Consider the following 57,415-nt stretch of genomic DNA (forward strand, 5'->3'; position numbering starts at 1 on the left):
GCAATAATTTCAGACGCGTCATTTTCAATAGGATTACGTTCTAAATCTTTCGCTGTTACCACAGAAACACCCAGTGATTGTTTCACTTGTTCTTCTGCCGTCACTTGAATTTCGTCTAGTTTTTGCGTGCTTTCCGCTTGTGCAAAAGTTGAAATCACAGCCAAACTAATAATGCTGAGTCGAGGGAATTTTTTCATTGATAAATCCTTAGTTTGATAAAAAATCGCGCAATAATACGATCGCTATATAAATCAATAAATAACCATAAATAAGTAAAAAAAGATTACACCTTCGTTCTTAGCTGTTGTGTCTTCTGTCAAGAATAGGCTAAAAACGCAAATGTTGCTGTAGCTGTGTGGTTGAGGTGCGGTAGATTTTGGCTAAGTTTTCTAAGGTCAAAAGGGATTCTCGAGCGCCTTGTTGGCACCCGTATTGCTGATCGAGTAGCAAAATATTTTCGGCTAAATACATCGCTTGTTGCGGATTATGGGTCGTGATCAGCAAGGCGATATTTTGTGCTTGGAGCTGTTTAATTTTTTCTAACACGCGAATTTGATTGCCAAAATCCAAACTCGCTGTCGGTTCGTCCATCACCAACAATTTAGCTTGTTGCGCAATGGCTCGAGCAATGAGTACAAGTTGTTTCTCTCCCCCGCTCAATTCCGGATAGTAACGTTTGGCAAGATGTTCAATTTGCAGACCGGCAAGGGCGGACAGCGTCAATTCTTTATCTTCCGCTTTTGGCGTTTGATACCACTTTAAAAAGGCAGAACGTCCCATCAACACCATGTCTTGCACCAAAAACGGAAACAAATGTTGGTGCGCCTGTGGCACATAAGCGATATTGCGTGCCAATTCCGCCTGTGTATAAACAGAAAGCGGCTGTTGTTGCCAGCAGACTTCGCCTTGCAATGCGGGTTGTAAACCGAGCAAGGTTTTCAAGAAGGTACTCTTTCCTGCCCCATTAGCCCCCAATAAACAACAAATTTGTTTTTCCTTTAAACAGAAATTGATGTTGTTTATTAAAACGTTGTTGCCATAACCAATGGCTAAATCATGGGTTTCGATCAAATTCATCGTCTGCCCCGTAATAATAAATAAAGGAAGAACGGCGCGCCGCACGCAGAAGTGAGAATCCCCAACGGTAATTCAATGCCGGCGATGGTGCGAGCTAAAGTGTCTGTTAATAACAGAAAACTGGCGCCAAGCAACAAAGAAGTTGGCAACAACAGAATAAAATTCGCCCCCACCAACAAGCGTGCAATGTGTGGCACGAGCAATCCGACCCAACCGATAATGCCTGTAATCGACACCGCACTTGCGGTGCAAATGGTGGTGAAAATAATCAAAATATAACGGGTCGCTTTAATCGGCACACCTAAACTGCGCGCCTCTTCCTCTTCCAAGGAAAGCAAATTCAAACGCCAACGCAATAAAAATAACGGTGCCATACTGATCATTAAAATCGGTGCCAGTTGCAGTACATCTTTCGGCGTGATGGCAGTTAAACTACCGAGCAGCCAAAACGTGATGGAAGGCAGTTGAGTAAAGGGATCGGCAAGAATTTTCAACAAAGAAATACCCGCACCAAGCAAAGATCCGATGGCGATGCCGGCAAGGACTAAAACCAAAATCGGGTCTTGCTCCTTGCTACGAGAAGCAATGAGCGAGACACAAAACACCGCAGAAATACCGCCAAGAAAGGCAAACAGCTGAATGTAAAACATCGGCAAACTATAAAAAATCGCCAAAGACGCGCCCAATCCTGCCCCTGCGGAAACACCTAAAATATCCGGTGAAACTAACGGATTTTTAAACATACCTTGGTAGGTTGCCCCCGCACAAGCCAACGCCGCCCCCACTAAACACGCCACCACAATACGCGGAGAACGAATTTGCCATAACACAGTGTGAATGGGCGAATCTATCTTACATTGAGGCTCCCATGAACAGATGAGGGTTTGCCATAATTGGCTTGGTGAAATGGGAAATTTACCCACATTCAAGGCAAGCAAAATACTGCTGATTAACAACGCAATCAGCAGCAAAAAGAATAGACGTGGGGAACGTTGAATAAACTGTTGCATTATTGTCCTTGTTTCAGCAGTTGCTCCGCCTGTGCAGTTGACAAATCAATGTGGTAGAACAATTTATAAAAACGCTGCACTTCCGGCGCGAAGTCTGCCATCGGCTTGTTGCTTAGCAAATGTTGTAACCAACGCACGCCAAGCAAGCGATTCAAACTTGGCGGTGAATCGAGCCAACCGAACGGCTGGTTAGGAATGAAAAAAACGCGCTGATTTTTCACCGCTCTTAATTGGCTCCATTGCGGATTATTTTTGATGGTTTGAAAAAATTCGGCGTATTGCGTCAGAATGATGTCGGGATTCCAAAGCAATAACTGTTCCATGGAAACTTGCGTTAGGCCTTTGTGTTCCCCTTCCACCACATTGCGCAAGCCTACCAACTCCATTGCTTCAGTGTGAATAGACCCTTTTTGCCCGGTTTGCAAGCCGTCGGCACTGCGCGCCAAGTAAGCAGTTTGTTGTAAAACAGCAGAAAAATCGACCGCACTTTTTAAGGTTTCTTCCGCATATTGTGCTTGCTGTTCCGTTAATTGTTCCACGCCCAACCATTTTCCCAATTCACGCAAGGTGTTTGGCGTGGCAGCAAGTCTGCCGTCTAATAATAGATAAGGTACACCGGTCTGCGCAAAAGTACGCTTAGCTTGGTCAATATAATTCGGCGTGACATTCCCCACATCAATAATCAAATTTGGCTGCAACGCCACAATTTTTTCCGCAGAAAGTGTGCTGCCCTTGCCGGCAATTTTGCCGATCGTCGGCAATGCTTGTTGTTCCGCAGGAAATAATTTACCGCCCTGAGATGCCATATTAAAGCCTGCCAATCCCACCATTTTTTGTGGTGCGACCGACAGCAATAGCACATCACTCGGGTTGCCGGCACTTAGCACTTTCTCAATGGGTTGAGATGCTGGAACTTCCCCCGCCAGAAAAGCCGAAGGCGTATTCTCTGCCCATAGGTTTGTCGCGAAAATCAGCGAAAATAACAAGATGAAGTATTTTTTCATGTGAATATCCTTAAAAGAGCGGTCATTAAATCCAATAAATTCAAATTCTACCGAAACACTATATATTTTTGAATATATAACGAAAAATTGCTAGAATAATCTCGCTATATGTTTATATACATATCGTTGTTTTTCCTAAACCAAGTTGGGTAGAAAAGATGAAATTTGAGGTGATCTATAAATTCTTGCTGTTTTGCGTATCGCTCATCAGTTTGTTTTGCGTGGTGGTAAGTGGTGCCGGATTATTTTTCGGTTGGCAAATGGGCACGTTGTTTTATGTGCATATCACTTTTGCCGTGTTACTGGTTGTGGCGTTGTTACTGCATATGCTTAACCGGAAAAATAAACTGGTGAAAATCAATACGCAATTTGCCGATCTCGTTTTACACAACAAATACCCAAGTTATTGCAGTCTAGATCGTCTCATCATGACTTTTGAGCATTTTTCGATTGCGCAAATTGCCGAACAGTTGAACCTCGATTTAGCGGTTCTACTGAATGAATTGGCAGAAGGAAAAATAAACGTAAAAAATTCTCACCGCACTTTACGGGAGAATTTCCCCCATAACGACGAAAAGATTTTTGCTGCCGTTACCCTCGCGCTGCAACTTCGTTTCACTTCTCACTTACCTGTTAATTTAAAGGGACATTAAAATGAAAAAAACACTTCTTTGCACTGCCATTGCCATGGCTTGTGCTGCGGCCTATGCCGAAGACGTTTTTACGCTTGGACAAATTGAGGTGATTGCCGATAAATCAACTGATTTGAGTACCGCCCGAACCAATCAAGCCGATTTACAAAAAAACAACCAAATTCGCGTTTCTGATGTAGCAAAAACCACACCGGGCGTCTTTTTAGAACGTAGCGGTGCGCGCAATGAGCATAATTTATTAGTACGCGGTTTTGATGCACGCCGTGTGCCAATTTTTATTGACGGGATTCCGGTATATGTGCCTTATCAAAGATGCCATTGAACCGGTAAAACAACCTAATGGCATGGAAAAGAATGTCAACTATGGCAAAGAAGTCTTTAAAGGCGTAGAACTTGCGGCAACTATTTTTGCGACAGATAACTTAACGTTCGGTGCGAATTACACCTACACTCGTGCGAAAAACAAAATGAACACAAGCTACATCATTCGGAATATTCCAAAACATAAATTCTTTGCATATGTAGATTGGAAAGTTGTGCCAAATCTATCGTTCTATATCAGCCAAGAAGCGGAACAAGGTCGTTATAGCACTGATGGCATTGGCAAAAAAGCAGAATTAGTCAAACTTTCCGGCTTTGGTGTTACCAATGCAAAAGTGATCTATGATGTAACAAAACACTTCAGCGTAGAAGCCGGTGTCTCCAACTTGTTTGATAAAAACTACTACTATCATGCAGGTTATCCGGAAGAAGGACGCGTTTATTTCTCGAATTTGAAATACAGCTTCTAACCCCCTTCTTAACAATTTTATTAATAACAAGGCCCTGTTTAACAGGGCTTTATTTTTGACTTAGATTGGCAAAAATACCATGAGAAAGCACAGCACTTTGTATTTTCTGAGCCTAAAGTGCGGTGTATTTTTTCCGTGTTTTTCAATTCATTTATGCAAAAATTGAGGCTTCGTATATAATGAGCCGCTTTCCAAATAACCGAATAGAAACAATGAATACAGCAAGCCAAACAGAAAAGAAACAAAGTTACAATTTCAATAAGTTACAAAAACGCCTACGCCGTAATGTGGGCAACGCCATTGCCGATTTCAATATGATTGAAGAAGGCGATAAAGTGATGGTATGCCTTTCCGGTGGGAAAGACAGCTATACCTTATTGGATATTTTGCTCAACCTACAACAAAATGCGCCGGTCAATTTCGATATTGTGGCGGTGAATTTAGACCAGAAACAACCGGGCTTTCCGGAGCATATTTTGCCTGAATATTTACAATCTATTGGTGTGAATTACAAAATTGTAGAAGAAAACACGTATGGTATTGTGAAAGAGAAAATCCCGGAAGGAAAAACCACTTGTTCTCTTTGTTCCCGTTTACGTCGCGGGATTTTATACCGTACAGCGACCGAACTTGGTGCCACAAAAATCGCATTAGGGCATCATCGCGATGATATGTTGGCGACGCTGTTTCTAAACATGTTCTACGGCGGAAAATTAAAATCCATGCCGCCAAAATTGATTTCTGACGATGGCAAACAAATTGTGATTCGTCCGCTTGCCTATTGCAAAGAAAAAGACATTGAGAAATACGCCGTTGCGAAACAATTCCCAATCATTCCTTGTAACCTGTGCGGTTCACAGCCGAATTTGCAACGACAAGTGGTGAAAGACATGTTGAACACTTGGGATCGCCAATATCCGGGGCGTTTGGAAACCATGTTTAGCGCCATGCAAAACATTACCCTTTCTCATTTATGTGATCCGAAACTTTTCGACTTTAAAGGCATTAAACACGGTCAAGCGCTTGAAGGTATCGAGGGCGATACTGCATTTGATGAGCAAAATATCACACCAATGCAATTTGATGATGAAGATCAGACTGATTTCAGTGAACAAGAGATGATTGCATTTAAGGAAGTGAAGTAAAAAACGTGGCTAAAAACCACCGCACTTTTAGTGCGAGGTACCTAATAAAAGGCTATTGAAGACAAATAAAAAGGTGCATTTATACGCACCTTTTTATTTTATTTTTTTCTTCTACATCACTTAAATACGTCTCGCCTGCCAATAGGCTTTGCGCCAATAATCACTATTCATGGAAGAATAAACGACACCACCTTTGGTTGAGGCATGGAGAAATTTATCCTCTTTCACATAAATTCCCACATGGTAGCCATTTGGTCCTAAGCCTGTTTTAAAGAAGACTAAATCCCCGGTTTGAATATCTGATTTTTCGATATATTGTCCGTATTTAGCTTGATCTTTGGTTTGACGCGGTAATTTTATGCCAAAGCGATCAAAAAACGTGGTTTGCACAAAACCGGAACAATCCACCCCATTACGACCAAGCCCACCAAGCACATAAGGCGTTCCCGCCCATTCATGTTGTTGTTCGCTTAATAAAGCAATCGCCATAATGGGATCGTTAATTTGACCTTTGTAATTAATGCGCGAGGATTTGTATCCGCCGGAACAGGCAGCTAACGCCAACACACAACCACAAAGCAATAAAGATTTTAAAACACGCATTGATAGAACATCTCAAACTAAAAAGCTATCAACAAGGACATTATTGATAGCTTATTTTTATACTTATTAGGCTTTCGGTTTGACTTTTTCCACCCGATTACGCAATTTTTGTCCCGGTTTAAACACCACTACGCGGCGAGCAGAAACCGGCACGCTTTCACCGGTTTTCGGATTACGCCCCGGACGAGAGGATTTATCGCGTAACTCAAAATTACCAAACCCGGATAATTTCACGTCATTCCCAGTTTCTAACGCAATTCGGATTTCCTCAAAAAAACTTTCGACTAAATCCTTGGCTTCACGTTTACTGAGATGGAATTTCTCAATAAGATTCTCGGCGAGTTCTACTTTAGTTAATGTCATAGTTTAATCTCTCAAGTAAGCATTAAAACGTTGTTTTAACTCAGATAATACCGCTGAAATTACTGCGTTAATTTCATCTTCTTCAAGGGTTTTTTCATTGTCTTGAATCACGAGGCTTATCGCTAAGCTCTTATGACCTTCTGCGACGCCACTACCTTGGTAAACGTCAAATAAATTCACTTGCGTTAATTTATCACCGCCTGCAACACGACAAGCGTCTAATACATCGTCTGCTGCAACACTATCCGCAACCACAAGAGCTAAGTCACGGCGATTCGCCGGGAAACGGGAAATTTCTTTTGCTTTCGCAATATCACGACGAGAAATATGCGCAATGGAAATTTCACACACAAATGCCTTGCCGTTGATACCAATTTTTTGAGCAATCGTCGGATGAAGTTGACCAATAAAACCAATTTCTTCACCGTCTAACATAATTGCAGCAGATTGCCCCGGATGTAACGCTGTGTATGATTTTGCTACAAATTTTGCGCGATTTCCAGCAGAACTTAATGAAAGTAAATTTTCAATATAACCTTTTAAATCATAGAAATCGGCAGGCGCAGCTTTTTCGCTCCATTGTTCATTTGCTTTCGAACCGGTCATCACTGCCGCAAAAACTTGTTCTTGACGTACGCCAAATTCGGCTTTTTCATCCGGTACAAAACGTAAACCAAATTCAAACAAACGCACACGATTTTGTTGACGATTTTGGTTATAACTTACCGCCCCTAGCAATCCGGTTAATAGTGAAACGCGCATCGCGGACATTTCAACAGAAATTGGGTTAGGTAGAATAAACGGTTTAATTTCCGGGTGGAGTAAACTTTGAATTTTCGGATCAACAAAGCTATAAGTAATGGCTTCATAAAAATCGCAACTCACTAATGCCGCTTTAATTCGCGATAATTCAATGTCTGCTTCGCTATGTTCACGCATACGCAAATGCGCTAACGGTGCATTATTTGGAATACTGTTATAGCCATAAATACGCGCGACTTCTTCAATTAAATCTTCTTCGATTTCAATGTCAAAACGCCAAGATGGCGCAACAGCCGTCCAACTGTTGTTAGCGTAAGAAACCTGTAAACCAAGGCGTTGTAAAATATCGGTTACCGTTTCTGTTTCAATATGATGGCCAAGTAACGCATCTAATTTGTGACGTTGTAATGTGACTTGTTGACGTTTTGGTAAATGGGCTTCATGAGTCACTTCACAAATTTCACCGGCTTCCCCACCACAAATCTCTAATAAAAGTGCGGTCGCTCTTTCCATTGCTTTACGTGGCAATTCAAAATCCACACCACGCTCAAAGCGATGAGAAGAATCTGTATGCAAACCATATTGACGAGCACGACCGGTAATCGCCAATGGCGCAAAAAATGCTGCTTCTAAAATCACATCTTTTGTGTTTTCTACATTCACACCACTGGCTTCACCACCGAAGATCCCCGCCATTGCCAATGCACCATTTTGGTCGGCAATCACTAAAGTGTTCGGTTGAAGTTTCGCTGTCGTACCATCTAACAAGACAAGCTCTTCATTTTCTTTCGCCATGCGAACTTGTACCGGTTGTGCCACTTTTGCCATATCAAAAGCGTGCATCGGTTGGCCCAATTCAAGCAAAATATAGTTCGTGACATCCACAATTGGATCGATAGAACGAATATCGCAACGGCGCAATTTTTCTTGTAACCACATTGGTGACTGCGCTTTAACATTGACATTCTTAATCACACGTAATAAATAACGCGGACAGGCTTCGGCAGCTTGAACATCAATTTGTACTTTATCGCTAATGGTCGGTTTAACCACCTCAAAGTGCGGTGGATTTTCGTGAAGTTTATTCACCACAGCTAATTCACGCGCCACACCGGCAATGCTTAAACAGTCTGCACGGTTTGGCGTTAAGCTGATTTCAATAGCGCTGTCGTCTAATGTTAAATAATCGCGTAAATTGGTACCGATAGGCGCATCTTGTGGCAATTCGATAATGCCATTGGCATCAGATTCAATGCCGAGTTCGCTGAATGAGCAAAGCATGCCTTCGGAAGGTTGTCCGCGTAATTTGGTTTTCTTGATTTTGAAATCACCCGGTAATTCAGCGCCTTCTACCGCACAAGCCACTTTCAAGCCTTGACGACAATTCGGTGCACCACACACGATATCTAACAAACGCTCGCCGCCCACATTCACTTTGGTTACGCGTAATTTATCGGCATCAGGATGTTGTGCGCATTCCACCACTTCGCCTACAACCACACCGGTGAAATCGCCGGCCACTTTTTCTACTCCGTCAACTTCCAAGCCTAACATGGTAATTTGTTCGCAAAGTTGTTCCGTAGAAATCGCTGGATTAACCCATTCGCGTACCCATTGTTCACTAAATTTCATACTTATCTCTCACTCAAAATTATTTAAACTGTTTCAAAAAGCGTAAATCATTCTCGAAGAATGAACGTAAATCTGTGACGTTGTAGCGTAACATGGTTAAACGCTCTACCCCCATGCCCACTGCAAAGCCAGAGTATTCATTTGGGTCAATACCAACATTGCGTAAAACATTTGGGTGTACCATACCGCAACCCAACACTTCTAGCCATTTTCCGTTTTTACCCATTACATCCACTTCGGCAGAAGGCTCTGTGAATGGGAAGTAAGACGGACGGAAACGCACTTGCAAATCTTCTTCGAAGAAGGCACGTAAGAAATCGTGCAACAGGCCTTTTAATTCGGTGAAATTCGCATGTTTATCCACATACAACAATTCGATTTGATGGAACATCGGTGTGTGGGTTTGGTCGTAATCGTTACGATACACGCGCCCCGGCGCCATAATGCGAATTGGCGGTTGCTGTTTTTGCATGGTACGAATTTGTACCCCGGAAGTTTGCGTTCTTAACAATAATTCAGGATTAAACCAGAATGTGTCGTGATCGGCACGCGCAGGATGATGTTTAGGAATATTTAAGGCATCAAAATTGTAATAATCGCTTTCGATTTCAGGACCGGATTCCACAGAAAAACCCAGTTCAGAGAAAAATTTGGTCACGCGTTCAATGGTAATAGAAACCGGATGTAAACAGCCCATTTCCACTTTGCGCCCCGGTAAACTCACATCAATGCGTTCGTTTTCCAATTGTGCATTTAATAGGGCTTGTTCCCATTCCGCTTTTTTTGCATTTAAAAAATCTAATGCCGCTTGTTTAGCTTCGTTAATTTTCGCGCCCATTGCCGGACGTTCTTCCGCCGCCACATTGCGCAATTCTTGCATTAATTGGGTAAAATGACCTTTCTTACCAAAATATTCCACGCGAATTTCATCAAGCGCGGCAAGGCTTTTATCTTCAATGTTGTCTATAGCATTTCTTGCTTTATCCACAAGCTCTTTAAGATGCTGCATAAATATCCTCTGTGATGATTAATCTATCTAAAAAATGCTGTCAATAATAATACTAACTGCTTAGAAAATCACGCGATTTATCTATGACCGCGGAAATTATTCCGTAATAAAACGAAGATTTATAGGGAAAAATGACCGCACTTTATTCTTCCGTTTACATTTCAACTGAAACTTTTCAGCCATTTTCTTTGGATAAAAAAATAGAGGCTTAAAAAAGCCTCTATTTATTAAAATTTTACTATTAAGGTAATTGTTGCAATGCTTCAATACGTTTTTCCAACGGCGGGTGGCTTAAGAACAATTCTGTTAAGCCGCCACCACGTTTACCGTTAATGGCAAATGCCGCCAAGGTGGAGCCTTCCAGCTCTTCCGGTTCATGCAAGTTTTGTAAGCGTTTTAGCGCATCAATCATTTTTTGCTTACCCACTAAATTCGCTGAACCTGCATCGGCTCTGAATTCACGTTGGCGGGAGAACCACATAGCAATCATGCTTGCCAAGAAACCAAATACGACTTCAAGCACCATCGAAACTAAGAAATAGCTCCCGGAATTGCTTGAGCTTTCACTGCCCTGATTGCGGGAATTCGCCACCACGTTTGCAATGATACGTGATAAGAAAATCACGAAAGTATTCAACACACCTTGCAATAACGCCATGGTCACCATATCGCCGTTTTTAATATGACTAACTTCGTGCGCCAAAACAGCTTCAGCTTCGCCACGAGTCATTTTATTTAACAAACCGGTACTCACCGCCACTAACGAATTGTTTTTGCTTGCGCCGGTGGCAAAAGCATTTACATCAGCAGAATGGTAAATAGCGACTTCAGGGCGTGGTAAACCGGCACGATCTGCTTGTGAATATACGGTATCCAATAACCAACGCTCTGTTTCGTTGCGTGGTTGTTGAATCACTTCAGCACCCACAGAACGAATTGCCATGGTTTTGGACATAAATAACGAAATAATAGAACCTGCAAAACCAAATAATGCGGCAAACAGCATTAAACCGCTCGCATCACGAGATTGAATGCCGGTTAACGATAAAATGATGTTAAAAACCAACAATACTGCCATATTGGTCGCAAGGAAAAGTAAAATGCGCATCATCGATGAAAAACTCCTAAATAAAACAGTAATAAAAACACGCTTGGCTATAATGGCGACAAAAAAAGGAAAATCAAGTATGCCAATGAATTCAATGAGAAAAAATGTTGTTTTATTGGAAAAAGAGAAAAGTGCGGTGGATTTTGACGATGTTTTTTGAAAAGAAAAAGGGAGTTGGTCGATAAGCCGGGTTCTGTCATGGACAATCATTCATCTAGGCGCATATTTACACATGCGCTCAAGCAACCTACCCGAATCCTGAACGGGCCATTCATTGGATTCCTATTTGGTCTTGCTACGAGTGGAGTTTACCCTGCTACCAACCGTTACCGGCGGCACGGTGCGCTCTTACCGCACCCTTTCACCCTTACCTGATCCCTTGCGGGCCATCGGCGGTTTGCTCTCTGCTGCACTTGTCGTAGGCTCTCGCCTCCCGGACGTTATCCGGCACTCTGCCCTGTGTAGCCCGGACTTTCCTCCCGCCTACTTGTCCCCCAGTTTACGCTTTCGCGATGTTAGAGGCTTCAATAGACCGGCGATTGCCTGACCAACTCTGGCGCGCAGTATAGCTTAAATTCAAGGTGAAATATAGTGTTAAGTAAAAAGTTGGGCTAGAATGAACGCCACAAAAACAGGCCTAAAATACACCGCACTTTTGTGCCACATAAGGAAACTTCAATGAATTATTTACAAATTGCCCGAGAAACCCTGGGCGTTGAAGAAAAAGCCCTCGGACAACTCAGCGAAAAATTAGACTGCACCTTCACTGAGGTTGTTGATTTAATTTTAAATTGCAAAGGCCGTTTGGTGATCGGCGGTATCGGCAAATCCGGTTTAGTGGGCAAAAAAATGGTCGCCACCTTTGCTTCCACCGGCACACCGAGTTTTTTCCTGCATCCTACGGAAGCCTTTCACGGTGATTTAGGCATGTTGAAACCCATTGATGTGGTGATGCTCATTTCTTACAGCGGCGAAACCGACGATGTAAACAAACTCATTCCAAGCCTGAAAAACTTCGGCAACAAAATCATTGCGCTCACGTCCAATAAAAATTCCACTTTAGCGCGTCATGCGGATTATGTGTTGGACATTAGCGTAGAACGGGAAGTCTGCCCGAATAACCTTGCACCGACCACTTCCGTGGTTGTGACCATGGCGTTGGGCGATGCGTTGGCAGTTTGTTTAATGCGCGCGCGCGATTTCCAACCGGAAGATTTTGCGAAATTCCATCCGGGCGGCAGCTTAGGTCGCCGTTTGTTATGCCGCGTGAAAGATCAAATGCAAACTCGCTTACCGATCGCCGCCTTAACGACCTCCTTCACCGATTGCTTAACCATTATGAATGAAGGTCGTATGGGCGTAGCGTTGGTCATGGAGCAACAGCAATTACGCGGTATTATCACCGATGGTGACATTCGCCGTGCATTAACGGCCAACGGTGCCAATACGCTTAGCAAAACCGCACAGGAATTGATGACCTCTCATCCAAAAACTATTCATCAAGATACCTATTTATCTGAAGCGGAAAATTATATGAAAGCGCACAAAATTCACTCTTTGGTTGTGGTGGATGATGCGCAAAATGTGGTCGGTTTAGTGGAGTTCTCAAGCTGATGACAACAGAGTTACAAGAAAAATTAAAACAGGTGAAATTCGTTATCACCGATGTGGACGGCGTATTAACGGACGGTTTACTGCACTACGATGCTAACGGCGAAGCGCTCAAAAGTTTTCATGTGCGCGATGGTTTAGGCATTCGGATGTTGATGGAAGCCGGCATTCAGGTTGCTGTGTTATCCGGACGTGATTCGGCAATTTTGCGCAAACGCATTGCCGATTTAGGCATTAAACTCGCCTTTTTAGGCAAGCTGGAAAAAGAAAGTGCCTGTTTTGAATTATGTCGCCAAGCCGGTGTTGAGCTGGAGCAAACAGCTTACATTGGCGATGACAGCGTTGATCTCCCGGCTTTCGCTGTTTGTGGACTTTCCTTCGCGGTTGCCGATGCACCGGAATATGTCAAAAACTGTGCCGATTACACCTTAGGCTTAGGCGGCGGAAAAGGCGCCTTCCGTGAAATGTCCGATATGATTCTCAACGCCCAAGGCAAAGCCGAAATTTACAATTCAGCTCAAGGATTTTTGAAGACGGCAAAAAAGATGGCGCAGTAAAAACGCCGTAAAAAACGACCGCACTTTTTGACTCATATCGTGGGCGGATATTAAATTCGCCCTACTTCGCTATTCATCCATTCCCACCATTCTTAAACAAAATTTTAATTTTTCTTGACTTTAAATACCTGCACTAGTTTAATAGTGCAACTTTATTTTATGTTTTAAGGAAATGAGAATGTCTTCCGCTTTTATTCAAACTTTTACGCAAAACGTAGCTTATCACAGCGACCCTACCGCTATTTTCGCCACCTTATGTGAAAACAAACCGAATACGCTACTTTTAGAATCTGCTGAGATCTCCAGCAAAAACAGTCTGAAAAGTTTATTACTCGTTAACGCAGCCATGAAAATTTCTTGTTTGGGACAAACCGTCACTTTTCATGCGTTAACCGACAACGGTGCCGCAGTGTTACCGTTAATTGCGCAAAAGCTCTCGGCACAGGTAAACGTAACATCCCAAACAAGCACCGAACTGCAAGTGGAATTCAAACCTGTCGACAATAATACAGACGAAGACAGCAAATTATTGGCGCACAGCATTTTCGACGGGTTGCGTTGTTTCACCGAACTTTATCAGGCAAGCTCGTTGCCGGTTTTTTTAGGCGGGTTATTCGCCTATGACTTGGTGGCAAATTTTATTCCGATGGAAAACATCACTTTGCAAGATGATGGCATTACCTGTCCTGATTATTGCTTTTATTTAGCGGAACAATTACTGGTGATTGACCATCAATTGCAACAAGCGAAATTACAAACCTTTTGTTTTGCACAAAATGCGTTGGCTACGTTGCAGCAGAACGCCCAAGAGATTGCCAAAAAACTCTTGGAAATTCGACCGCACTTGAGCCTCAAATCGGCTTCTACCGAGGTTGCCATTAATTTAGATGATGATAAATTCAAGAAAATTATTGAGCGCCTGAAGCAACATATTTATTGTGGCGACGTGTTCCAAATCGTGCCGTCCCGTCGTTTCTCCCTTGAATGCCCGAATACGTTGGCGACTTATCGTCAGTTAAAACAAAACAACCCAAGCCCGTATATGTTCTTTATTCAAGACGAGGATTTCACTTTGTTCGGTGCTTCACCGGAAAGTGCCTTGAAATATTCGCAAACTACCCGTCAGTTGGAGATCTATCCGATTGCCGGCTCCCGTCCGCGCGGCTTTGATGCTGACGGCAATATCGATCCCGAATTGGATTCCCGTTTGGAACTGGAATTGCGTTTGGATCATAAAGAACAAGCGGAACATTTGATGTTGGTGGATTTAGCCCGTAACGACATCGCCCGTGTGTGCGAAAGTAAAACCCGTCATGTGAAAGATTTAATGCAGGTGGATCGTTATTCGCACATTATGCACCTTGTTTCTCGCGTTGTAGGTAAACTTCGCCCTGAACTGGATGCGTTACACGCTTATCAAGCCTGTATGAACATGGGCACGCTAACCGGTGCACCGAAAATTAAAGCTATGCAGCTAATTTATCAATTTGAACAACAAAAACGCCACAGTTACGGCGGTGCCGTAGGCTATTTACAATCTGATGGCAATTTTGACACCTGTATTGTGATTCGCTCCGCCTTCGTGCAAAACGGTATTGCCCATGTGCAAGCCGGTTGCGGTACGGTGTTGGATTCCGACCTGCAAATGGAAGCCGACGAAACCCGTCACAAAGCCCGTGCGGTCATCAACGCCATCGTACAAACCAATAAGAAAGCGAATCAATAGGAGTGACATCATGGCAACTATTTTATTTTTAGATAACTTTGATTCCTTTACTTACAATTTGGTGGATCAATTTCGCGGACTGGGACATCAGGTTCACATTTACCGCAATGATTGTGATTTAGCGATTTTAGAAAAAAACGCCTTGGCACAACCGGATACGATTCTTGCGCTCTCTCCCGGGCCGGGCACCCCGGATGAAGCGGGGAATATGATTCCGTTGATTAAGCGATTAATCGGCAAAGTACCGATGTTGGGCATTTGTTTGGGGCATCAAGCGTTAATCGAAGCCTTCGGTGGTAAAGTCGTTCATGCGGGTGAAATTTTGCACGGCAAAGTGTCCAGAATTGAACACGACAATGAAGCCATGTTCAAAGGTTTGACCAACCCGATGCCGGTAGCGCGCTATCATTCCCTCATGGGAATTAATTTGCCCGATGAATTGATTCCGAATGCTTCTTATCATGGCATTAATATGGCAATTCGCCACCGCACTTTGCCCATTTGTAGCTTCCAATTCCATCCTGAATCTATTTTAACAGTGCAAGGGGCAAAGTTATTGGCGCAATCGGTGGAATGGTTGTTGAAACGGAATTAATATACCACTTCCCCTCTTTAGCAAAGAGGGGTTAAGGGAGATTTGGCAGTCGTCATAAAACTGAGTAAGTTAATAATCAAAATATGGTTAATTTCATTTGATTTTTATTCAATAACAATATTTTTCCAATCTCCCTGGTTCCTCTTTTCTAAAGAGGGAGATTTTAAATAAAAAAGGACAAAACATGATCACAGTATATGGCTTAAAACGTACCCTCTCCCCTCGCAAATCTGCTGTAGCAGAGGTGATTTATAACTGTCTTGAACTCGGTTTAGATGTTGCCAAAGGCAAGCACGCGCTTCGTTTTATTTGTTTGGAAGACGACGATTTTTACTACCCACATACCACAAACCGTACCGACAATTACATGGTAATTGAAATCAATTTAATGCAAGGTCGTTTAGAGCAAACCAAAAAACGTTTAATCAAAATGTTGTTCAGTGAATTTGAATACAAATTAGGCATTAGCCCGTTTGACGTGGAAATCACCATCAAAGAGCAACCGGCGCATTGTTGGGGCTTCCGTGGCATGACCGGCGATGAAGCGCGCGATTTGGATTACGATATTCATAAATAAGGACAAGGATGATGGAAAACCAAGCTCTATTAGAAAAACTTTATGGCGCACAAACCTTAACCGCCGCGGAAAGCGAAGCCTTATTTAACGCCATCATGTTGGGGAAATTAAGCAACGAACAAATCTCCGCCATGTTAGTGGCTCTCAAAGTGCGTGGTGAAACCATCGATGAAGTCAACGGTGCCGTATTAGCCGCCGTTAAAAATGCCAAACCGTTTCCAACACCCGACTACCCCTTTACCGACATCGTAGGCACAGGCGGTGACGGCGCCAATACTATCAATATTTCTACGGCATCCGCTATTGTCGCAGCGGCTTGTGGTGCCAAAGTGGCTAAACATGGCAACCGTAGCGTTTCCAGTAAAACCGGTTCAAGCGATTTATTAACTGCCTTGGGTGTCAATATCGCGATGTCGCCAGAGCAAGCCCGCCAAGCATTGGATGACATTGGCATCTGCTTCTTGTTTGCACAGCAATATTATCCGGGCTTCAAATATGTGGTGCCGGTACGCCAAGCCTTAAAAACCCGTACGCTCTTTAATATTCTTGGTCCACTTATTAATCCGGCACGTCCGAAACATCAATTGCTCGGCGTTTATTCTCCCGAACTGATTGATATTTATGCTAAAACTGTTGCCAAATTAGGTCACGAACACACGATTATCGTGCACGGCAGTGGCTTAGACGAAGTGGCCATTCATGGCGCTACAGACGTAGCGGAAGTACGTAACGGCGAGATTGAACGTTATACCCTAACGCCACAGGATTTTGGCTTACAAGTCAAACCGTTGGAAAGTTTGCGCGGTGGCGAACCGACAGAAAATGCGCAAATGATTACCGCACTTTTACAAGGCAAAGGCAAAACGGAACACAACCAAGCCGTTGCCATGAACACCGCACTATTATTAAAACTGTTCGGACAAGAAGACATTAAACAAAATGCACAACGGGTATTGGATGCGATTGCACAAGGCAAACCGTTTGAAACCTTACAAAAATTAACGGCCTATTAATTTAAAGACCCGTTTTCAAAAAATAAGACATAAACATGATCACACAAGACTTTTCCAAACCACTTGAAGCCGCAACGGTGTTACAAAAAATCGTGCTTGATAAAGCCGAATGGGTAAAAAACAAAGAAGCGGAATTTCCGTTAAGTGAATTTGAAAAAAACATTCAAAAATCCGACCGCGCTTTTTATGATGCGTTGGCAAAAGGCACCCACCAAAAACCGGCGTACATTTTAGAATGTAAAAAAGCCTCGCCGTCCAAAGGATTGATTCGCAGTGAATTTAAGCCGACAGAAATTGCGCAGATCTATAAAAACTATGCCAATGCGATTTCTGTGCTGACGGATGAAAAATACTTCCTGGGCAATTTTACCTACATCAAACAAGTTCGCGACGTTGTCACACAACCGGTGTTGTGCAAAGACTTTATGATCAGCGAATATCAGGTGTATTTAGCGCGTTTTTACCAAGCCGACGCGATTTTACTCATGCTTTCAGTAGTGAGCGACGAAACTTATCGCATCTTAGCCGATTTGGCACATTCTCTCGGCATGGGCGTGTTGACCGAAACCAGTAACGAAGAAGAATTTGAACGCGCCTTGGCGTTAGAGGCGAAAATTATCGGCGTAAATAATCGTAATTTGCACGATTTAAGCGTAGATTTAAACCGCGTAGTGGCACTAACCAACCGATATGCCGACCGCATTCCTGCCGATGTACGAATCATCAGCGAATCAGGCATTTACAATCATCAACAAGTGCGAGAATTACAACAAGTTGCCCACGGCTTTTTAATTGGCAGCAGTTTGATGGGCAAACCTGATTTGAACAACGCCGTACGTGAAGTCATTTTCGGCGAAAACAAAGTGTGCGGTTTAACCCGTGCGCAAGACGTAAAAACCGTTTACGAAAGCGGTGCATTGTACGGCGGACTGATTTTTGTCGAAAACTCCAAACGTTGTGTCAGTTTACGCCAAGCCCAAGAATTGGTGACGGCCGCACCACTTCGTTTTGTGGGCGTGTTTCAAAATCAAGGCATTGATTTTATCGTGAAAATCGCGCAGCAGTTACAGCTCTATGCCGTTCAGTTGCACGGCGATGAAACAGCGGAATTTATCACCGCACTTCGCGCCGAATTGCCTGAAAGCATTCGTATTTGGAAAGCCATTTCCGTGGAGGTAACCCATAAAAGTGCGGTGGTTTTTGACGACGTTTCTGCGATTGATCGTTTTGTTTTCGATAGCAAGTCAGGCGCGCAACAAGGTGGTACCGGTGAGACTTTCGATTGGTCATTGATTCCTGCCCATCTGAAACATAAAATTATTCTGGCGGGTGGCATTAACCCTGATAACATTGAAGATACATTGGCACAACATTGTGTCGGGGTTGATTTAAATTCCGGTGTGGAACGTGCGCCCGGCGTGAAAGATGCCGAAAAAGTGCGGTCGGTTTTTGCAAAGATTTTATAGCGTCACAAAACCACACAATAAATAATGGCACACAATGTCCAATGTGCGCCTTTTTCTTTTCTTAATTCAGCCTTTTCTGCGATCAAATCCTTTTTTCTCTAACTCCAAATAAAATTTCATACCTAGTTATGGTTACAATAATTTAATAAATGAGAATTAATCGCAATTAATCTATAAAAACAAAAGGTTACATCCTATATTCGGATAAAAAATAGGGATATTCTTGATGACGATCAAATAATGTTCCACCTTATGAGCATATCATAGCGCCGATAACCATATATAAAATGTGTGAATTGGAGTGAATATATGCAACGAAGCGATGGATTATTTTCTGCCTTAGCTGATGTTTCCCGCCGGGATTTCATGAAATTATGTACCGCACTTGCAGCAACAATGGGGCTAAGTAGTAAAGCCAGTGCGCAAATGACAGAAGCCTTGACGGCGCCTGCTCGTCCGCCGGTGTTATGGATTGGTGCACAAGAGTGTACAGGATGTACAGAATCTCTGCTACGTGCCACTCACCCGACGGTGGAAAATTTAGTATTGGAAATGATTTCCTTAGAATACCACGAAGTCCTTTCTGCCGCGTTTGGAGAACAAGCTGAAGATAATAAACACAACGCCATGCATAAATATTATGGCAAATATGTTTTAGTCGTTGATGGTTCCATTCCGGTGAAAGACGGTGGTGTTTATTGTATGGTCGCTGGAAAACCGATTGTAGAACACATTCAAGAGGCGGCAAAAGGTGCTGCAGCCATTATTGCGATTGGTTCTTGTGCTGCCTGGGGTGGTGTGCCATCCAGCGGTGGTAACCCAACCGGCGCCAGCAGTTTAACTGATGTGTTACCAAAAGGTACGCCGATCATTAACATTCCGGGCTGCCCGCCGAATCCACATAACTTCCTTGCAACAGTCGCTTACATTCTTACTTATAAGAAATTACCGGCAATGGACAAACTCAATCGTCCGCTATTCGCTTACGATCGCTTAATTCACGAAAACTGCTATCGCAGACCGCACTTTGATGCAGGTCGCTTCGCCAAAGAATACGGCGATTATGGTCATCGCAATGGTTGGTGTTTATACCATCTCGGTTGTAAAGGACCGGAAACTTACGGCAACTGCTCTACTTTAGAATTCTGTGATGTCGGTGGTAATAACTGGCCGGTAGGTATTGGTCATCCTTGTTATGGTTGTAACGAAAAAGGCGTGGGCTTTACCAAAGGCATTTTCCAATTAGCCGGTGTAGAAAACCCAACACCGCGCGCTGAAAAACCCGATGTAAACAATAATGAAGGCTCAGGTGCAACGATGACAGCCATCGGTTTATTGGGCGGTGCTGCTGCCATCCTTGCCGGTGTGAGTGTTGTCACCTTACGCGAATTAAGTGTTCAACATAAAGCCCGTTCCGAAGCCAAAGCGGCAGAGAAAGAACAGCATACAGGTAAATAACATGGATAGACGAAAATTTCTAAAAGCCGGTGTGCTTGGCGGAATTGCTTCCACCTTGCCTGTGTCGAGTGCACAGGCATCGGAAGTGGTTGAGCCTATTCCAGGTGCGCTTGGAATGCTTTACGACTCTACCCTTTGTGTAGGTTGTCAGGCATGCGTGGCTGAATGTCAAAACGTGAACCACACACCAGTAAATCCAAAAGGTGATCAAACCTGGTCAAATAACGACAAGCTCACGCCGTTTACGCGTAATATTATTCAAGTTTGGACCGATGGTGACGGTAAAAATAAAGACCAATCGGAAAATGGCTATGCTTACGTGAAAAAACAATGTATGCATTGCGTTGACCCAAACTGTGTTGCGGTTTGCCCGGTTCAAGCCCTTACCAAAGATCCAAAAACCGGTATCGTAAAATACGATCCCGATATTTGTACCGGTTGCCGTTATTGCATGGTGGGTTGCCCTTTTGATGTACCAAAATACGACTATGACAATCCATTCGGTGAAATCAGCAAATGTGAACTCTGTAACCAAAAAGGTGTTGAACGCCTAGATAAAGGCGAATTGCCGGGTTGTTGCCATGTTTGCCCAACGGGTGCCATTATTTTCGGTACAAGAGAAGAATTATTGGCGGAGGCCAAACGCCGTTTAAGTTTATTACGCGGTACTGAATACGATTACCCGCGTCAACACGTCAATAGTACGGATAAATACCGCGCTACCGTGCCGGCATATCAATACCATATTTACGGTGAAAAAGAAGGCGGCGGAACACAAGTCCTAGCCTTAAGTGGAGTACCATTTGAAAATCTTGGCCTACCACCTTTAGATGAAGTGGCAACGGGAAGTCGTGCAGCGCATTTACAACATTTCTTGTATCGTGGTTTAGCGTTGCCGTTAGTGGCACTTGCCGGTCTTACCTTTATGACTTACAAAAATATGCATGGCGATAAAATTGCCGAGCGTATTGCAGCACAAAAAGAAGCCATGCGTCAGGCACGCAAGGAAATTGAAGAAGCGGAGGATGAGCATCATGAGTAATCCACGTCCGGTGGGCGGTCGCCTTGTTTCTGCCGCAATTCTCTTTTTTGCACCACTTGCCGTGCTTTGCGTTTTATTAATTTTAAAACGTCTAGTTTTTGGTATTGGTTCCGTGACCGCACTTAATGGCGGTTATCCTTGGGGTTTATGGATTGCCTTTGACTTGCTTGTCGGTACAGGTTTTGCCTGTGGCGGTTGGGCATTAGCTTGGACAGTGTATATTTTCAATAAAGGGAAATATCACGCTCTTGTGCGCCCAGCATTGCTCGCCAGTCTCTTTGGCTATTCCCTTGGCGGTTTATCTATCACCATTGATATGGGACGTTATTGGCACTTGCCGTATTTCTACGTTCCAGGGCAGTTCAATACCAATTCCGTGCTGTTTGAAACGGCATTTTGTATGACGGTGTATATCATTGTTGTCACCTTAGAATTTGCGCCGGTATGGCTTGGTTTCCTTGGTTTGAAGAAATGGTTTAATAAACTCAATAAAATCATGTTCTTCATTATTGCATTGGGTGCCTTATTGCCAATGATGCACCAATCTTCAATGGGTTCCTTGATGATTGTAGCAGGCCACAAAGTACATCCTGTATGGCAAAGTTATGAAGTGTTACCGATTCTCTCCCTGCTTACCGCTTTCATTATGGGGTTCTCTATCGTGATATTTGAAGGTTCCTTAGTGAAAGCCGGTCTTGCAGGAAAAACACCGGATGAGCGTCATTTATTCACTCAATTAGCGCGTGTCACTGCAGGTTTGATCTTCTGTTTCCTAGCGGTGCGTTTTGGTGAGTTGATTTATCACGACAAACTGCAAATGGTTGTGGGTTTCGATAAATTAACTAAATTTGAAGCATGGATGTTCTGGATGGAAGTCTGGTTGATGGTATTACCGTTACTTACCCTCTTCCTCGGGGAGAAAAAATCAGATTCCCGTTGGTTATTTATTTCGGCATTAAGCATGTTACTCGGTGCAGCATTATGGCGGATGAACTACTCTCTCATCATGTATAATCCGGGCAATGGCTATCGATATTTCCCATCTGCGGAAGAATTGCTTATTTCAATTGGCTTCGTTTCAATTGAAGTATGTGCCTATATTTTAATCATTCGTTTATTCCCTGTATTACCGGTATTTAAAGAAAAACATACCGAAGACTCAGAAAAAATTATTGCCGAAAAAGCGGCATTCAGCAAAAAAGTTAGCGGAGCAGAATAATGTCAGAAAAAAAACGTATCTCAATTGACCCAATTACCCGTATTGAGGGGCATTTACGTATTGATTGCGAAATTGAAAACGGCGTCGTCACCAATGCTTGGTCATCCGGTACCATGTGGCGCGGTATGGAAAATATCGTAAAAGGTGCCGACCCACGTGACGCATGGATGATTATGCAACGTATCTGTGGCGTATGTACCACAGTACACGCGATTATCAGCGTACGTGCCGTAGAAGATGCTATCGGTGCTAAAGTACCAGTCAATGCGCAGTACATTCGCAACATGATTCTTGCTGCACACAGCATTCACGACCATATTGTCCATTTCTATCAACTCTCCGCCATGGACTGGGTGGATATCACCGCTGCGCTAAAAGCTGATCCTGAAAAAGCAGCAGACATGCTAAAAGGTGTCTCTACATGGTCATTAAACAGTGCTAATGAATTCCGCAACGTACAGAAAAAAATTCAAGCATTAGTGGACAGCGGACAACTTGGCATTTTCGCTAACGGTTATTTCGGTCATGCTGCAATGAAACTTCCACCAGAAGTCAACCTCATTGCCGTCGCGCACTATTTGCAAGCGCTTGAATGTCAACGTGATGCTAACCGTGTAGTCGCATTACTGGGTAGTAAAACACCACACATTCAAAACTTGGCGATTGGTGGTGTAGCAAACCCAATTAACTTAGATTCCCAAGCGGTACTAAACCAAGAACGTCTCATGTTCGTGAAAGCGTGTATCGACCGCTTAACTGACTTCATTAACCAAGTGTATAAAGTAGATGCAGCAGTATTTGCGGCTTACTATCCTGAATGGTTAAACTTAGGTAAAACATCCGGCAACTACTTATCTGTACCAGAATACCCAATTGATGCAGATAACTCTAAATTCATGTTAAAAGGTGGTTATATCGAAAACGGCGATTTATCGACTTTCCGCCCAATTGATCAACAAAAAGATGAGTTCGTTGTAAAAGGCATTAAAGAAAGCGGTAAACACGCTTGGTACGAAGACGATGAGCCATTAGAACCTTGGGCGGGTTTAACTCGTCCGAAATACACAGGCTGGCAAGATGACGGTAAATATTCTTGGGTAAAAGCCCCAACCTTCTACGGAAAAGTCGTTGAGGTAGGTCCTCTCGCCTATTTAATTTGCGGCTTGGCAGCGAATGACAAACCAACCGTTACCCATTTCAACGAATTAAAAGGCATTTATGAAAAATTGACTGGTAATACGTTAACTACCGATCAATTACATTCTACCCTTGGACGTATTATCGGCCGTACCGTGCATTGCTGTGCAATCAACGATATTTTAAGTGCTCAATGGCAAATGCTCATTGATAACATCGCGAAAGGTGATATGACGGCTTATATTAAAACAGATATCCCTGCAAGCGGCGAATTCCGTGGTGTTGGTTTCGGTGAGGTACCACGCGGCATGCTTTCTCACTGGGTTGTCATCAAAGATGGCCGCATTGAAAACTATCAAGCAGTTGTACCATCTACATGGAATGCAGGCCCACGAAACGAACAAGACCAAATGGGCCCTTATGAGCTTTCCATTATTGGTACACCGGTGGCAGATCCAACTAAACCATTGGAGGTGGTGAGAACCATTCACTCTTTCGACCCTTGTATGTCCTGTGCCGTACACGTTGTTAATACAGAGAATGGCGAAGTGACTGAAGTGAAGGTGTTGTAATGAAGCCGTTAATTCTTGGTGTCGGCAATATTTTGTTAAGCGATGAAGGTGTCGGTGTGCGTGTGGTGCAGGAGCTTGAAAAACGCCCTGAAATTCAACCGCACTTTGACATCATCGATGGTGGCACTTGTGGCATGGAATTACTGGATGCGATGGCAAACCGTGAGCATTTGATTATTGTCGATGCCGTGCTTGCTAACAAACAGCCAGGTGAGATTGTCGTGTTACATGACGAGCAAGTGCCTACCTTTTTCTCTCGCAAAATTTCGCCACACCAACTGGGTATATGTGATGTACTTTCTGCAATGAAATTGACGGACGAATTCCCAAAACACCTTTGTCTTATCGGTATCCAGCCAGAATCGCTAGAATCCGGAATTGGCTTGACGGAAACGATACAAAAAACATTACCGAATGTTTTTGTAGCCTTGAATCAAGTGATTACTGAATATGGTTTGAATCTAGACTCTCCTCTTTAGAAAAGAGGGACGGGGGGAGATTTGACCTAATTAATAGAGGCAAGAGTTAAATCTCCCCTACCCCCTCTTTACGAAAGAGGGGAACTTTCTTTAAGATTTCACCTGCTATGCTTTAATCTTATTGATATTGACAAACACCCACTGATAGCGCGCGTCTCTGACGCGTGCTTATTTTATTAATACTTCTGGCACACGTTATAGAACGCACGCCACTATTTTGTGAAAAGTTAACCATGTACCGACACGAAAAAACACCTCAAAATGCCACCGCACTTTTAAACTCTGTTTCTGGCTTTGAAGAAAATCCAACGGAGACTTTCCTTGCTGAAATGCAAAAAATTGTTCCTGAAATGCAAGATCTCCCCTTCTTTCATCACAATATTGAATGTTTCTGCCCAAAATTCGTTTTATTTGAAGGACAATGGGTCGGCTCGGTGTTAACCCCATGGATGATTAGCGTCGTTATTTTGCCGGGCCCGCAACAAACGTGGGAACCGCGAGAGTTAGGGGATAAAATCACTGTTCAACTGCCTTACAAAGCTCTTACCTTCACGGTCAGTGGCATTGAAACTGTACCGCAATATTTAAGTTGCTCCTTGCATTCCCCGCTTGATCCGAATCTTACCCACGAACAAGCCATCCAACTGACACAGGATTGTCAACGCATGATTTTATCCATGCCGATCAAACAAGCGACGTTTGATCCAGATCGCCGCAATTTATTTAAAGCAATGGTAAAATAAGCGAAATTTTTAATCGGAGTAAATGAATTATGTGTTTAGGTGTGCCCGGTCAAATTGTAAAAATCGGCGACAGCGCATTACAACTTGCCACCGTGGATGTTTGCGGCGTGCAACGTGATGTGAATATTTCCCTTATCTGTAGCGATGACCCCAAACCTCTGCTTGGCAAATGGGTTCTCGTCCACGTTGGTTTCGCGATGAGCATCATTGATGAAGAAGAAGCCAAACAAACCCAAGAAGCCCTACTTGCCATGAGCCAGTTGGAACATGAAGTAGGCGATTTTTTAGGGTTGAATCAGCAGTAACGCGAGATATTGAATGGCAATAATTTGAATAAAAGCAGGCTTTTAGCTTGCTTTTTGTTTTCATCTTTCTGTGTTTTGTTTGTAAGGTACGCTTATTTACAATATTATTCCCTTCATTTTATATCTAACTCCCTGGAGGCATTCATGTTCGAAATCGATTCTATTGAGCTTTTAGGCTATGTCGCAACATTCTTTGTGGCAGCATCATTTTTATTTAAATCCATCGTTTCTTTGAGAACCGTTAACTGCATCGGGGCAATTTTGTTTGTGATCTATGGTCTTCTTAAAGGTTCCTATCCCGTAGCGTTATTGAATATATTCTTGGTTTTAGTAAACGTTTATCAATTGTGGCGCTTAAGAAATAAAAGCACAGTAGTGAGTGTGAAATAGTCACAATAGAATTTCTCTTCAAATGCGTGCAGATGGCTTATTTAATTCGTCAGACAGCACGCAACATCATTTTAAAATAACGCTCAAATCCCCTTCAGAAAACACCGCACTTTTCCCTTTTCTTCTCTCCTATTTCACTCAATTTATGATCTCAATCACGGTTTTGTGAAAATGACTTGGGTAGAATAAAAATCCCATATTAAATATAAGGATACGACTAATGACTTCGGCAGAACTTTTCGGTGAAGGAATTAATCTGATGTTTTCAGGGATGGGTTTTGTATTGGTCTTTTTGCTCATTTTAATCTGGGCAATCGGACTCATGTCAAAGCTGATAAACAAATATTTTCCTGAGCCTCACCCCTCACCAAAAACGCCTTCAAATGCCACCGCACTTTCTGCGGCACCTACTGACGATTTTGAGCGTTTGCGCCCTGTAATTGCAGCGGCTATCGCGCACCATCGCCGTACCCAACAGTTCAAATAAAAATAAGGATTTTACTATGACTAAAAAAATTAAAATGACCGAACTGGTACTTCGTGATGCTCACCAATCGCTTTTCGCGACCCGTTTACGTCTCGATGACATGTTGCCGATCGCTCAAGAATTAGACAATATCGGCTATTGGTCGTTAGAAGCTTGGGGTGGTGCAACCTTTGACAGTTGTATTCGTTTTTTGGGTGAAGATCCGTGGGTGCGTTTGCGTGAATTGAAAAAAGCCTGTCCGAAAACCCCGTTACAAATGCTGTTGCGCGGTCAAAATCTGCTCGGTTATCGCCACTACGCCGACGACGTAGTAGAACGTTTTGTCGAACGTTGTGTAGCAAACGGTATGGACGTGTTCCGCGTATTTGATGCGCTCAACGATCCACGTAACATGAAAGCGGCGTTGCAAGCCGTGCGTAAATTCGGCGCTCATGCACAAGGGACATTAAGTTATACCACCAGCCCGGTACATACCATGCAAACTTGGCTTGATACCACCGAACAATTATTGGAAATCGGTATCGACAGCTTGGTGATTAAAGATATGTCAGGTATTTTGAATCCGATGGCGGCGGCAGACCTAGTGCGCGAAATCAAAAAACGTTTCGATGTCGAATTGCATTTACATTGCCACTCCACTACCGGCATGGCAGAAATGGCACTGTTAAAAGCCATTGAAGCAGGCGTAGATGGGATTGATACTGCAATTTCCTCTATGTCCGGCACCTACGGCCACCCGGCAACAGAATCCATGGTGGCAACCTTACAAGGCACCGAATATGACACCGGCTTGGATATTCCGCGCTTGGAAAAAATCGCTGCCTATTTCCGTAATGTGCGTAAAAAATATGCCAAATTTGAGGGGCAGCTACGTGGCGTAGATAGCCGTATTTTAGTGGCACAAGTGCCGGGCGGCATGCTTACCAATTTGGAAAATCAATTAAAACAACAAAATGCTTCCGATAAATTGGATTTGGTTTTAGAAGAAATTCCACGCGTACGTAAAGACTTGGGTTACATTCCGCTTGTTACCCCAACCTCTCAAATTGTAGGGACACAATCGGTCATTAACGTGTTGACAGGCGAACGCTACAAAACCATCGCGAAAGAGACTGCCGGTATTTTAAAAGGTGAATATGGTAAAACGCCTGCACCGGTAGATAGCGCATTACAAGCTCGCGTATTAGAGGGTGCAGCTCCGGTGACTGACCGTCCGGCCGATCACATTGCGCCTGAAATCGCGAAAATTGAAGCTGAAGTTGCCGAACAAGCCAAAGTGAAAGGGGTTAAATTAGCAGACAACGCTGTAGACGATGCTTTAATTGTGGCGCTGTTCCCACAAATCGCATGGAAATTCTTAGAAAACCGCAACAACCCGGCAGCCTTTGAACCAGCGCCAACAGGTAATGAAAGTGCGGTGGAAAATAAACCTGTTTCTAAAGCAGCACCTGCAGCATCCGGCTCCGCCGTTTATACTGTGGAATTGGAAGGCAAAGCCTTTGTGGTGAAAGTCAGTGAAGGCGGCGACATTTCACACGTAGCCACAACCACACCACAAGCGGCGCCACAAGCCACACCGGCACCAGCGCCAACCAGTGGTGGCACACCGGTAACGGCGCCAATGGCGGGTAACATTTGGAAAGTGGTGGCAACAGAAGGTCAAACTGTCGCGGCAGGTGATGTGTTATTCATTCTTGAAGCCATGAAAATGGAAACCGAAGTCAAAGCGGCACAAGCCGGTACCGTGCGTGGTATTTGTGTCAAAACCGGCGATGCCGTCGCGGTGGGTGATACCGTTATGAACCTCGTCTAAGGAGTTACCTATGGATAGCATTATTGCATTAATTCAGGGTATGGGGCTTTTCCATTTGCAATGGGGGCAAGCGGTGATGATCGCTATCAGCCTGCTCCTGTTGTGGCTTGCCATCGCACGCAAGTTTGAGCCATTGCTATTATTGCCTATCGGCTTTGGTGGATTGTTATCAAACATTCCCGAAGCCGGGCTTGCCATGACGGCATTAGAGAATTTGCTTCATCTTGGCTCACCGGAGCAAATTGCCGTCATTGCCGCGAAATTAGGCGTCGCCGCTGATCCGGCACTCATTAAAACTGCACTTGCGACAGCGTCCGGCTCTACCGTAAATCAACTGGAAGCCTTGTCAATGGACATGGGATACAGCGCCGGGATCTTGGCGTTGTTCTATAAAGTGGCTATCGGTTATGGCATTGCGCCGTTAGTGATTTTCATGGGCGTAGGCGCGATGACAGACTTCGGCCCGTTATTGGCAAATCCGAAAACGTTGCTGCTTGGTGCTGCGGCACAGTTCGGTATTTTCGCCACCGTACTCGGTGCTTTGGCATTGAACTATTTCGGTATTATTGAATTCACGCTCCCACAAGCCGCGTCCATCGGTATTATCGGTGGTGCGGATGGCCCGACTGCGATTTACCTCACCAGCAAACTCGCACCGGAATTGCTCGGTGCCATTGCTGTAGCGGCGTATTCCTACATGGCGTTAGTGCCATTGATTCAGCCACCGATCATGAAAGCCTTAACCACGGAAGAAGAACGCAAGATCCGTATGACACAAATGCGCCATGTGAGCAATCGTGAAAAAGTCTTGTTCCCGGTGATTTTGCTGTTGCTCGTGGGTTTACTTTTACCGGATGCCGCCCCATTGCTCGGGATGTTCTGCTTCGGTAACCTCATGCGCGTCAGCGGTGTGGTAGAACGGTTAAGCGATACCACGCAAAATGCTTTGATTAACATCGTCACCATCGTGCTTGGCTTATCAGTGGGATCTAAACTCATCGCCGACAAATTCCTACAACCGCAAACCTTGGGCATTTTAATTCTTGGCGTGATTGCTTTCGGGATCGGTACCGGCAGCGGTGTATTAATGGCGAAATTGATGAACAAATTCAGCAAAAACAAAATTAACCCTCTCATCGGCTCTGCCGGTGTGTCTGCCGTACCAATGGCTGCACGGGTTTCTAACAAAATCGGTCTGGAAGCAGACAACCAAAACTTCCTACTCATGCATGCCATGGGGCCGAACGTTGCCGGTGTGATTGGTTCCGCCATCGCCGCCGGGGTGATGCTGAAATATGTGGGTGCCATGATGTAGCTTAAAAAACACGGTGAAAAAGCACCGCACTTTTATTCATTTCAAATAAAAAAGCACGCGATTCCGAAACGTGCTTTTTTCTTTCTCTTCAATTCATTGCAAAAAACAACCGCACTTTTGCACACTCTCTTGTAAATTTCTTTATTAACGCGCTATATTTTTACATACTAGTGTAGTAGTATATTGTTCATCATAAAAAGTGCGGTCATTTTTCTAAATGAATTTTTCCGTACTCCAATTCCACAACAAGGAGAAATAAACATGACAAAAATTGCATTAGTGACAGGCGCCACCGCCGGTTTTGGAAACGCCATTTGTCGCACATTATTGAATTCGGGCTATTTAGTGATTGGTACAGGAAGAAGACAAGAACGTTTAGCGCAATTAGAACAAGAATACGGCAGCCAATTCTTTCCTCTTGCATTCGATATTTCGGATCGTCAAGCGACTGAAAATGCATTCAAAACGCTGCCGACAGAATTACAAGCCATCGATTTATTAGTGAATAACGCAGGCCTTGCCCTTGGCTTAGAAAGCGCAGATAAAGCCGATTTAGATGACTGGGAAAAAATGATCGATACCAATGTGAAAGGTTTGGTCACCGTAACCCGCTTAGTTTTGCCGCAAATGGTGGCGCGTAATCAAGGGTATATCATTAATTTAGGCTCAATTGCCGGCAATTATGCCTATCCGGGTGGCAACGTTTACGGCGGCACAAAAGCCTTCGTGAAACAATTCAGTTTAAACCTCCGCGCAGATTTGGCCGGCACCAATGTGCGTGTTTCCAATGTAGAACCGGGATTATGTGGCGGTACGGAATTTTCTAACGTACGTTTTAAAGGCGATGACGCCCGCGCAGATAAAGTATATGAAAACGTGCAATATGTCACTGCACAGGATATCGCCAATATCGTTTTATGGCTCAATCAACAACCGGAACACGTGAATATTAATCGAATTGAAGTGATGCCGACGGCGCAAACTTTCGCGCCATTAAATGTGGCAAGAAATGGCTAACAAAAAAGGAAACTACATGTCAGACACGATTTTAAACCCTTATTTTGGGCAGTTTGGCGGAATGTATATGCCGGAAATTTTAGTGCCTGTGCTTCAACAATTAGAAAAAGCATTTGTTGAAGCGCAACATGACCCAGAATTTCAACGTGAATTTCAGGATCTCCTGAAAAATTATGCCGGCAGACCGACCGCACTTACACTTTGCCGTAACTTAACCAAAGGCACGAAAGCCAAAATTTATTTAAAACGAGAAGATTTGCTCCACGGCGGTGCCCACAAAACCAACCAAGTTTTAGGTCAGATTTTATTAGCAAAACGCATGGGGAAAACCCGCATTATCGCGGAAACCGGCGCAGGTCAACACGGTGTCGCGACAGCCCTTGCTTGTGCCATGTTGGATATGCCTTGCCGCATTTACATGGGTGCCAAAGACGTAGAACGCCAATCACCGAATGTATTCCGTATGCGCTTAATGGGGGCTGAAGTGGTGCCGGTGCAAAAAGGCTCTTGCTCCTTAAAAGATGCATGCTGTGAAGCCATGCGTGATTGGTCGGCAAACTATGAAACAACCCATTATTTATTGGGTACAGCAGCAGGCCCTCACCCTTTCCCAACCATTGTACGCGAATTCCAAAAAATGATTGGCGAAGAAACCAAACGTCAAATCTTAGAAAAAGAAGGCCGTTTACCGGATGCGGTGATTGCAGCGGTAGGTGGCGGTTCAAATGCAATCGGTATGTTTACGGATTTCATTGATGAACCGAATGTGCGTTTAATTGGCGTAGAACCTGCCGGCCATGGCATTGAAACAGGTGAACATGGGGCTCCATTAGGCCATGCAAAAGTGGGTATTTATTTCGGGATGAAATCACCGCTCATGCAAACAGAAGACGGCCAAGTGGAAGAATCCTACTCCATTTCTGCCGGGTTGGACTTCCCTTCTGTCGGCCCGCAACACGCCTATTTGCAAAGCATTGGTCGCGCGGAATACCCGAGCATTACCGATGATGAAGCCTTAAATGCGTTCCAAGCATTGGCAAAACATGAAGGCATTATTCCTGCATTAGAAAGTTCTCATGCACTGGCGCAGGCATTAAAAATGATTCATCAGGAACCGAATAAAGCACAAATTTTGGTAGTGAATTTATCCGGTCGTGGCGATAAAGACATTTTTACCGTAGATAAAATTTTAAATGAAAAAGGAATGCAATTATGAGCCGTTTTGAAACCACATTTGCCCAATTAAGCGCGAAAAATGAAGGCGCATTCGTTCCTTTCGTTACCTTATGCGATCCGACATTTGACCGCTCTTTTGAAATTATTTGTACCCTCGTCGATAACGGCGCAGACGCATTGGAATTGGGTTTTCCCTTTTCTGATCCGTTATTGGACGGTCCTGTTATTCAAGCCGCCAATAATCGCGCCCTCAACGCTGGTCACAGTACAGAAGATAGTTTTAAATTGCTTGCCAAAGTGCGGTCAAAATACCCTGAGATTCCCATCAGCCTATTACTTTGCGCGAATTTAATTTTTGCCAAAGGCTTGGATAATTTTTATCAACGTTGTGCGGAAGTCAGTGTGGATGCCGTTTTAGTGGCGGATATTCCATTATTGGCAAAAGAAGACTATGTAAAAACAGCCAAAAAACACGGTGTTCAGCCAGTCTTTATTTGTCCGCCGAATGCGGATCAAAAAACGATTCAAGGTGTGGCTGAAAGCAGTGAAGGTTATACGTATTTGGTCTCGCGTGCTGGCGTGACCAGCGCAGAAAACCAAGTTCATGCGGCTAACTTAGACACCCTTGTAGAGCAACTTAAGGCTCGCCATGCTCCGCCTATTCTACAAGGTTTCGGCATTGCTCAACCGGCGCAAGTAAAAGAAGCACTTCAACTTGGCGCAGCCGGCGCGATTTCCGGTTCGGCAACCGTAAAAATCATTGAGCGAAATTTAGAAAATCACGCCCAATGTTTAACGGAACTCGCTGAGTTTGTTCGCAACATGAAAGCCGCTACGAAATAACGGAAAAAATGACCGCACTTTTAATGTATAAATCGTAACCAATTATGTATAAAGGCTTTTCTTAGAATCCCACAAATAGCAAGGACTTTTTCCTAAAATGTGATCTCGATCTAATTTTATTTTAAGCGTATAATGCCGACCAGTTTTTTTGTGATTAAGAAATAATCATTCACATAAAGAAAATTTTATAAGATAAACATAGATGGAGAATGTTAATGTCCAGAAAATTAAGAAGAACAAAAATTGTATGTACCATGGGTCCAACCACTGACCGCGGTAACAATTTAGAAAAAATTATTGCCGCCGGTGCAAACGTAGTACGTATGAATTTTTCTCACGGTACACCGGAAGATCATATTGGTCGTGCAGAACGTGTTCGTGAAATCGCAAAAAGACTAGGCAAAACTGTTGCGATTTTAGGTGACTTGCAAGGTCCTAAAATTCGTGTATCTACATTCAAAGATGGCAAAATTTTCTTAAATGTCGGTGATAAATTTATCTTAGATGCAGAATTACCGAAAGGTGAAGGTACACAAGAAGCTGTTGGATTAGATTACAAAACTTTACCGCAAGATGTGGTTCCAGGCGATATCCTCTTATTGGATGACGGTCGCGTTCAATTAAAAGTGTTATCTACCGAAAACGCAAAAGTCTTCACGGAAGTTACCGTTGGTGGCCCATTATCAAATAACAAAGGGATCAACAAATTGGGCGGTGGCTTGTCTGCTGATGCATTAACTGAGAAAGATAAAGCTGACATCATTACCGCTGCACGTATCGGTGTAGATTACCTTGCAGTATCTTTCCCACGCTCCAGTGCAGATTTGAACTATGCTCGTCAATTAGCGAAAGATGCCGGTTTAGATGCCAAAATCGTTGCTAAAGTCGAACGTGCTGAAACCGTAGAATCTAACGAAGCGATGGACGATATCATTTTAGCTGCTGATGTCATCATGGTTGCCCGTGGTGACCTCGGTGTTGAAATCGGTGATCCGGAATTAGTCGCAGTGCAAAAGAAATTAATTCGTCGTTCCCGTCAATTAAACCGTGTGGTAATTACTGCAACACAAATGATGGAATCCATGATCAGCAACCCTATGCCAACCCGTGCGGAAGTCATGGACGTGGCGAATGCGGTATTGGATGGTACTGATGCGGTCATGCTGTCTGCAGAAACTGCTGCAGGTCAATACCCGGCTGAAACGGTTGCGACAATGGCAAAAGTTTGTTTAGGCGCAGAAAAAATGCCAGGTGCAAGCGTTTCTCATCACCGTATGAATGTTGAATTTGACGACATCGAAGAAACTATTGCTATGTCAACCATGTTTGCAGCTAACCATATGAAAGGCGTAAGCGCCATTATTGCGATGAGTAGCAGTGGCCGTACACCGCTATTAATGTCCCGTATTAGTTCCGGTTTACCGATTTTTGCCTTATCCCGTAACCAAAAAACATTAAACTTGTGCGCATTATATCGCGGTGTAACACCGGTCTTTTACAATGATGTTAGCCGTACCATGGAAGGTGCTCAAAAAGCAATTAGCGTGCTAAAAGACAAAGGTTTCTTAATGGCCGGTGATATCGTGTTATTAACTCAAGGGGCTGAATTTAGCGAAAGTGGTACAAACACTTGCCGTATTCTGACCGTTGAATAATTGATTGTATAAAACAAAAGGCTTAGAAACATTTCTAAGCCTTTTTTATATCAATTATATTGTCTTTATCGTGAAGAAAATATTAACTCACTAAAAATATCTTATTTCCTGACCGCACTTTATTCTACGGCATTAAGCAACCAACTCGGTTTTCATATAAGTTAAACGATCTACGTTAGTAATAAAACGACTTAAGTCTTGCTCTTCCGGTTTGTGAACATAAGAAACCTCGCCCAATAACGGGGCATCAATTTTTTGTTTCAAGGTTTCGATCACTTCTGCGTAGTGCCCTAATCCAGGGTTAATTCGATTAGCAACCCACCCCAATAACGGCAATCCTTTATCAATAATCGATTGCACTGTTAATAAAGCATGGTTGATACAACCTTCTTTAATACCTACCACAACAACAACCGGCATATGATGTTCAGCAACCCAATCGGCAAAACTGTAATCTTTATTGATCGGTGTTAACCACCCAAAAGAACCTTCAACAACAACTGATTGATATTTATCACGTAAATGAGCCAAGTCTTTATTTAATTTTTCAATATGAACCCGCTTACTGTCCTCTGTTAAGATAGGTATCGTGTGTAAAAATGTATAGCTATTCACTTCTTCATAACTAACTTTTTCTTCTGTACTCGCCATTAACGTTAATACATCAGGATTATCTTTCGTGTCATAGTCGCTATTTTCAGATAAATTATGTGGCGGATAAATCATTTCATCCTGACCAAATGCAATAGGTTTATAGCCGACAACCTGCACACCCGCTTTTTGTAAGGCCTGAATAATTGCCCGACTTACCACAGTTTTCCCTACATTTGTGTCAGTTCCGGTGACAAAAAAACTACTCATTAATATCCCCTTTTTCATATGATTTTCAGAATTCTAAGAGAATTTATAATGAGTAGTATTGAGCTAAAACAAATTTGCTGAATTTATTTACAATTTATTCCTATTATTCCAAACTGGTTAATAAAGCTCCGTCATAAATTCCTTGCTTAATTGCGGCAGCAGCGACGACCGGACTATTCCATTCATATTTACCCATCACAACTTCTGCAACCTTTCCATGAGGAAAATAGGTAGCTAGTTTTTGATTGAGTTCTTCAAGTAAAACATCTTTAACAATTAACATACTAGAGTTGAGCATGATCTTCTCTGCAGAGAAAATATGAAGGAGATTCATCAAAATATAGGCTAAACAATCCGTTAAATGATCCAAAATTCGTAATGCCGTCTTCTCTTGTTGGATAATATTTCTACACAAGAACTTAATTTTTTCAGCATTTATGGAAAAATGATTATTCGGATACAGCAAATCAATGAGCTGAATAATTGCCCGATGGGTAATCTGATGTTGTACTTGATAACGCTCTACTTCCGGTAAATCACGATTAATTAGCGCTTGTAACTCATTTAATCGAGGAACGACTAAGTGATTAATATTAATTCGCTCATGCTCTCGATTAAATAAAATATTCCCTTCTGACAATACGTTAAAATTAACCTCATCATCTAATTGGATAAACAAAGCATCATCACAATTAATTGCATTACCTAAAGTCGATTCAGCTAATAACCAAGTCTTAAAATACTCTGAAATTAAAATTGGAACATCAAAATAAGGCAAAAATAACGTTCTAAGATTTAATTGATTAAATCTCTGACTTCCTAGTTTTATTAGGTTTCCGTCTTTATCCAATTCCCCACCGACAGTGACTGAAAATGTAATTAAATTTGATAATTCTTTTGTTTTATTAAGGAATTGTTCAATGCTACTGACTAAAAACTCATCGAGCGTTGACAATTTATTTGTTGATAGTGGAAAAATCTTTTGTTTAACAATAACACCGTTAAGCTCACTAAGTGTGATTTCAAAACGATCTTCCATCAATGTGGCACATAAGGACTGCCAATAGATTGGAGAGACACATAATGCGGTTGCCGGTCGTCCACGATTGTCTGTATTACGTACCATTTTTTCCATAATTAAATGCTTTTCTATGAGATCGCGAGTAAGAGAAGTAATCGTCGCGGGAGCAAATCCGGAAAGTTTTGAAAGTTCAATACGGGAAATTTCTTCAAATTGTTCAATTAAACGGTAAATTCTGCCTAATTGAATTAGGCGTGAGGGTGTTTTTTCTTCCTTATTCATTCAATGCGTCCATATTTATTATCATAATTAATTTGACGAACGTAGTTATACCAGTTAACTCTTTTTACTCAAGAAATTTGCTTTAAATCTGCGCCTCCTGTCACAAAAATAAAAACCACCGGATAGATTTTTGAAAATTTTCGAACTTGAGGTAAACTAACGCGGTTTCTAAAAAAGCATTAATTCTGAGGTATATATGACAAAAATTGCATCAATTGTAGATGTACTACAAGGCAAAATTGCAATTGGCGAAAAAGTGACTGTACGCGGTTGGGTGCGTACTCGTCGCGATTCCAAAGCAGGCCTATCCTTTCTCGCCGTTTATGACGGTTCTTGCTTTGCTCCCATTCAAGCTATCGTAAATAATGATATCGTTAACTATGAATCTGAAGTATTACGCTTAACAGCCGGCTGTTCCGTGATTGTCACCGGCACTGTTGTAGAATCTCCGGCAGAAGGGCAAGCTGTTGAATTACAAGCTGAAAGTGTCGAAGTCACCGGTTGGGTCGAAGATCCTGAAACCTATCCAATGGCAGCAAAACGCCATTCAATCGAATATTTACGCGAAGTCGCGCATCTACGTCCTCGTACTAATATCATTGGTGCTGTTGCCCGTGTGCGTCACTGTTTAGCACAAGCAATTCATCGTTTCTTCCATGAACAAGGTTTTTATTGGGTTGCTACGCCATTAATCACCGCTTCCGACACGGAAGGTGCGGGTGAAATGTTCCGCGTTTCTACGTTAGATTTAGAAAACTTACCGCGCACAGATAAAGGTGCGGTGGATTTTAGCCAAGATTTCTTCGGTAAAGAATCATTCTTAACCGTATCCGGTCAATTAAACGGTGAAACTTACGCTTGTGCGTTAAGCAAAATCTATACGTTTGGACCAACATTCCGCGCCGAAAACTCCAACACAACCCGTCACTTGGCAGAATTCTGGATGATTGAACCGGAAGTGGCTTTTGCAACGCTCGCAGACAACGCTAAACTTGCCGAAGATATGTTGAAATATGTTTTCCGCGCAGTTTTAGCTGAGCGTCGTGATGATTTGGAATTCTTTGCTAAACATGTTGATGGTGATGTCATTAATCGTTTAGAACGTTTCATTCATTCTGATTTCGCCCAAGTAGATTACACCGATGCGATTGAGATTTTATTGAAATCCAGCAAAACTTTTGAATTCCCGGTTTCTTGGGGAATCGACCTTTCTTCCGAACATGAACGCTATTTAGCGGAAGAATATTTCAAATCGCCTGTTGTGGTGAAAAACTATCCGAAAGACATCAAAGCCTTCTATATGCGTTTAAACGATGACGGAAAAACCGTTGCAGCGATGGATGTGTTGGCTCCGGGAATCGGTGAAATCATTGGTGGTTCACAACGTGAAGAACGTCTAGATGTATTGGATAAACGCATGGAAGAAATGGGCTTAAATCCTGAAGATTATTGGTGGTACCGCGATTTACGCCGTTATGGTACTGTACCGCACTCCGGCTTTGGTTTAGGTTTTGAACGGTTGATTGTTTATGTCACCGGTTTACAAAACATTCGTGATGTAATTCCATTCCCGCGAGCACCACGCAACGCCAACTTCTAATTTATGAGTAAATAAAATCGCCTTGTTGAATTAACGAGGCGATTTTTTTATAGCTAGAAAAACATGTTTAAAATTGACCGCACTTTTGATGCTTTGAATAACGAAAAAGATACCTAAGTGCGGTATCTTTTTTCAAAGTTTTTTAATCTGATGATCGAACAACTATTTCACAATACGTAAGTGAGATGTCGATTTCTCTGTCTTTTTCGGTTTATCCGTTTTATCGACGGCTTTCTCAAACCCAATTGGTTGTTCTTCTGCCTGCGCCGGATGATCATCATAAGCTTCTTCCGGCTCAAACATCACGCCATCGCCATTCTCACGCGCATAAATTGCTAATGCTGCCCCCATTGGAATGTAAATATCCTGTGGCACGCCACGAAAACGGGCATTAAATTGAATAAAATCATTGGTTAACTGTAAATTTCCGGTGGCATTGGCAGACAAGTTCAATACAATTTGTCCATCTTTGACATACTCTACCGGCACTTTCACGCCCCAATAAGTGGCATCAACCACCAAATACGGTGTGAAATCATTATCGATCAACCAATCGTAATAAGCCCTTAACAAGTAAGGACGTTTCGGGGATGATTTATATTCCATTAAATCGCCTATTATTTTTCATCCATTAAGTTTTTCGGCGCTAATTCGCCCACGGATTGCAAGAAGGAATCGCGTTCAAAAATACGAGACATGTAGGCTTTCACTGCTTTGCTGCCAGCACCGCTGAACTCGACACCTAATTCCTGCATACGCCATAGTAACGGTGCCACATAGCAGTCAATTAAGCTAAATTCCTCACTCATAAAATAAGCGGTTTGATTAAAAATCGGTGCAATCGCAAGAATTTCTTCTTTCAATTGTTTTAAGGCATTCGCACGTTCAGTTTCGGAAGCCGCATTTTGTGCGGTTTCCAACGTTGGATACCAGTCTTGCTCAATACGTAACATCAATAAGCGGCTTTTTCCACGAGCCACCGGATAAACCGGCATTAATGGCGGATGCGGAAAACGCTCGTCTAAATATTCCATAATAATGCGAGAATTAAACAGCACTAAATCACGATCAACTAGCGTAGGCACAGTACCGTACGGATTGAGTTCCATTAAATCTTCTGATAATGCTTGCGGATCTACAATTTCCGTTTCATAAGCTACGCCTTTCTCAGCCAACACAATACGCACTTGGTGACAATAAATATCTGTTTTATTTGAAAATAGCGTCATCACAGAACGTTTATTTGCAGAACTTGTCATCTATTCCTCCGACGACTTGGTAGTAATTAAAATATTCAACCGATATGCCTCATATCGGGAAAAATGGTCGACTATTCTAGCATAAAGCGCCATACCTTTTCCAAGAAAAGGCATGATATTTTATTTTTAATAAGCATAAAAAAATCCGCTTTATAAAAAAACGGATTTTTCTTTTTCAAATACGAATAAGTAAAATCAATGAGATCTCTTATTTCCACTTATCGGCAGCCGCATAATCACTGTCGCGGCCTTCAATCCAGCGCTCCCCTTTTTCGGTTTGTTCTTTTTTCCAAAAAGGCGCTTGGGTTTTCAAATAATCCATAATAAATTCATTCGCGTGGTAAGCATCACCGCGGTGCGCAGAAGCTGTTCCTACCAACACAATTTCATCACCGGTGTTCAACTCACCTACACGATGAATGATGGAAATCTTTTGTAAATCCCACCGCGCTTTTGCCTGTTGAGCAATGTCCATCAAGGCTTTATGGGTCATCGCCGGGTAATGTTCCAAATACAAACTACTGACTTCATCCCCTAAGTTCATATCACGCACTTTGCCCACAAACATTACCGTGGCACCCACTGAATTTTCTTCGCTCAACCAACGATAAACGGCATTTTGATCGAACGTCTGCTCTTGCACGGAAATTTGAATATCGTTCATTTAGCCCCCAGTCACCGGTGGGAAAAACGCAATTTCATCACCATTTTTGACCGCACTTTCTAACGGCATTAAGGTTTGATTGATGGCCACCAAAAGTTTATCCGATTGCAATGCCAACGCCCATTTATCGCCTTTCGCCGCAAGGTGTTGACGTAATGCTTCTGCCGTGGCGAAATTTTCATTCACTTCAATGGCATCCAAACCGATTAATTCTCGAGTTTGAGCAAAAAATAAAATGCGTAACATTATTTCTCCTCCGCAATAAAATGCCCGGATTTTCCACCGCTCTTTTCTAACAAACGCACCGTTTCAATCACCATGTCTTTTTGCACAGCTTTGCACATATCGTAAATGGTTAATGCAGCAACGCTTGCAGCCGTTAAGGCTTCCATCTCTACACCGGTTTTACCGCTCAATTTACACAGGCTTTCAATGCGTACTTGATTGGTTTCAGGAAGTGCGGTCAAACTCACTTCGACTTTAGAAAGTAAAAGCGGATGACACAGCGGAATCAGTTCCCAAGTGCGTTTTGCGGCTTGAATACCGGCAATTCGGGCGGTAGCAAACACATCGCCCTTATGGTGTTGTCCGGAGAGGATCATTTGTAAGGTTTCCGGTGCCATATGAATATAGGCTTCGGCACGCGCCTCGCGAACCGTGTCGGCTTTGGCGGAAACATCCACCATATTCGCCTCGCCATTCGCATTAATGTGAGTAAATGTGGTCATGATAATTTAAAAGTGCGGTTGGTTTTCTTGATGTTTTCAGTCTCGGCGTAAATTAACCGCCGATACTGGCTAAATGATTACGCACGCCGCTATCGCCGACATGCAGATAATGGTGTTCACGCTTACCTTGTAACGCTGAGAAAATTCTTGATTGCAAAAGCATTTGTTGCTCATCAGATTGTAACAAATCACGCAAATCAATCCCTTCTTCACCAAATAAGCAAAGGTGCAATTTCCCTTTAGCAGAAACTCTCAAACGGTTACAACTGGCACAGAAATTTTTCTCATAAGGCATGATTAAGCCGATTTCGCCCATATAATCTGGGTGACGGAAAACTTTTGCCGGGCCATCAGAACGATTTTTTATCTGCAACTGCCAGCCGTCTTGCAAAAGTTTCTGTTCTAAAATCTGTCCCGATAAATGATGTTTTTGGAAGAAAGAATTCATTTCACCGGTTTGCATCAACTCGATGAAACGCATTTGAATCGGCTTATTTTTAATCCATGCCAAGAAACCGGAAAAGTCTTTATCATTCAAATCTTTCATTAATACAGAATTGACTTTGACTTTTTGATAGCCACATTCAAAAGCGCGATCAATACCACGCATAATGTCATCAAACTTATCGACACCGGTAATACGCTGGAACATTCTTGCATCTAGGCTATCCACACTGACGTTAATAGACGTCACACCGACTTGTTTCCAAGCGGCAACATCCTTAAGCAACCGAAAACCGTTTGTGGTCAGTGCGATTTGTTTGATACCGTCAATGCCACGAATACTTTCGACAATTGGCAGGAAATCTTTACGTAAGGTCGGTTCGCCACCGGTAATACGGACTTTTTCCGTTCCCATCACCGCAAAGCTACTGACCAAGCGACGAATTTCGTCCAAGGTTAAAAAACTCGGCTTATTAGGTTCAGGCTGATAACCGTCAGGTAGGCAATAATTGCAACGAAAATTACACACATCGGTAATCGACAGTCGCAAATAGTAGTATTCACGCTGGAACGAATCAACGAGTTGAGCCGCGCCAACATTTTTGATTGGAATGGTTTGCATTTGACACCTTTCTAAAAACGGAGAGGATAAATCGTTTCCAACGTATCCCTGAATAATACCGACTTCGTATTATTGGCATTACCACCCTATTTTGTGTTCAACACATTGTGCGCAAAACGTAGGTGAGTAAGCTCGGAGTTACATGCGGTTAATAAATTTTGCAGCATTGTAAAAGATTCACGAAAACAAAAGCAATCAATTAATTTGATCTAGGTTATAAATTCATAAAATTCTTTAAAATCAATTATATGCAAATTTATATAGCGATAATAAAACACCTTAAAATAGCGATTTTCATACCCAATAATAATTAGCAATCTGTACTCTCTTTCAAAGCAGGTTATAATGCGCACGAAAAAAACAAGGGAAATACAATGGCGGATTTTAAAGGATATCAACAGTACGAAAATTTAAGCACACTCAAAAAAGTCGTCGCTATTGGTGGTGGGCATGGACTCGGCCGCGTGATGTCTTCTTTAAGTTTTTTGAAAGAACGTCTTACCGCCATTGTTACTACCACCGATAACGGCGGTTCAACCGGCCGAATTCGCACCAATCAAGGTGGCATTGCCTGGGGAGACTTACGTAACTGCTTAAATCAAATCATCACGGAACCCAGCACCGCCTCCGCATTGTTTGAATATCGTTTTGGTGGCAACGGTGAATTGGCGGGGCATAACCTCGGCAATCTCATGCTCAAAGCCCTAGAAGATATGCACATTCGCCCAACGGAAGCAGTCAATCTCATTCGCGAATTATTGCATGTAAAATCTTTTATTGTCCCGATGTCCGAGCAATCGGTACACCTCGCGGCCGTATTAAACGGCGGCAACAGCGTTGTTGGTGAAGTCAGCGTCGATAGCTTAACCGAGCTACCCAAATCCATTTTTCTTGTACCTTACGTCACCGCCACACCGGAAGCCATTCAGGCTCTCAAAGAAGCTGATCTGATTTTATTTGGCCCCGGTAGTTTCCTCACCAGCATTATGCCGCCTATTCTTCTACCGGAAATTACCGAACAACTTCGACAAAGCGAAGCAAAAAAGATCTTTATTGATAATTTAGGTATTGAGCACAGCCCCGCATCCAGTCTTTCTCTTGCAGATCGCATTCAGTGGATCAATGAAACCGTTGGTCAACCTATCATCGATGGTGCAATTGTGCCCTTTAATGCCGTACAGAATAGCCAACCCATGGAGATCAAAATCCTTGCGGGCCGCCTTAATGCGGACGATATTTCCTATCGCCATGACCGCGCTCTCCTCTGCTCCGCTATTGATGAACTCCTAGGCGAACTCTTAGAATCGCCGGAAGAAGAACATTCAGAACCCAGCTCGCTTTAATAAAAAGTGCGGTGAAAAAACAGCGAGGATTTTCACCGCACTTAAATCTCTACGCAGATCACAAAATTCACATTTTTTGCTTAATAAAAATGCACAAGTCAGCATAATGGTGAAGGTTATTTCATCAGGAGATTGAATTATGCAAAAAATGTTACTGCTTAGCGGTTCTCGCTATGGCAATACAGGTTATTTAGAACATGCGATCCCATGGTTACAAGATTTTTTAGCAGCATACCAAGGCAAAAAAATCGCCTTTGTGCCTTACGCAGGTGTTCGTCAAACTAACGATCAATACGAACAAAAAGTACAACAAATTTTGGCGCCCTTAAATATGGAAATTCAGTCGGTACATCACGGCAAACCGCACCGCGCCATTATTGAACAAGCGGATGTGATCGCCATTGGTGGCGGCAATACGTTTTGTTTGCTAAAGCAAATGTATGAACATGATTTATTGGACATTATTCGTGAAAAAGTGAAAAGCGGCACGCCGTATTTCGGTTGGAGCGCGGGCGCCAATATGGCGAGCAAATCCATTATGACCACCAACGATATGCCAATCACCTATCCACCATCTTTTGATGCGCTTAATCTGTTCCCTTATCAAATCAACCCGCATTTCATTTCAGGCAAAATGCCGGGGCATAACGGGGAAAGCCGTGAAGAACGTTTTGAGGAATTTTTACTGGTGAACCCAACGGCACAAATTTACGCCATGCCGGAAGGCACTGCGTTTTTAATTAACGGCAATCAGGTGAAAATTCTAGGTGAGAATAATATTGTGCATTTCAGTAAAAATATGCAGTGCCGAGACATTCCTGCCGGTTCGGTGTTTGAAATCTGATTGTGAATAAAAAAGTGCGGTCGGTTTTCAGCTTGTTTTTCGAATGTAAAAACGTTTTGAAAATCAACCGCACTTTTTAAGACATGATTTAAGAAAGCTATTTCTTAAACACCCTCACATTATTAAACCCGCTTTCTTTTAAATACAGTGCCTGCAATTTGCTCATGACACCTCGTTCGCAATACAGCACATAATTCTTGCTTTGATCCAACTCGGCGAATTGACTGGAAAGTTTATAGAACGGCAGCAGAATCATTGCTTGATTTTCAATGTGTAACGGGTTTTCATCGATTTCTTCCGGGCTACGGATATCGATGATCACATCATTTGCACTCAACACCGACACGGCATCCACGGAAACGACTTCTTTCTCCGCTTGCTCGGCAATTTGGCGAATATCTAAATATTGCGCATTTTCCACCGCACTTTCCAAGACGGCAAAATTGAAATTGCCTTCTTCTTGTTCAATTTTCGCTTTTATCGCTTTCACTGTCGGATTTTTGGAAATCACGCCGCAAAATTCCGGCATGGATTTGGCGATGTCATCGGTGCCGATATGTTTTGCCATGGCGATGATTTGTTCTTTGTCGTGCGTAATTAACGGGCGTAATACCAACACGTCGGCAGCTTCATCAATTAAACGCAAATTGGTTAAGGTTTGGCTGGAAACCTGCCCTAGCGCTTCCCCTGTCACAATCGCCTGAATATCAAAACGTTGCGCGATTTTGGACGCCGCGCGCACCATCATGCGTTTAAGCACCACGCCCATTTGCCCGTTATCCACGTTCTCAAGGATCTCGCCTACCACGCCTTCAAAATTGATCGCCACAAAACGCACTTTGTGGGAGCTACCGTAACGTTGCCAAATGTGATACGCCATTTGTTTCACACCAATTTCGTGCGCTGCACCGCCTAAATTAAAGAAGCAATAATGCACACGAGAACCACGGCGCAACAGCATATAACTAGACACGCCGGAGTCAAACCCTCCGGAAATCAGCGATAACACATCTTCCTGTGTGCCAATCGGATAACCGCCAATGCCTTCATAACGAGCGCGAACCAACATCATTTTGTCGTCTTCAATTTCAATACGCACCGTCACATCAGGATTTTTCAGTTGTACTTTGGCGCTGGCGATATGTTGATTCAGCCCGCCACCGATATAACGCTCTGCTTCTATTGACGTAAATTCGTGTTTCCCTTTACGTTTCACTCGCACGCAAAAAGTCTTGTTTTCTAACTGAGATGCCACGTCTAACAAGGTTTGTTCAAAAACATCATGTAGGCTGGAAAACGGTTTCTCTTCTACTTGCAGAAAATGGTGAATCCCAGGAATGCGTTGCAGTTGCTCAATGAGCATCGGAAAATTTGCCTCAATTTTCGACCGCACTTCAATGTAATCCCAATGTTTCACCACCGTGACCGTATCATCATGCTTTGTTAAAACATTACGAATATTGCTGGTCAGAATTTTCACGAACCGTTTCCGCACGGATTCGCTTTTAATCATAATTTCAGGAAATAATTTGACGATAAATTTCATGTTAATTCACTTTTTACCCAATAGAAAAATGCGGCGTATTTTAGCAGATAGCGTAGAAATTACCATGCTGAGGGTTGTTCATTAACAATGAACAATTATCTACTCTGCTCCGCCATTAATTTATCCTGCCTTTCCTCATCACCGCCAAAATGTGATCTATCTCCCAGTTTCAAGTCTTGCATTGTGCTCAAATTGAACCACAGCCCGCTTTTACAGACAAAATATTAAAGATCTGATGATGTAAAAAGAGTAGGTATCACTTTGATTCATCACGTAGAAAAAGGAGAAAAGAGATGATAAAAGATCTTAATGTCTTTGACAAACACTACGGTTTATTGATCAATGGCGAATGGACGGATGGCTCAGAAGGCAACACCTTAACAGCCCATAATCCGGCAAACGGTGAAGCATTAGCCACTTTTATTGACGCCACCGATGCGGATGTGGATGCTGCCGTAAATGCCGCCAAAGAAGCCTTTAAAACCTGGAAAAATACCAGTGCGACAGAACGTGCCACGATTTTAAATAAAATCGCAGACATTATTGACGAAAATACCGAGTTATTTGCCTTGCAAGAAACGCTGGATAACGGTAAGCCGATTCGTGAAACGCGTGCTGCAGATATTCCGTTGGCATCCGATCATTTCCGTTATTTTGCTAGTGTGATTCGTTCCGAAGAAGGTGTGGCAAACCAACTGGATAGCGAAGACTTGTCATTGATTTTACGCGAGCCGATTGGCGTTGTTGGTCAAATTATTCCGTGGAACTTCCCGTTCTTAATGGCCGCATGGAAAATTGCGCCGGCCTTGGCTGCAGGTTGTACTGTCGTGATTCACCCGTCTTCCTCCACTTCATTGAGCCTGCTTTCTTTAGCGCAAAAAATTAATCATTTGTTGCCGAAAGGCGTTTTCAATGTCATTACCGGCAAGGGCTCCAAATCCGGCGAATACATGTTACGTCACCCGGGATTTAGCAAACTGGCGTTCACCGGTTCCACCGAAATCGGCCGAAAAATTGGTATGGCTGCCGCTGAAATGTTGATTCCATCCACCTTGGAATTAGGTGGCAAATCCGCCAATATTTTCTTTGACGATATGCCATTTGATAAAGCATTAGAAGGCGCACAAAAAGGGATTCTCTTCAACCAAGGGCAAGTGTGTTGTGCCGGTTCACGGATCTTCGTACAAGAAAGCATTTACGATAAATTCATCGCGGCATTAAAAGAAGAATTTAAGAAAGTTAAAGTCGGCTTACCTTGGGAAGATGACACACAAATGGGCGCACAAGTCAACGGAAATCAAATTAAGGTGATCAGTAAATACGTGGATATTGCCAAAGAAGAAGGTTGCCAAATAATCCTTGGTGGCGGTAAATCAACCGACCCGGCATTGGCTCGCGGCGAATTTTTCCAACCGACTTTAATTTTGGCGCAGGACAACAAAAAACGCGTGGCACAAGAAGAAATTTTTGGGCCGGTTGCCGTGGTGATCAAGTTTAAAGATGAAGCAGATGTGATCCAAATGGCAAATGACAGCGATTATGGCCTGGGCGGCGCAGTGTGGACGTATAACATTAACCGTGCGCTACGGGTTGCACGCGCACTTGAAACCGGTCGTGTTTGGGTGAACTGCTATAACCGTTTACCGGCCGGCGCACCATTCGGCGGTTATAAAACCTCCGGCATCGGCCGTGAAACCCATAAAATGATGCTTGCCGCTTATACACAGGTGAAAAATATCTTTATCAGCACCCGTGAAGAGCGTGAAGGCATGTATTAATCTTTTCATTTCCAGCCTAAAAACAAACCGCACTTTGATGTTATCCCTTCAAAGTGCGGTTTGTTTTTAATGTGTTTTTACTTTTCGTCAAAATCACCTGTCAACAATACAATTTCCTGTTTTAATGCATACGGCATATGCCGAGGTCCGCGTACCCCAGTGACACCGAATTGCGCCATTTTCGCGCGGGGAATAAGACGCTTATCGTATTCTTTCAGACAACGAATTTTCATCACCCGTTTCACCTGTAAATCATCCGTACGTTTTTGGTGATACGGAATATTCACCTCCAATACCACACATTTATAACGAATGGCACCCGTAGGTTCGGTAACATACATATACACAATGTCATCCACGGCAATATTATTGCTCTGCTTCCAGTAAATTTCTCCGCCTTCGCGCAAATCTTTCTCCACATCGTAATATTTCGGATTTGCTGGTACGATCCACTCCGTATAACGGGCGATCCCGAGCTGTTTTTTCACTTGTCGGGTAGCGGTGAGATCAAAACTAGCATTTAATAAAAACAGCACGGTATCTTTCTCAACAGAGCCGTCTAGCAACACCGTTAACCAGTGATTTTTGTTCATGTGATAGGCTGGTAGGAATCCTGATTGAGGTAAAAATAAACTCAGCATTTCAGGGGAACATTTCACGTTTATTACCGGCACTTTTCCTGTGCCATTTAGCCCTAATGACGATTTTTCGACATTCATCACAATGGCATACCATTTGCGATTATCGCTATGACGCAATACGGCATAATCTGGATGGGTCTTCCACAAATATTCCGGCTGAGTGCCATATTGGGTGAAGACATACTCGAAAACTTGTTGGGTTAGCTCAGCCATTCCATGTTCCTCTTATTACTTTGATAACATCATTTTACGCCAACTTAGCCCACAAAATAAAAGACATTAATTTCCACATCATTATTGTGCTTTTTAGTTCAACAGGCATATTATATTCCTTGAGTAAGGATGCTATTTAATAAGATGAATAATGGATTATTCGCCGTAGAGAGCAATCTCACTCTAATTAATAAACTCGGAGGAGTTATATGGAAGGGAAAACAATTGCGCCAATTGAAGTAAAAATGGGCTTCAAATGGCAAGGGTTGCTGCTTTCAGTGATTGTCGGGATGGCAATTTGGTTGATTCCAATACCGGAAGGCCTTTCTGCCAAAGCATGGGGTGTGCTTGCCCTCTTTGTTGCCACTATTGTGGCGATTATCGCCAAAGCCATGCCTATGGGGGCGGCAACCTTAGTTGCACTCGTCATTAGCGGTTTAACCGGCTTAACACCGTTATCTCCCGCCAAAGGGGAAGTGGGCATGTTATCCGGTTTCTCCAACGGAACCATTTGGTTAATCGCCATTGCGATGTTTTTATCTCGCGCGGTCATCAAAACCGGCCTGGGAAAACGCATTGCCCTCTATTTTGTCGCACGTTTCGGTAAAAAAATGATGGGCGTTGCTTATGGTATCGCATTAGCCGATGTGGTCATTGGCCCGGGGATTCCGTCTGCCTCTGCGCGTGGTGGCGGTATCATGTATCCCATCATGCAGTCCATCGCTGATGCCTACGATTCCAAACCCGGCCCAACCGCCAGACGTGCCGGTGCATTTCTTGCCATTGCCGTATCACAAATCGACACTATCGTGTGTACCATGTTCCTCACTGCCATGGCGGGCAACCCGTTAATCGCGGAACTTGCCAAAGGTCAAGGCGTTGAAATTACGTGGATGACTTGGTTCTTAGGCGCGATCGTGCCGGGCGTTATCAGTTTGATCGTATTGCCTTATTTCGTCTATTTGATTTACCCGCCTGAACTCAAAGACACCCCGAAAATGGCAGAAATGGCGCGTGAAGAATTGCATAATATGGGACCAATGAGCAAAGCAGAATGGATTTTGGCGCTTGATTTCATCTTATTGTTGTTCTTATGGACCGTAGGTGATTTGGTCTTCCATATTCCGGCAACGGTTTCTGCCTTTATCGGCTTGGTGATTTTATTACTGACAAACATCATGAGTTGGAAAAATATCGTTGCTGAAACCACCGCATGGGACACCATGTTCTGGTTTGCGGTTTTGGTGATGATGGCAAATGCGTTGAATAAATACGGTGCTATTGCCTGGATTTCCAGCCATATTTCCTCCTCTGTGGGGGCATTCAGTTGGCCGGTTGCCTTTACGATTTTAGTCCTAGTGTATTTCTACACTCGCTACTTTTTCGCTTCTGCCATGGCACATATTTCCGCCATGTACTTGGCATTCGTTGCGGCAGCCATTGCCGTTGGCACCCCTCCGATTATTGCCGCTCTCGGCTTAGGTTATACCTCAACCCTCTCAATGAGCTTAACCCAATACGCCGGTGGCCCTGGCCCAGCCCTCTATGGTTCCGGTTATAACTCAACCGGTCAATGGTGGGGCGTCAGCTTCGCCACCTCCATCGTATCCCTCATTATCTGGTTTGGTGTCGGTGGGTTATGGATGAAGCTATTAGGTTGGTGGTAACTATATTGCGGCTTTATCGCTCACCTAAAATTCTTATAAAAAATGACCGCACTTTATTTTTTAACCTAAAGTGCGGTCACTTTTTTTAGTATTTTTAAATTAATCTGCGAGAAATAATGGCCCCATCGGCATTTTCGGCAACGCAAATCGGTCGGGGTAAAGCACATTGACCAAATATAATCCTTCTGGTTTAGCTGTCGGTGCCGCGAGAGTACGATCTTGCTGACCCAACAACCAAGCCAACCATTCCACCGGTTGATTGCCGCAACCTACCTCAATCAGACTCCCCACAATGTTACGCACCATGTGATGAACAAACGCGTTTGCTTGAATATCCACGATGATATATTGCCCCTGGCGACTGACGTTTAAATGGTGCACATTACGCCACGGCGTATTGGATTGGCATTGCGCGGCACGGAAAGAACTGAAATCATTTTCACCGAGCAACGCCTGTCCCGCCTGGTGCATTAATTGATGATCGAGTTCCAAATGGCAATGGGTTATCCCTTGCGGCAAAATGGCCGAACGCAGTTTATTGCAATATAAAATGTAACGATAACGGCGGGCGGTGGCGCTAAAACGGGCATGAAAATCATCATCGACCACTTTCGCCCATCGCACGGCAATATCATCAGGCAAATTGGCATTGACTCCAAAACTCCAGGCTTTCTCAGGGCGATTGGCAGTCGTTTCAAAGTGAATCACCTGCCCTGTGGCGTGTACGCCGGAATCCGTACGACCTGCACAGAAAATACTGATTTCTTCATTCGCTACCGTAGAAATCGCCTGTTCCAATTCAGCCTGTACGCTGGCTACTTTTTCTTGTTTCTGCCAACCGAAATACCGTTTTCCGTCGTATTCTACACCTAATGCAATTTTCATGTTCTGCCCTGATTTTACTTAAAATGGCGTGCATTATAACAAGGCATGGCGGATCTCAAAAACATTCTAAAAACCCACCGCACTTTTGCTGAATTTCACATATAAAAAAAGCAGAGATTGCTCTCTGCTTTTTGGAAAAACGTATAAAAATTAACGTTTGGAGTATTGTGGACGACGACGTGCTTTGTGTAAACCCACTTTTTTACGTTCAACGCGACGTGCGTCACGAGTAACGAAGCCTGCTGCACGAAGTGCTGGGCGTAAGGTTTCATCGTATTCCATCAATGCACGGGTAATACCATGACGGATTGCACCCGCTTGACCGGAAATACCACCACCTTTAACGGTGATGTATAGGTCTAATTTATCAGTTAATTCAACCAATTCTAACGGTTGACGAACTACCATGCGAGCAGTTTCGCGACCGAAATAAACGTCTAATTCGCGTTGGTTGATAACAATCTTACCATTGCCCGGTTTGATAAATACACGAGCTGAAGAGCTTTTGCGGCGACCTGTGCCGTAGTTTTGATTCTCTGCCATATCCTAAAACCTCGTGATTAAATATCTAATACTTGTGGTTGTTGTGCAGCGTGTTGGTGTTCAGCACCTGCGTACACTTTTAATTTACGGAACATTGCACGGCCTAATGGACCTTTTGGCAACATACCTTTAACCGCAATTTCAATCACTGCTTCAGGACGGCGTGCGATCATTTCTTTAAAAGTCGCTTGTTTGATACCGCCTACATAGCCTGTGTGCCAGTAGTAAATTTTATCGCTGTCTTTGTTACCGGTTACAGCAACTTTGTCTGCGTTGATAACGATGATGTAATCACCTGTGTCAACGTGCGGAGTGTATTCAGCTTTATGTTTACCACGAAGACGACGCGCTAATTCAGTCGCCAAACGACCTAAAGTTTTACCTGTCGCATCTACTACATACCAGTCGCGTTTAACCGTTTCTGGTTTTGCTACAAAAGTTTTCATTAATTAATTACCAATATAATAATATTAATACCCAGTGCTTAAAAAAGCACAACCAGTTATCTTAATCTTCACCCCTTCGAGTGCGATCTCGACAAAATAATGCGCGGTGGGAATCCTCAGCATTTACAGGGTCGGACGATTATACAGAAAATTTCACCGAAAAGCTAACGGTTTTACAGGAAAAATACGATAAATTTTGACCGCACTTTGTCTTTTTATTCGTCACTGTCAAATAAAAAATCTAGGGTTTGCGCCCTAAAAGACAAATCACGGAACTGGCTCCAACATGACGGCTGCCTTCATTCATTTCTCGCACATCATGCTCTGCCAATAGCCATTCCAGCCCCAATAATGCTTGTTGCATCTCATCCAAGGTGCCGAGCATTTCAACATGGCTAGGCCCACCGGTGCCATAATGAAGTTGATCGGGATGATAAAACACACCGGCAAACAAGCCGCCCGGTTGCAAGGCATTCACAATACGTTGCATGATTTGAGTCCGTTCCGGTTCCATAAAATGACAAAAGACGGACGTAATGACCGCATAATGCGCCGTTGGCATCGTCATTTCGGCAATATTTGCCAATCTCGTTGTGAATGGCACCTGATAACGATGCGCTAACGCTTCCGCTTTTCGCAATCCCACTTGAGAGAGATCCACGCCTTCCGTTTCTAATCCGTGACGGGCTAAAAAGATGCCATTGCGCCCTTCTCCTGTGGCAACATCCAAAGCTCTTCCCGAGGTTGGCAAGTAAGGCTGAATTCTAGCGATAAATTCATTGGGTTCCGTGCCGAAAATGTATTCTTCCGTTTGATAACGCTCATCCCATTTTGTCATGTATTTTCCTTTATTCTTCTAATAACTGCCCTAATCCGCTTTGACGTTGTACCGGATTTTTCACCGCACTTTCCCATACGCTTTGCAACGCAAATACCGTGAGGAAATCTTTGGTGCGGGTGATTCCCGTGTAAACCAGCTCTTTGGATAAAACCGGGCTATTCTCCAACGGTAAAATCAAGAACGTATGTGGAAACTCGGAGCCTTGAGATTTATGCACGGTCATGACAAAGGCAGTCTCATGATTCGGTACGCGACTAGCCAACACCTTTTTGTAGCTATTTTGTCCTTGTTCAAACCACACGCGCCCATGCTCTAAATAAATGCCGATGTCGCCGTTATACAAGCCGACTCCGCTGTCATTTTGAGTCACCATAATCGGCTTGCCGATATACCATTCCCGTTCCTGATGAAATTGTAACAACCGTTTTTGGCGTAATTTTTCCGCGATAGCCAAATTTAACTGCTCGACACCAAACTCCCCTACGCGTAATGCGGTTAAAAAACGGATATGATTAAACGCAGCAAAAATTGACCGCACTTTATCTTCCTGAAGAACGCCATCAGACGGAATTTGTTGCAAATAGCGCGCGTATTCTTCCGCGGCACGATCGACAATCAATTTCACACAAGCTTTACGCTGTTGCACGTCGTCTTTATTACTCAAATAATGCGCAAAATCCGTTAAGTACACACCACAATGCTTATCTTGATGTTGCTGATATTGTTGCAATAACTGCCAACTCTTGGCCGCATTGCCTAAATTCACTGTCGTTGCCAACTCACCCACTTCCGGATTCGCCCCAAAACGGCGACTGACTTGTAAATAACAAATACTGTCGCTAATGGCGTTTACCTTATCTTCTGATGGCAATGTCATCCCTGTTGTTGCCTGTAAATATTGCGCCATGGACGAGCTGTATGTCGGTTTTGCCGCATTCACAAAACGCCCTAATTCGCCCAAAATAGCACCGGCCTCTACGGAAGCAAGTTGGTCTTTATCACCCAATAAAATCAGTTTGGTTTCCGGTTTGAGCGCATTAAGCAATTTAGCCATTAAGGTGAGATCGATCATGGACGCCTCATCCACCACTAACACATCCAACGGCAATGGATTGTCCGCGTGATAACGGGTTTCTTCACTGAAAAAACGCACACCAAGCAAACGATGGATCGTTTCTGCGTTCATCGGAATTTGCAGATTCTCGATAATTTCCCGCTTATTTGGCTCCTGTGCAAATGTCTGTTTTAAACGTTCCACGGCATCCACAATGGATTCCGTTAAACGCGCCGCGGCTTTTCCTGTTGGCGCAACCAATTTAATGCGCAAATCGTTTTGATACAGTTCTTGCAAGGTTAAAAGCAACTTGGTTACGGTTGTTGTTTTCCCCGTTCCCGGCCCGCCGGTAATTAAACAAAAACGCTGACGTAACGCCATGGCAACAGCGATTTTCTGCCAATCAATGCCCTGCTCTTCCTGAAAATAGCGATCGAGAATCGAGGCAATTTGTGAGAGTTGCTCGGTTGAAAAAACAGGCTCAAAACAGACCGCACTTTTAAAGTAATCGGCAATCCGAAATTCGTCTTGCCACACGCGATAAAAATACAAACAATTAAACTGCAACACCAAAGGCGCAATTTGCTGTAATGGCGAATCAGTAAAGGCGATGTGTTGTACCTTTTGCAAGGTAGATAGCCATTGTGAAATCGGCAAATAATCAATTTTTTGCTGAATTTCCGTCAAATAAATACGTTCGTTGAAATAATCCTGTAAACCGAATAAATCCTGTTCGGTGGACTGATTTAACAGAAGGCAGGTGTTGCCTTGGCGATAATTGAAATTACACAATGCCGCCATCAACACCGCCAAGTTTTGCACAGATGGCGCATAATTAAACGGTTGCTGTTTACGATGAATAAACTCGGCAAAATAATAGTCGGCGGCGTTAATAATGCCTTTTTCTTTGAGTTGAGATAATAAAGTTAACATCAGAACAAATTCTCCAAGGCTTGAATTAACGCATAATCCGGTTTATCAAAAAACACACCGTCCTGATTTTCACCGTTCATGCCGCGTAAGAAACAATAAAACACGCCGCCAAAATGGGTTTCGTATTGATAGTTTGCATCACGTTGTTGCAAATAACGGTGCAATGCCAGCGTGTAAAACAAATATTGCCAGTCGTAATGGTTTGCCAGCATGGCTTGCTCAAGGCTTTTGCCAACATAGTTTTGCGGTTCGACACCGAGAAAATTCGATTTGTAATCCACCAAATAATATTTCCCATTGTGGCAGAAAACCAAATCCATAAAACCGCGTAACATGCCTTTAATCGCATCAAATTGCAGCGCTTCCGATGGCAAATGGTGATGTTTTTGCAACGCCCGATTAAATGCCGTCACATCAAACACCCGATTGAGTTTCAAATAAAACTGCATTTCTTTCACACATTGCTGGCGAGATAAATTGTTCAGCTTCAACGTTGTATCATCTGCACTTAACGGCGTATCTAAAATCGCCTTCATCCATTGTTGTAAGGATGGCAACCAAGTTTCCTCTAACTGTAACCATTGGCAGAGTTTTTGCACTTTGTCTTCATTTAACGGCTGACTAAAATCATATTTTTCCAAGAAACGGTGCAACGCTGTACCGATTTTAATCCCATGCGGAAAATCAAAAGGCGAATAACCGAAAGGATAGGCAGATTCATGACTCACGCTTTCCGCCATGGTTTCTGTCGCTTGCTCGTTAAAATCATAATCTTTGCCGCCATCAAAAACAGGCTCAAAAGCAACCGCACTTTCTGCCGCCAGCTGTTCTTTGTAATATTTTTTATTTTGATGAATCGCCTCAATGGCGCTAAAACTGGTCACCGTCCAGTTTTGTTCAATATGTCCGGTGAATGTTGCCGCGTTTAATGGCGCTTGAGTCTCCGACTGCATTAGTTCATCTAGCGCTTTTAATGCCGTGGTTTCAGAAATCTGAATACTTCCCCTTGGGGCGCGTTGAACCAACTTTTCTAATAGCGGCAAGCTGTCGTAGGCTGTCGGATTGTCATTCGTTTGAATGTCTCCTTGTGTGAGCACATATAACAAGGCACTCCACTTTTTCTCAAAGGTTTTCGGCACACCGATGTTCAACTGATATTTCGCTCGGGTCAGCGCCACATAGAGTAACCGAAGCTGTTCGGCAAAATCCTCTTGTTTTACATCCTTCTCATGAGAACCATCAATATCCCACAGCACCTCATCCCGATCTTGGTCGTAATAAGTGGAAATGTGTTCAGGCCTAAATTTGGAGGCATAACCAATAAACGGCAACCAAACTAAATCGTATTCCAGCCCTTTGGATTTATGAATCGTGACAATTTTGACCAACTGCAACTCACTTTCTAACCGAACTTGTTGTTCTGTTTGCCGATCTTCCCCTTGAATTTGCTTTTCAAACCAACGTAACAATGCGGCTTCACTTTCGTTCAACGTTGCCGCTTCTTGCAATAACTCCGCTAAATGTAGCAAATCCGTCACCAGGCGTTTACCATCCACCGTGGGATACAATTTTTCAGTAATTTTTTCTTGTAGGAATAGCTGGTGCAACATCACTAATACACCTTGTTTTTGCCACGTTTTTTGATAATGAATAAATTTTTCTACCCAATATTCCCAACGGTTTTCGTCTAAACGAATGCGCTGAATATCGGCTGCCGTTTGCGCAAAAATCGCCGTTGCAACAGCATTTAAAATGTTGCGTTCGGAAAATGGATTAAGGCATGCCGTTAAAATCAACAACAGATCTTTTCCTGCATTACTGTCAAACACATTGCTATTTTCAGACAAAAACACGGAAGCAATGCCAAGACGACGTAACGCATTTTTTACCAAATCGGCTTCTTTGCGACTACGCACCAATACCGCAATACTTTCCGGTTTTAGCGTTTTTTCGATGCCTTTTTCATCGGAACGAAAATCAGCGTTATTTTCCACCGCACTTTGCAACCAATGTTGAATAGAAACAGCACAAGCTTTTGCCATATTCTCTTTTACGGAGGCTTCATCCACATAAAACCGTACGGCAGGTTCCACTTCACCGTTTAACCAAAATTTCGGATGATCGTCTTTAGATTCGACCGGCAAGAATTGAATCTTGTTATATAAAAACGGAGGCGGTTCGTGAAAATCAAACAAGTGATTGACACATTGCACAACATCTTGGTGAGAGCGGTAATTTTTTCCTAGATTGAAACGGTGCTGTGCTTCATCAGCCGCTTTAAAGTAAGTAAAAATGTCTGCGCCACGGAATTTATAAATCGCCTGTTTTGGGTCGCCAATCATAATAAAGCCGTTATCAGACGTAGGTTCTAATCGTAGTGGCTCTACATAAACCTTAGAAAAAATCTGATATTGCACCGCATCCGTATCTTGAAATTCATCAATCATGGCAAACGGGTATTGATAACGAATCAACTGAGCAAATTCAGTATTATTCAGATGGCATAAAGCTTCTTTTAACAAGCGCAATAAATCATAAAAACTTTTTTCGCTATGGTTGAGTTTGTATTCTGCTAGCTGCCCATTCAGCGTTTCTAAATAATGAAACCAGAGCGCTTGAGACAGTAAAGCCTGTTGTTCGGAAAATGCTAATAACTCATCAATTTTGATGAAAAGCGGGTGACTCAAAGCTTCCTGTGCTTCCTCGCCTTTCTGTTCATCCATTGCCGTTTGACCGAAGCGGTAAAAACAATCCGGGAAATCTGCTTTTTCGATTCCCGCCCAACGTTTCATGGCGGCAAGCCATTTCGGGCGATTGGCAGATGTGAAACTGCGGCGGTTTAATTTT

At 43.2% G+C, this 57,415-nt stretch carries 56 protein-coding genes, 1 other RNA gene, 1 pseudogene and 1 riboswitch (2 of these 59 running past the window's edge); of the genes and pseudogenes, 32 read left to right on the forward strand and 26 right to left on the reverse strand.

The annotated features are described in order from the left end of the window. The 4 genes from HMPREF9064_RS09775 to HMPREF9064_RS04835 form a co-directional block, all read right to left on the reverse strand. A protein-coding gene (locus HMPREF9064_RS09775; RefSeq protein WP_006718236.1) for a FepA family TonB-dependent siderophore receptor crosses the window boundary here: on the reverse strand, window positions 1–197 show its 5' portion. 2,212 nt of this gene lie to the left of the window's left edge; the window shows 197 of its 2,409 coding nt (coding positions 1–197); its start codon is at window positions 195–197; the stop codon falls past the left edge of the window. 130 nt (window positions 198–327) lie between these two features. Beyond that, complete coding sequence (locus HMPREF9064_RS04845) at window positions 328–1,077, reverse strand: ABC transporter ATP-binding protein (RefSeq protein ID WP_006718238.1); 750 nt, start codon at window positions 1,075–1,077, stop codon at window positions 328–330. After that, window positions 1,074–2,087, reverse strand: coding sequence for a FecCD family ABC transporter permease (locus HMPREF9064_RS04840; protein ID WP_006718240.1), 1,014 nt, complete (start codon window positions 2,085–2,087; stop codon window positions 1,074–1,076). The genes HMPREF9064_RS04845 and HMPREF9064_RS04840 overlap by 4 nt, the downstream gene beginning before the upstream one ends. After that, entirely contained in the window at window positions 2,087–3,091 is a 1,005-nt protein-coding gene (locus tag HMPREF9064_RS04835) for an iron ABC transporter substrate-binding protein (RefSeq protein WP_006718242.1), read from the reverse strand. The genes HMPREF9064_RS04840 and HMPREF9064_RS04835 overlap by 1 nt, the downstream gene beginning before the upstream one ends. Window positions 3,092–3,249: 158 nt before the next feature. Between HMPREF9064_RS04835 and HMPREF9064_RS04830 the strand changes: the two genes are divergently transcribed. From HMPREF9064_RS04830 to ttcA, 4 genes and pseudogenes are all read left to right on the forward strand, one after another. Continuing rightward, window positions 3,250–3,744 (forward strand): hypothetical protein, encoded by a 495-nt coding sequence (locus tag HMPREF9064_RS04830; RefSeq protein WP_006718244.1) that lies wholly within the window; start codon window positions 3,250–3,252, stop codon window positions 3,742–3,744. Between the two features lie 34 nt (window positions 3,745–3,778). Then, complete coding sequence (locus HMPREF9064_RS10095; protein WP_407641379.1) at window positions 3,779–4,066, forward strand: TonB-dependent receptor plug domain-containing protein; 288 nt, start codon at window positions 3,779–3,781, stop codon at window positions 4,064–4,066. After that, window positions 4,053–4,535: pseudogene (locus HMPREF9064_RS10100) on the forward strand (TonB-dependent receptor domain-containing protein); the annotation flags it as partial. The gene HMPREF9064_RS10095 and the pseudogene HMPREF9064_RS10100, both read left to right, overlap by 14 nt. 212 nt (window positions 4,536–4,747) lie before the next feature. Continuing rightward, window positions 4,748–5,680: a tRNA 2-thiocytidine(32) synthetase TtcA gene (gene ttcA, locus HMPREF9064_RS04815; protein WP_006718250.1), complete on the forward strand. Its 933-nt coding sequence runs from the start codon at window positions 4,748–4,750 to the stop codon at window positions 5,678–5,680. 120 nt (window positions 5,681–5,800) lie between these two features. Here the strand turns inward: ttcA and HMPREF9064_RS04810 are convergent, their stop codons facing one another. The 5 genes from HMPREF9064_RS04810 to htpX all read right to left on the reverse strand — a co-directional run bounded on the left by HMPREF9064_RS04810 (window position 5,801) and on the right by htpX (window position 11,160). Continuing rightward, a complete protein-coding gene (locus HMPREF9064_RS04810) occupies window positions 5,801–6,283 on the reverse strand; it encodes a C40 family peptidase (protein WP_006718252.1) in 483 nt (160 codons plus the stop codon). A gap of 66 nt (window positions 6,284–6,349) precedes the next feature. Further along, complete coding sequence (locus tag HMPREF9064_RS04805; protein WP_006718254.1) at window positions 6,350–6,646, reverse strand: integration host factor subunit alpha; 297 nt, start codon at window positions 6,644–6,646, stop codon at window positions 6,350–6,352. A gap of 3 nt (window positions 6,647–6,649) precedes the next feature. After that, a complete protein-coding gene (pheT, locus tag HMPREF9064_RS04800) occupies window positions 6,650–9,040 on the reverse strand; it encodes a phenylalanine--tRNA ligase subunit beta (RefSeq protein ID WP_006718256.1) in 2,391 nt (796 codons plus the stop codon). 19 nt (window positions 9,041–9,059) lie between these two features. Then, window positions 9,060–10,049, reverse strand: coding sequence for a phenylalanine--tRNA ligase subunit alpha (pheS, locus tag HMPREF9064_RS04795; protein ID WP_006718257.1), 990 nt, complete (start codon window positions 10,047–10,049; stop codon window positions 9,060–9,062). Between the two features lie 241 nt (window positions 10,050–10,290). Then, window positions 10,291–11,160, reverse strand: a complete 870-nt coding sequence (gene htpX / locus HMPREF9064_RS04790) for a protease HtpX (protein WP_006718259.1) — start codon at window positions 11,158–11,160, stop codon at window positions 10,291–10,293. Between htpX and HMPREF9064_RS09900 the strand changes: the two genes are divergently transcribed. Further along, complete coding sequence (locus HMPREF9064_RS09900) at window positions 11,150–11,317, forward strand: hypothetical protein (RefSeq protein WP_155811787.1); 168 nt, start codon at window positions 11,150–11,152, stop codon at window positions 11,315–11,317. The two genes, htpX and HMPREF9064_RS09900, sit on opposite strands and share 11 nt — an antisense overlap. A 6-nt stretch (window positions 11,318–11,323) precedes the next feature. On the opposite strand, the gene rnpB is transcribed toward HMPREF9064_RS09900, so the two are convergent. After that, window positions 11,324–11,712, reverse strand: an RNA gene (gene rnpB / locus HMPREF9064_RS09715) — RNase P RNA component class A. A 123-nt stretch (window positions 11,713–11,835) separates the two neighbouring features. On the opposite strand from rnpB, the gene HMPREF9064_RS04785 reads away from it, so the two are divergent. The 22 genes from HMPREF9064_RS04785 to pyk all read left to right on the forward strand — a co-directional run bounded on the left by HMPREF9064_RS04785 (window position 11,836) and on the right by pyk (window position 34,353). Continuing rightward, the gene (locus HMPREF9064_RS04785; RefSeq protein ID WP_006718260.1) at window positions 11,836–12,771 is read left to right on the forward strand and encodes a KpsF/GutQ family sugar isomerase; all 936 of its coding nucleotides are present in this window, start codon (window positions 11,836–11,838) and stop codon (window positions 12,769–12,771) included. Beyond that, window positions 12,771–13,325 (forward strand): KdsC family phosphatase, encoded by a 555-nt coding sequence (locus HMPREF9064_RS04780; protein ID WP_006718262.1) that lies wholly within the window; start codon window positions 12,771–12,773, stop codon window positions 13,323–13,325. Before HMPREF9064_RS04785 ends, HMPREF9064_RS04780 begins: the two co-directional genes overlap by 1 nt. Window positions 13,326–13,503: 178 nt before the next feature. Next, window positions 13,504–15,051 carry an anthranilate synthase component I gene (gene trpE, locus HMPREF9064_RS04775; RefSeq protein ID WP_006718263.1) on the forward strand — a complete coding sequence of 516 codons (1,548 nt, stop codon included), beginning with the start codon at window positions 13,504–13,506 and terminating at the stop codon, window positions 15,049–15,051. 10 nt (window positions 15,052–15,061) lie between these two features. Beyond that, complete coding sequence (locus tag HMPREF9064_RS04770; RefSeq protein WP_006718266.1) at window positions 15,062–15,646, forward strand: aminodeoxychorismate/anthranilate synthase component II; 585 nt, start codon at window positions 15,062–15,064, stop codon at window positions 15,644–15,646. A gap of 184 nt (window positions 15,647–15,830) precedes the next feature. Further along, a complete protein-coding gene (locus HMPREF9064_RS04765; RefSeq protein WP_005703192.1) occupies window positions 15,831–16,223 on the forward strand; it encodes a tautomerase family protein in 393 nt (130 codons plus the stop codon). 11 nt (window positions 16,224–16,234) lie between these two features. Continuing rightward, complete coding sequence (trpD, locus tag HMPREF9064_RS04760; RefSeq protein ID WP_032997880.1) at window positions 16,235–17,236, forward strand: anthranilate phosphoribosyltransferase; 1,002 nt, start codon at window positions 16,235–16,237, stop codon at window positions 17,234–17,236. A gap of 35 nt (window positions 17,237–17,271) precedes the next feature. Beyond that, the gene (gene trpCF, locus HMPREF9064_RS04755; RefSeq protein ID WP_006718271.1) at window positions 17,272–18,702 is read left to right on the forward strand and encodes a bifunctional indole-3-glycerol-phosphate synthase TrpC/phosphoribosylanthranilate isomerase TrpF; all 1,431 of its coding nucleotides are present in this window, start codon (window positions 17,272–17,274) and stop codon (window positions 18,700–18,702) included. Between the two features lie 309 nt (window positions 18,703–19,011). Continuing rightward, window positions 19,012–20,160, forward strand: coding sequence for a hydrogenase 2 small subunit (gene hybO, locus HMPREF9064_RS04750; protein WP_006718272.1), 1,149 nt, complete (start codon window positions 19,012–19,014; stop codon window positions 20,158–20,160). A gap of 1 nt (window position 20,161) precedes the next feature. After that, window positions 20,162–21,202 (forward strand): hydrogenase 2 operon protein HybA, encoded by a 1,041-nt coding sequence (gene hybA / locus HMPREF9064_RS04745; RefSeq protein ID WP_006718273.1) that lies wholly within the window; start codon window positions 20,162–20,164, stop codon window positions 21,200–21,202. Continuing rightward, window positions 21,195–22,421 carry a Ni/Fe-hydrogenase cytochrome b subunit gene (hybB, locus tag HMPREF9064_RS04740; protein WP_006718274.1) on the forward strand — a complete coding sequence of 409 codons (1,227 nt, stop codon included), beginning with the start codon at window positions 21,195–21,197 and terminating at the stop codon, window positions 22,419–22,421. Before hybA ends, hybB begins: the two co-directional genes overlap by 8 nt. After that, on the forward strand, window positions 22,421–24,130 hold the full coding sequence (gene hybC, locus HMPREF9064_RS04735) for a hydrogenase 2 large subunit (RefSeq protein WP_006718275.1): 1,710 nt from the start codon (window positions 22,421–22,423) through the stop codon (window positions 24,128–24,130). Before hybB ends, hybC begins: the two co-directional genes overlap by 1 nt. Further along, window positions 24,130–24,609 (forward strand): HyaD/HybD family hydrogenase maturation endopeptidase, encoded by a 480-nt coding sequence (locus tag HMPREF9064_RS04730; RefSeq protein ID WP_006718276.1) that lies wholly within the window; start codon window positions 24,130–24,132, stop codon window positions 24,607–24,609. Before hybC ends, HMPREF9064_RS04730 begins: the two co-directional genes overlap by 1 nt. Before the next feature lie 233 nt (window positions 24,610–24,842). Then, window positions 24,843–25,352 (forward strand): hydrogenase-2 assembly chaperone, encoded by a 510-nt coding sequence (hybE, locus tag HMPREF9064_RS04725; RefSeq protein WP_006718277.1) that lies wholly within the window; start codon window positions 24,843–24,845, stop codon window positions 25,350–25,352. Window positions 25,353–25,381: 29 nt separating this feature from the next. Continuing rightward, window positions 25,382–25,657: a hydrogenase maturation factor HybG gene (gene hybG, locus HMPREF9064_RS04720; protein WP_006718278.1), complete on the forward strand. Its 276-nt coding sequence runs from the start codon at window positions 25,382–25,384 to the stop codon at window positions 25,655–25,657. 75 nt (window positions 25,658–25,732) lie between these two features. Further along, complete coding sequence (locus tag HMPREF9064_RS04715; RefSeq protein WP_407641380.1) at window positions 25,733–26,047, forward strand: YgjV family protein; 315 nt, start codon at window positions 25,733–25,735, stop codon at window positions 26,045–26,047. Window positions 26,048–26,267: 220 nt separating this feature from the next. Next, on the forward strand, window positions 26,268–26,534 hold the full coding sequence (locus HMPREF9064_RS04710) for an oxaloacetate decarboxylase subunit gamma (RefSeq protein ID WP_006718283.1): 267 nt from the start codon (window positions 26,268–26,270) through the stop codon (window positions 26,532–26,534). 16 nt (window positions 26,535–26,550) lie between these two features. Beyond that, window positions 26,551–28,347: a sodium-extruding oxaloacetate decarboxylase subunit alpha gene (oadA, locus tag HMPREF9064_RS04705; RefSeq protein ID WP_006718285.1), complete on the forward strand. Its 1,797-nt coding sequence runs from the start codon at window positions 26,551–26,553 to the stop codon at window positions 28,345–28,347. 10 nt (window positions 28,348–28,357) lie between these two features. Beyond that, window positions 28,358–29,662: a sodium ion-translocating decarboxylase subunit beta gene (locus HMPREF9064_RS04700; protein WP_006718287.1), complete on the forward strand. Its 1,305-nt coding sequence runs from the start codon at window positions 28,358–28,360 to the stop codon at window positions 29,660–29,662. Between the two features lie 261 nt (window positions 29,663–29,923). After that, window positions 29,924–30,679: an SDR family oxidoreductase gene (locus HMPREF9064_RS04695; RefSeq protein ID WP_032997883.1), complete on the forward strand. Its 756-nt coding sequence runs from the start codon at window positions 29,924–29,926 to the stop codon at window positions 30,677–30,679. Between the two features lie 16 nt (window positions 30,680–30,695). Further along, entirely contained in the window at window positions 30,696–31,895 is a 1,200-nt protein-coding gene (gene trpB, locus HMPREF9064_RS04690) for a tryptophan synthase subunit beta (protein WP_032997884.1), read from the forward strand. Continuing rightward, on the forward strand, window positions 31,892–32,698 hold the full coding sequence (gene trpA / locus HMPREF9064_RS04685) for a tryptophan synthase subunit alpha (RefSeq protein WP_006718293.1): 807 nt from the start codon (window positions 31,892–31,894) through the stop codon (window positions 32,696–32,698). The genes trpB and trpA overlap by 4 nt, the downstream gene beginning before the upstream one ends. Before the next feature lie 215 nt (window positions 32,699–32,913). Continuing rightward, the gene (gene pyk / locus HMPREF9064_RS04680; protein ID WP_006718295.1) at window positions 32,914–34,353 is read left to right on the forward strand and encodes a pyruvate kinase; all 1,440 of its coding nucleotides are present in this window, start codon (window positions 32,914–32,916) and stop codon (window positions 34,351–34,353) included. A 132-nt stretch (window positions 34,354–34,485) separates the two neighbouring features. Here the strand turns inward: pyk and bioD are convergent, their stop codons facing one another. After that, the gene (gene bioD, locus HMPREF9064_RS04675) at window positions 34,486–35,214 is read right to left on the reverse strand and encodes a dethiobiotin synthase (RefSeq protein WP_032997887.1); all 729 of its coding nucleotides are present in this window, start codon (window positions 35,212–35,214) and stop codon (window positions 34,486–34,488) included. A 103-nt stretch (window positions 35,215–35,317) separates the two neighbouring features. Further along, the gene (locus tag HMPREF9064_RS04670) at window positions 35,318–36,517 is read right to left on the reverse strand and encodes an ROK family protein (protein ID WP_006718300.1); all 1,200 of its coding nucleotides are present in this window, start codon (window positions 36,515–36,517) and stop codon (window positions 35,318–35,320) included. A 196-nt stretch (window positions 36,518–36,713) separates the two neighbouring features. On the opposite strand from HMPREF9064_RS04670, the gene asnS reads away from it, so the two are divergent. Further along, window positions 36,714–38,117, forward strand: a complete 1,404-nt coding sequence (asnS, locus tag HMPREF9064_RS04665; RefSeq protein ID WP_006718302.1) for an asparagine--tRNA ligase — start codon at window positions 36,714–36,716, stop codon at window positions 38,115–38,117. 162 nt (window positions 38,118–38,279) lie between these two features. Here the strand turns inward: asnS and HMPREF9064_RS04660 are convergent, their stop codons facing one another. The 6 genes from HMPREF9064_RS04660 to moaA all read right to left on the reverse strand — a co-directional run bounded on the left by HMPREF9064_RS04660 (window position 38,280) and on the right by moaA (window position 41,834). Beyond that, a complete protein-coding gene (locus HMPREF9064_RS04660) occupies window positions 38,280–38,723 on the reverse strand; it encodes a ClpXP protease specificity-enhancing factor (protein ID WP_006718304.1) in 444 nt (147 codons plus the stop codon). Window positions 38,724–38,734: 11 nt separating this feature from the next. Next, window positions 38,735–39,376, reverse strand: coding sequence for a stringent starvation protein SspA (gene sspA / locus HMPREF9064_RS04655; RefSeq protein WP_006718306.1), 642 nt, complete (start codon window positions 39,374–39,376; stop codon window positions 38,735–38,737). Between the two features lie 208 nt (window positions 39,377–39,584). Beyond that, a complete protein-coding gene (moaE, locus tag HMPREF9064_RS04650) occupies window positions 39,585–40,040 on the reverse strand; it encodes a molybdopterin synthase catalytic subunit MoaE (protein ID WP_006718310.1) in 456 nt (151 codons plus the stop codon). Beyond that, entirely contained in the window at window positions 40,041–40,286 is a 246-nt protein-coding gene (moaD, locus tag HMPREF9064_RS04645) for a molybdopterin synthase sulfur carrier subunit (RefSeq protein ID WP_006718312.1), read from the reverse strand. Beyond that, complete coding sequence (moaC, locus tag HMPREF9064_RS04640; protein ID WP_006718314.1) at window positions 40,286–40,768, reverse strand: cyclic pyranopterin monophosphate synthase MoaC; 483 nt, start codon at window positions 40,766–40,768, stop codon at window positions 40,286–40,288. The genes moaD and moaC overlap by 1 nt, the downstream gene beginning before the upstream one ends. 52 nt (window positions 40,769–40,820) lie before the next feature. Continuing rightward, window positions 40,821–41,834, reverse strand: a complete 1,014-nt coding sequence (gene moaA / locus HMPREF9064_RS04635; protein WP_006718316.1) for a GTP 3',8-cyclase MoaA — start codon at window positions 41,832–41,834, stop codon at window positions 40,821–40,823. Next, window positions 41,823–41,984: riboswitch (molybdenum cofactor riboswitch) on the reverse strand. Its footprint overlaps the gene before it by 12 nt. A gap of 224 nt (window positions 41,985–42,208) precedes the next feature. On the opposite strand from moaA, the gene HMPREF9064_RS04630 reads away from it, so the two are divergent. After that, complete coding sequence (locus tag HMPREF9064_RS04630; protein WP_006718318.1) at window positions 42,209–43,177, forward strand: gluconeogenesis factor YvcK family protein; 969 nt, start codon at window positions 42,209–42,211, stop codon at window positions 43,175–43,177. 139 nt (window positions 43,178–43,316) lie between these two features. Further along, window positions 43,317–44,021, forward strand: coding sequence for a dipeptidase PepE (gene pepE, locus HMPREF9064_RS04625; protein ID WP_006718321.1), 705 nt, complete (start codon window positions 43,317–43,319; stop codon window positions 44,019–44,021). A gap of 97 nt (window positions 44,022–44,118) precedes the next feature. On the opposite strand, the gene thiI is transcribed toward pepE, so the two are convergent. Then, window positions 44,119–45,567, reverse strand: a complete 1,449-nt coding sequence (gene thiI, locus HMPREF9064_RS04620; RefSeq protein WP_006718323.1) for a tRNA uracil 4-sulfurtransferase ThiI — start codon at window positions 45,565–45,567, stop codon at window positions 44,119–44,121. A gap of 296 nt (window positions 45,568–45,863) precedes the next feature. Here thiI and HMPREF9064_RS04615 point away from each other — a divergent pair, with 296 nt between their 5' ends. After that, window positions 45,864–47,345, forward strand: coding sequence for an aldehyde dehydrogenase family protein (locus HMPREF9064_RS04615; RefSeq protein ID WP_197712340.1), 1,482 nt, complete (start codon window positions 45,864–45,866; stop codon window positions 47,343–47,345). Window positions 47,346–47,422: 77 nt separating this feature from the next. On the opposite strand, the gene HMPREF9064_RS04610 is transcribed toward HMPREF9064_RS04615, so the two are convergent. Further along, a complete protein-coding gene (locus tag HMPREF9064_RS04610; protein WP_006718328.1) occupies window positions 47,423–48,199 on the reverse strand; it encodes an MmcQ/YjbR family DNA-binding protein in 777 nt (258 codons plus the stop codon). Between the two features lie 209 nt (window positions 48,200–48,408). Between HMPREF9064_RS04610 and HMPREF9064_RS04605 the strand changes: the two genes are divergently transcribed. Further along, on the forward strand, window positions 48,409–49,866 hold the full coding sequence (locus HMPREF9064_RS04605) for a DASS family sodium-coupled anion symporter (protein WP_006718330.1): 1,458 nt from the start codon (window positions 48,409–48,411) through the stop codon (window positions 49,864–49,866). Window positions 49,867–49,965: 99 nt separating this feature from the next. Here HMPREF9064_RS04605 and truA read toward each other — a convergent pair whose 3' ends face one another. From truA to recB, 6 genes are all read right to left on the reverse strand, one after another. Continuing rightward, complete coding sequence (gene truA / locus HMPREF9064_RS04600; protein ID WP_006718332.1) at window positions 49,966–50,751, reverse strand: tRNA pseudouridine(38-40) synthase TruA; 786 nt, start codon at window positions 50,749–50,751, stop codon at window positions 49,966–49,968. Window positions 50,752–50,901: 150 nt separating this feature from the next. Next, complete coding sequence (gene rpsI / locus HMPREF9064_RS04595) at window positions 50,902–51,294, reverse strand: 30S ribosomal protein S9 (RefSeq protein ID WP_006718334.1); 393 nt, start codon at window positions 51,292–51,294, stop codon at window positions 50,902–50,904. Between the two features lie 17 nt (window positions 51,295–51,311). Continuing rightward, window positions 51,312–51,740, reverse strand: coding sequence for a 50S ribosomal protein L13 (gene rplM, locus HMPREF9064_RS04590; RefSeq protein ID WP_006718336.1), 429 nt, complete (start codon window positions 51,738–51,740; stop codon window positions 51,312–51,314). A 241-nt stretch (window positions 51,741–51,981) separates the two neighbouring features. Beyond that, window positions 51,982–52,578 carry a class I SAM-dependent methyltransferase gene (locus tag HMPREF9064_RS04585; RefSeq protein WP_006718338.1) on the reverse strand — a complete coding sequence of 199 codons (597 nt, stop codon included), beginning with the start codon at window positions 52,576–52,578 and terminating at the stop codon, window positions 51,982–51,984. Window positions 52,579–52,588: 10 nt separating this feature from the next. Then, the gene (gene recD, locus HMPREF9064_RS04580; protein ID WP_006718339.1) at window positions 52,589–54,568 is read right to left on the reverse strand and encodes an exodeoxyribonuclease V subunit alpha; all 1,980 of its coding nucleotides are present in this window, start codon (window positions 54,566–54,568) and stop codon (window positions 52,589–52,591) included. After that, a protein-coding gene (recB, locus tag HMPREF9064_RS04575; protein WP_006718341.1) for an exodeoxyribonuclease V subunit beta crosses the window boundary here: on the reverse strand, window positions 54,568–57,415 show its 3' portion. It continues 815 nt past the right edge of the window; the window shows 2,848 of its 3,663 coding nt (coding positions 816–3,663); the start codon falls outside the window, past its right edge; its stop codon occupies window positions 54,568–54,570. The genes recD and recB overlap by 1 nt, the downstream gene beginning before the upstream one ends.

This window comes from Aggregatibacter segnis ATCC 33393, assembly GCF_000185305.1.
GTDB classification, from domain to species: domain Bacteria; phylum Pseudomonadota; class Gammaproteobacteria; order Enterobacterales; family Pasteurellaceae; genus Aggregatibacter; species Aggregatibacter segnis.

What these genes read in the sequence shown, in the direction of transcription:
- HMPREF9064_RS04845 (WP_006718238.1), bottom strand. Translation starts at nt 1,077, where the DNA reads ATGAATTTGATCGAAACCCATGATTTAGCCATTGGTTATGGCAACAAC.
- HMPREF9064_RS04840 (WP_006718240.1), bottom strand. Translation starts at nt 2,087, where the DNA reads ATGCAACAGTTTATTCAACGTTCCCCACGTCTATTCTTTTTGCTGCTG.
- HMPREF9064_RS04835 (WP_006718242.1), bottom strand. Translation starts at nt 3,091, where the DNA reads ATGAAAAAATACTTCATCTTGTTATTTTCGCTGATTTTCGCGACAAAC.
- HMPREF9064_RS04830 (WP_006718244.1), top strand. Translation starts at nt 3,250, where the DNA reads ATGAAATTTGAGGTGATCTATAAATTCTTGCTGTTTTGCGTATCGCTC.
- HMPREF9064_RS10095 (WP_407641379.1), top strand. Translation starts at nt 3,779, where the DNA reads ATGGCTTGTGCTGCGGCCTATGCCGAAGACGTTTTTACGCTTGGACAA.
- ttcA (WP_006718250.1), top strand. Translation starts at nt 4,748, where the DNA reads ATGAATACAGCAAGCCAAACAGAAAAGAAACAAAGTTACAATTTCAAT.
- HMPREF9064_RS04810 (WP_006718252.1), bottom strand. Translation starts at nt 6,283, where the DNA reads ATGCGTGTTTTAAAATCTTTATTGCTTTGTGGTTGTGTGTTGGCGTTA.
- HMPREF9064_RS04805 (WP_006718254.1), bottom strand. Translation starts at nt 6,646, where the DNA reads ATGACATTAACTAAAGTAGAACTCGCCGAGAATCTTATTGAGAAATTC.
- pheT (WP_006718256.1), bottom strand. Translation starts at nt 9,040, where the DNA reads ATGAAATTTAGTGAACAATGGGTACGCGAATGGGTTAATCCAGCGATT.
- pheS (WP_006718257.1), bottom strand. Translation starts at nt 10,049, where the DNA reads ATGCAGCATCTTAAAGAGCTTGTGGATAAAGCAAGAAATGCTATAGAC.
- HMPREF9064_RS09900 (WP_155811787.1), top strand. Translation starts at nt 11,150, where the DNA reads ATGCGCATCATCGATGAAAAACTCCTAAATAAAACAGTAATAAAAACA.
- htpX (WP_006718259.1), bottom strand. Translation starts at nt 11,160, where the DNA reads ATGATGCGCATTTTACTTTTCCTTGCGACCAATATGGCAGTATTGTTG.
- HMPREF9064_RS04785 (WP_006718260.1), top strand. Translation starts at nt 11,836, where the DNA reads ATGAATTATTTACAAATTGCCCGAGAAACCCTGGGCGTTGAAGAAAAA.
- HMPREF9064_RS04780 (WP_006718262.1), top strand. Translation starts at nt 12,771, where the DNA reads ATGACAACAGAGTTACAAGAAAAATTAAAACAGGTGAAATTCGTTATC.
- trpE (WP_006718263.1), top strand. Translation starts at nt 13,504, where the DNA reads ATGTCTTCCGCTTTTATTCAAACTTTTACGCAAAACGTAGCTTATCAC.
- HMPREF9064_RS04770 (WP_006718266.1), top strand. Translation starts at nt 15,062, where the DNA reads ATGGCAACTATTTTATTTTTAGATAACTTTGATTCCTTTACTTACAAT.
- HMPREF9064_RS04765 (WP_005703192.1), top strand. Translation starts at nt 15,831, where the DNA reads ATGATCACAGTATATGGCTTAAAACGTACCCTCTCCCCTCGCAAATCT.
- trpD (WP_032997880.1), top strand. Translation starts at nt 16,235, where the DNA reads ATGGAAAACCAAGCTCTATTAGAAAAACTTTATGGCGCACAAACCTTA.
- trpCF (WP_006718271.1), top strand. Translation starts at nt 17,272, where the DNA reads ATGATCACACAAGACTTTTCCAAACCACTTGAAGCCGCAACGGTGTTA.
- hybO (WP_006718272.1), top strand. Translation starts at nt 19,012, where the DNA reads ATGCAACGAAGCGATGGATTATTTTCTGCCTTAGCTGATGTTTCCCGC.
- hybA (WP_006718273.1), top strand. Translation starts at nt 20,162, where the DNA reads ATGGATAGACGAAAATTTCTAAAAGCCGGTGTGCTTGGCGGAATTGCT.
- hybB (WP_006718274.1), top strand. Translation starts at nt 21,195, where the DNA reads ATGAGTAATCCACGTCCGGTGGGCGGTCGCCTTGTTTCTGCCGCAATT.
- hybC (WP_006718275.1), top strand. Translation starts at nt 22,421, where the DNA reads ATGTCAGAAAAAAAACGTATCTCAATTGACCCAATTACCCGTATTGAG.
- HMPREF9064_RS04730 (WP_006718276.1), top strand. Translation starts at nt 24,130, where the DNA reads ATGAAGCCGTTAATTCTTGGTGTCGGCAATATTTTGTTAAGCGATGAA.
- hybE (WP_006718277.1), top strand. Translation starts at nt 24,843, where the DNA reads ATGTACCGACACGAAAAAACACCTCAAAATGCCACCGCACTTTTAAAC.
- hybG (WP_006718278.1), top strand. Translation starts at nt 25,382, where the DNA reads ATGTGTTTAGGTGTGCCCGGTCAAATTGTAAAAATCGGCGACAGCGCA.
- HMPREF9064_RS04710 (WP_006718283.1), top strand. Translation starts at nt 26,268, where the DNA reads ATGACTTCGGCAGAACTTTTCGGTGAAGGAATTAATCTGATGTTTTCA.
- oadA (WP_006718285.1), top strand. Translation starts at nt 26,551, where the DNA reads ATGACTAAAAAAATTAAAATGACCGAACTGGTACTTCGTGATGCTCAC.
- HMPREF9064_RS04700 (WP_006718287.1), top strand. Translation starts at nt 28,358, where the DNA reads ATGGATAGCATTATTGCATTAATTCAGGGTATGGGGCTTTTCCATTTG.
- HMPREF9064_RS04695 (WP_032997883.1), top strand. Translation starts at nt 29,924, where the DNA reads ATGACAAAAATTGCATTAGTGACAGGCGCCACCGCCGGTTTTGGAAAC.
- trpB (WP_032997884.1), top strand. Translation starts at nt 30,696, where the DNA reads ATGTCAGACACGATTTTAAACCCTTATTTTGGGCAGTTTGGCGGAATG.
- trpA (WP_006718293.1), top strand. Translation starts at nt 31,892, where the DNA reads ATGAGCCGTTTTGAAACCACATTTGCCCAATTAAGCGCGAAAAATGAA.
- pyk (WP_006718295.1), top strand. Translation starts at nt 32,914, where the DNA reads ATGTCCAGAAAATTAAGAAGAACAAAAATTGTATGTACCATGGGTCCA.
- bioD (WP_032997887.1), bottom strand. Translation starts at nt 35,214, where the DNA reads ATGAGTAGTTTTTTTGTCACCGGAACTGACACAAATGTAGGGAAAACT.
- HMPREF9064_RS04670 (WP_006718300.1), bottom strand. Translation starts at nt 36,517, where the DNA reads ATGAATAAGGAAGAAAAAACACCCTCACGCCTAATTCAATTAGGCAGA.
- asnS (WP_006718302.1), top strand. Translation starts at nt 36,714, where the DNA reads ATGACAAAAATTGCATCAATTGTAGATGTACTACAAGGCAAAATTGCA.
- HMPREF9064_RS04660 (WP_006718304.1), bottom strand. Translation starts at nt 38,723, where the DNA reads ATGGAATATAAATCATCCCCGAAACGTCCTTACTTGTTAAGGGCTTAT.
- sspA (WP_006718306.1), bottom strand. Translation starts at nt 39,376, where the DNA reads ATGACAAGTTCTGCAAATAAACGTTCTGTGATGACGCTATTTTCAAAT.
- moaE (WP_006718310.1), bottom strand. Translation starts at nt 40,040, where the DNA reads ATGAACGATATTCAAATTTCCGTGCAAGAGCAGACGTTCGATCAAAAT.
- moaD (WP_006718312.1), bottom strand. Translation starts at nt 40,286, where the DNA reads ATGTTACGCATTTTATTTTTTGCTCAAACTCGAGAATTAATCGGTTTG.
- moaC (WP_006718314.1), bottom strand. Translation starts at nt 40,768, where the DNA reads ATGACCACATTTACTCACATTAATGCGAATGGCGAGGCGAATATGGTG.
- moaA (WP_006718316.1), bottom strand. Translation starts at nt 41,834, where the DNA reads ATGCAAACCATTCCAATCAAAAATGTTGGCGCGGCTCAACTCGTTGAT.
- HMPREF9064_RS04630 (WP_006718318.1), top strand. Translation starts at nt 42,209, where the DNA reads ATGGCGGATTTTAAAGGATATCAACAGTACGAAAATTTAAGCACACTC.
- pepE (WP_006718321.1), top strand. Translation starts at nt 43,317, where the DNA reads ATGCAAAAAATGTTACTGCTTAGCGGTTCTCGCTATGGCAATACAGGT.
- thiI (WP_006718323.1), bottom strand. Translation starts at nt 45,567, where the DNA reads ATGAAATTTATCGTCAAATTATTTCCTGAAATTATGATTAAAAGCGAA.
- HMPREF9064_RS04610 (WP_006718328.1), bottom strand. Translation starts at nt 48,199, where the DNA reads ATGGCTGAGCTAACCCAACAAGTTTTCGAGTATGTCTTCACCCAATAT.
- HMPREF9064_RS04605 (WP_006718330.1), top strand. Translation starts at nt 48,409, where the DNA reads ATGGAAGGGAAAACAATTGCGCCAATTGAAGTAAAAATGGGCTTCAAA.
- truA (WP_006718332.1), bottom strand. Translation starts at nt 50,751, where the DNA reads ATGAAAATTGCATTAGGTGTAGAATACGACGGAAAACGGTATTTCGGT.
- rpsI (WP_006718334.1), bottom strand. Translation starts at nt 51,294, where the DNA reads ATGGCAGAGAATCAAAACTACGGCACAGGTCGCCGCAAAAGCTCTTCA.
- rplM (WP_006718336.1), bottom strand. Translation starts at nt 51,740, where the DNA reads ATGAAAACTTTTGTAGCAAAACCAGAAACGGTTAAACGCGACTGGTAT.
- HMPREF9064_RS04585 (WP_006718338.1), bottom strand. Translation starts at nt 52,578, where the DNA reads ATGACAAAATGGGATGAGCGTTATCAAACGGAAGAATACATTTTCGGC.
- recD (WP_006718339.1), bottom strand. Translation starts at nt 54,568, where the DNA reads ATGTTAACTTTATTATCTCAACTCAAAGAAAAAGGCATTATTAACGCC.